The 52,824-nt window shown below is 67.7% G+C and carries 62 protein-coding genes (1 of these 62 only partly in view); 29 read left to right on the forward strand and 33 right to left on the reverse strand.

Annotation, left to right across the window (positions count from 1 at the left end):
• The 7 genes from AC07ZS_RS19275 to AC07ZS_RS19305 all read right to left on the reverse strand — a co-directional run.
• The coding region (locus tag AC07ZS_RS19275) for an ABC transporter ATP-binding protein (protein ID WP_494800140.1) at positions 1-970 on the reverse strand (970 nt) is incomplete at its 3' end.
• The gene (locus tag AC07ZS_RS19280; RefSeq protein ID WP_494800141.1) at positions 967-1,965 is read right to left on the reverse strand and encodes a FecCD family ABC transporter permease; all 999 of its coding nucleotides are present in this window, start codon (positions 1,963-1,965) and stop codon (positions 967-969) included. The genes AC07ZS_RS19280 and AC07ZS_RS19275, both read right to left, overlap by 4 nt.
• Positions 1,966-1,967: 2 nt before the next feature.
• Positions 1,968-3,017, reverse strand: coding sequence for an iron ABC transporter substrate-binding protein (locus AC07ZS_RS19285; RefSeq protein WP_494800142.1), 1,050 nt, complete (start codon positions 3,015-3,017; stop codon positions 1,968-1,970).
• On the reverse strand, positions 2,998-3,726 hold the full coding sequence (locus AC07ZS_RS19290; RefSeq protein ID WP_494800143.1) for a molybdate ABC transporter substrate-binding protein: 729 nt from the start codon (positions 3,724-3,726) through the stop codon (positions 2,998-3,000). The genes AC07ZS_RS19285 and AC07ZS_RS19290 overlap by 20 nt, the downstream gene beginning before the upstream one ends.
• Entirely contained in the window at positions 3,723-4,520 is a 798-nt protein-coding gene (locus AC07ZS_RS19295) for an ABC transporter substrate-binding protein (protein ID WP_494800201.1), read from the reverse strand. Before AC07ZS_RS19295 ends, AC07ZS_RS19290 begins: the two co-directional genes overlap by 4 nt.
• A gap of 14 nt (positions 4,521-4,534) precedes the next feature.
• Complete coding sequence (locus tag AC07ZS_RS19300; RefSeq protein WP_494800144.1) at positions 4,535-5,320, reverse strand: ATP-binding cassette domain-containing protein; 786 nt, start codon at positions 5,318-5,320, stop codon at positions 4,535-4,537.
• Positions 5,317-6,057: an ABC transporter permease gene (locus tag AC07ZS_RS19305; RefSeq protein WP_494800145.1), complete on the reverse strand. Its 741-nt coding sequence runs from the start codon at positions 6,055-6,057 to the stop codon at positions 5,317-5,319. Before AC07ZS_RS19305 ends, AC07ZS_RS19300 begins: the two co-directional genes overlap by 4 nt.
• 122 nt (positions 6,058-6,179) lie before the next feature.
• Here AC07ZS_RS19305 and AC07ZS_RS19310 point away from each other — a divergent pair, with 122 nt between their 5' ends.
• A complete protein-coding gene (locus AC07ZS_RS19310) occupies positions 6,180-7,307 on the forward strand; it encodes a substrate-binding domain-containing protein (RefSeq protein WP_494800146.1) in 1,128 nt (375 codons plus the stop codon).
• On the opposite strand, the gene AC07ZS_RS19315 is transcribed toward AC07ZS_RS19310, so the two are convergent.
• Together AC07ZS_RS19315 and coaBC are read right to left on the reverse strand one after the other, a co-directional pair.
• A complete protein-coding gene (locus AC07ZS_RS19315; RefSeq protein WP_494800147.1) occupies positions 7,308-7,883 on the reverse strand; it encodes a nitroreductase family protein in 576 nt (191 codons plus the stop codon).
• A gap of 10 nt (positions 7,884-7,893) precedes the next feature.
• Positions 7,894-9,108 (reverse strand): bifunctional phosphopantothenoylcysteine decarboxylase/phosphopantothenate--cysteine ligase CoaBC, encoded by a 1,215-nt coding sequence (gene coaBC / locus AC07ZS_RS19320; RefSeq protein ID WP_494800148.1) that lies wholly within the window; start codon positions 9,106-9,108, stop codon positions 7,894-7,896.
• 114 nt (positions 9,109-9,222) lie between these two features.
• Between coaBC and pyrG the strand changes: the two genes are divergently transcribed.
• Genes pyrG through AC07ZS_RS19345 form a run of 5 tightly spaced genes read left to right on the forward strand, consistent with a single transcriptional unit; the run spans position 9,223 to position 14,064 of the window.
• Positions 9,223-10,896: a CTP synthase gene (gene pyrG, locus AC07ZS_RS19325; protein WP_494800149.1), complete on the forward strand. Its 1,674-nt coding sequence runs from the start codon at positions 9,223-9,225 to the stop codon at positions 10,894-10,896.
• Between the two features lie 23 nt (positions 10,897-10,919).
• Positions 10,920-11,777: a 3-deoxy-8-phosphooctulonate synthase gene (gene kdsA / locus AC07ZS_RS19330; protein ID WP_494800150.1), complete on the forward strand. Its 858-nt coding sequence runs from the start codon at positions 10,920-10,922 to the stop codon at positions 11,775-11,777.
• 44 nt (positions 11,778-11,821) lie between these two features.
• On the forward strand, positions 11,822-13,108 hold the full coding sequence (gene eno, locus AC07ZS_RS19335; RefSeq protein ID WP_494800151.1) for a phosphopyruvate hydratase: 1,287 nt from the start codon (positions 11,822-11,824) through the stop codon (positions 13,106-13,108).
• 11 nt (positions 13,109-13,119) lie between these two features.
• Positions 13,120-13,404 (forward strand): septum formation initiator family protein, encoded by a 285-nt coding sequence (locus tag AC07ZS_RS19340; protein ID WP_494800152.1) that lies wholly within the window; start codon positions 13,120-13,122, stop codon positions 13,402-13,404.
• A 3-nt stretch (positions 13,405-13,407) separates the two neighbouring features.
• Positions 13,408-14,064 carry an AAA family ATPase gene (locus tag AC07ZS_RS19345; protein WP_494800153.1) on the forward strand — a complete coding sequence of 219 codons (657 nt, stop codon included), beginning with the start codon at positions 13,408-13,410 and terminating at the stop codon, positions 14,062-14,064.
• A 3-nt stretch (positions 14,065-14,067) separates the two neighbouring features.
• Here the strand turns inward: AC07ZS_RS19345 and hslO are convergent, their stop codons facing one another.
• On the reverse strand, positions 14,068-15,045 hold the full coding sequence (hslO, locus tag AC07ZS_RS19350) for an Hsp33 family molecular chaperone HslO (protein WP_494800154.1): 978 nt from the start codon (positions 15,043-15,045) through the stop codon (positions 14,068-14,070).
• Positions 15,046-15,095: 50 nt separating this feature from the next.
• The gene (locus AC07ZS_RS19355; RefSeq protein ID WP_494800155.1) at positions 15,096-15,620 is read right to left on the reverse strand and encodes a gamma carbonic anhydrase family protein; all 525 of its coding nucleotides are present in this window, start codon (positions 15,618-15,620) and stop codon (positions 15,096-15,098) included.
• Between the two features lie 39 nt (positions 15,621-15,659).
• On the opposite strand from AC07ZS_RS19355, the gene AC07ZS_RS19360 reads away from it, so the two are divergent.
• Entirely contained in the window at positions 15,660-16,505 is an 846-nt protein-coding gene (locus AC07ZS_RS19360) for a ferritin-like domain-containing protein (protein WP_494800156.1), read from the forward strand.
• Positions 16,506-16,512: 7 nt separating this feature from the next.
• On the opposite strand, the gene AC07ZS_RS19365 is transcribed toward AC07ZS_RS19360, so the two are convergent.
• Positions 16,513-17,493 (reverse strand): NAD-dependent epimerase/dehydratase family protein, encoded by a 981-nt coding sequence (locus tag AC07ZS_RS19365; protein WP_494800157.1) that lies wholly within the window; start codon positions 17,491-17,493, stop codon positions 16,513-16,515.
• Positions 17,494-17,567: 74 nt separating this feature from the next.
• On the opposite strand from AC07ZS_RS19365, the gene dbpA reads away from it, so the two are divergent.
• From dbpA to AC07ZS_RS19390, 5 genes are all read left to right on the forward strand, one after another.
• Positions 17,568-18,962, forward strand: a complete 1,395-nt coding sequence (gene dbpA, locus AC07ZS_RS19370) for an ATP-dependent RNA helicase DbpA (RefSeq protein WP_494800158.1) — start codon at positions 17,568-17,570, stop codon at positions 18,960-18,962.
• A gap of 178 nt (positions 18,963-19,140) precedes the next feature.
• The gene (locus AC07ZS_RS19375; protein ID WP_494800159.1) at positions 19,141-19,491 is read left to right on the forward strand and encodes a hypothetical protein; all 351 of its coding nucleotides are present in this window, start codon (positions 19,141-19,143) and stop codon (positions 19,489-19,491) included.
• 93 nt (positions 19,492-19,584) lie between these two features.
• Positions 19,585-20,046 (forward strand): hypothetical protein, encoded by a 462-nt coding sequence (locus tag AC07ZS_RS19380; protein ID WP_494800160.1) that lies wholly within the window; start codon positions 19,585-19,587, stop codon positions 20,044-20,046.
• A gap of 43 nt (positions 20,047-20,089) precedes the next feature.
• Entirely contained in the window at positions 20,090-20,389 is a 300-nt protein-coding gene (locus AC07ZS_RS19385) for a hypothetical protein (protein WP_494800161.1), read from the forward strand.
• A 397-nt stretch (positions 20,390-20,786) separates the two neighbouring features.
• Positions 20,787-21,173: a hypothetical protein gene (locus AC07ZS_RS19390; protein ID WP_494800162.1), complete on the forward strand. Its 387-nt coding sequence runs from the start codon at positions 20,787-20,789 to the stop codon at positions 21,171-21,173.
• A 63-nt stretch (positions 21,174-21,236) separates the two neighbouring features.
• Here AC07ZS_RS19390 and AC07ZS_RS19395 read toward each other — a convergent pair whose 3' ends face one another.
• From AC07ZS_RS19395 to AC07ZS_RS19410, 4 genes are all read right to left on the reverse strand, one after another.
• Positions 21,237-21,527, reverse strand: a complete 291-nt coding sequence (locus AC07ZS_RS19395; protein ID WP_494800163.1) for a hypothetical protein — start codon at positions 21,525-21,527, stop codon at positions 21,237-21,239.
• A gap of 656 nt (positions 21,528-22,183) precedes the next feature.
• Positions 22,184-22,561 carry a hypothetical protein gene (locus tag AC07ZS_RS19400; protein ID WP_494800164.1) on the reverse strand — a complete coding sequence of 126 codons (378 nt, stop codon included), beginning with the start codon at positions 22,559-22,561 and terminating at the stop codon, positions 22,184-22,186.
• Positions 22,562-22,614: 53 nt separating this feature from the next.
• On the reverse strand, positions 22,615-23,100 hold the full coding sequence (locus AC07ZS_RS19405) for a hypothetical protein (RefSeq protein WP_494800165.1): 486 nt from the start codon (positions 23,098-23,100) through the stop codon (positions 22,615-22,617).
• Between the two features lie 111 nt (positions 23,101-23,211).
• Positions 23,212-23,466 carry a helix-turn-helix domain-containing protein gene (locus tag AC07ZS_RS19410; protein ID WP_494800166.1) on the reverse strand — a complete coding sequence of 85 codons (255 nt, stop codon included), beginning with the start codon at positions 23,464-23,466 and terminating at the stop codon, positions 23,212-23,214.
• Positions 23,467-23,630: 164 nt separating this feature from the next.
• On the opposite strand from AC07ZS_RS19410, the gene AC07ZS_RS19415 reads away from it, so the two are divergent.
• From AC07ZS_RS19415 to AC07ZS_RS19430, 4 genes are all read left to right on the forward strand, one after another.
• A complete protein-coding gene (locus AC07ZS_RS19415; RefSeq protein ID WP_494800167.1) occupies positions 23,631-23,939 on the forward strand; it encodes a hypothetical protein in 309 nt (102 codons plus the stop codon).
• Between the two features lie 123 nt (positions 23,940-24,062).
• Positions 24,063-24,860, forward strand: a complete 798-nt coding sequence (locus AC07ZS_RS19420; protein ID WP_494800168.1) for a class II aldolase/adducin family protein — start codon at positions 24,063-24,065, stop codon at positions 24,858-24,860.
• A 44-nt stretch (positions 24,861-24,904) separates the two neighbouring features.
• Positions 24,905-25,891, forward strand: a complete 987-nt coding sequence (locus AC07ZS_RS19425; protein ID WP_494800169.1) for a Bug family tripartite tricarboxylate transporter substrate binding protein — start codon at positions 24,905-24,907, stop codon at positions 25,889-25,891.
• On the forward strand, positions 25,888-26,853 hold the full coding sequence (locus AC07ZS_RS19430; protein WP_494800170.1) for a D-2-hydroxyacid dehydrogenase: 966 nt from the start codon (positions 25,888-25,890) through the stop codon (positions 26,851-26,853). Before AC07ZS_RS19425 ends, AC07ZS_RS19430 begins: the two co-directional genes overlap by 4 nt.
• Here the strand turns inward: AC07ZS_RS19430 and AC07ZS_RS19435 are convergent.
• Positions 26,843-27,271, reverse strand: coding sequence for a VOC family protein (locus AC07ZS_RS19435; RefSeq protein WP_494800171.1), 429 nt, complete (start codon positions 27,269-27,271; stop codon positions 26,843-26,845). The genes AC07ZS_RS19430 and AC07ZS_RS19435 overlap by 11 nt on opposite strands.
• Positions 27,272-27,334: 63 nt before the next feature.
• Between AC07ZS_RS19435 and AC07ZS_RS19440 the strand changes: the two genes are divergently transcribed.
• The 4 genes from AC07ZS_RS19440 to AC07ZS_RS19455 are packed head-to-tail and all read left to right on the forward strand — an operon-like array spanning position 27,335 to position 29,919.
• Entirely contained in the window at positions 27,335-28,258 is a 924-nt protein-coding gene (locus AC07ZS_RS19440) for an SdiA-regulated domain-containing protein (RefSeq protein WP_494800172.1), read from the forward strand.
• 39 nt (positions 28,259-28,297) lie between these two features.
• Positions 28,298-29,011, forward strand: a complete 714-nt coding sequence (locus tag AC07ZS_RS19445) for a YebC/PmpR family DNA-binding transcriptional regulator (RefSeq protein WP_494800173.1) — start codon at positions 28,298-28,300, stop codon at positions 29,009-29,011.
• A 15-nt stretch (positions 29,012-29,026) separates the two neighbouring features.
• On the forward strand, positions 29,027-29,287 hold the full coding sequence (locus AC07ZS_RS19450; RefSeq protein WP_494800174.1) for a DUF3297 family protein: 261 nt from the start codon (positions 29,027-29,029) through the stop codon (positions 29,285-29,287).
• Between the two features lie 50 nt (positions 29,288-29,337).
• Complete coding sequence (locus AC07ZS_RS19455) at positions 29,338-29,919, forward strand: DUF1439 domain-containing protein (RefSeq protein WP_494800175.1); 582 nt, start codon at positions 29,338-29,340, stop codon at positions 29,917-29,919.
• 3 nt (positions 29,920-29,922) lie between these two features.
• On the opposite strand, the gene xerD is transcribed toward AC07ZS_RS19455, so the two are convergent.
• Together xerD and AC07ZS_RS19465 are read right to left on the reverse strand one after the other, a co-directional pair.
• Positions 29,923-30,840 (reverse strand): site-specific tyrosine recombinase XerD, encoded by a 918-nt coding sequence (gene xerD / locus AC07ZS_RS19460; protein WP_494800176.1) that lies wholly within the window; start codon positions 30,838-30,840, stop codon positions 29,923-29,925.
• Positions 30,840-31,817, reverse strand: a complete 978-nt coding sequence (locus AC07ZS_RS19465) for a tripartite tricarboxylate transporter substrate binding protein BugE (RefSeq protein WP_494800177.1) — start codon at positions 31,815-31,817, stop codon at positions 30,840-30,842. The genes xerD and AC07ZS_RS19465 overlap by 1 nt, the downstream gene beginning before the upstream one ends.
• Before the next feature lie 169 nt (positions 31,818-31,986).
• Here AC07ZS_RS19465 and AC07ZS_RS19470 point away from each other — a divergent pair, with 169 nt between their 5' ends.
• Positions 31,987-32,895: an AEC family transporter gene (locus tag AC07ZS_RS19470; protein WP_494800178.1), complete on the forward strand. Its 909-nt coding sequence runs from the start codon at positions 31,987-31,989 to the stop codon at positions 32,893-32,895.
• Between the two features lie 207 nt (positions 32,896-33,102).
• Here the strand turns inward: AC07ZS_RS19470 and AC07ZS_RS19475 are convergent, their stop codons facing one another.
• The gene (locus AC07ZS_RS19475; RefSeq protein WP_494800179.1) at positions 33,103-33,774 is read right to left on the reverse strand and encodes a FadR/GntR family transcriptional regulator; all 672 of its coding nucleotides are present in this window, start codon (positions 33,772-33,774) and stop codon (positions 33,103-33,105) included.
• Between the two features lie 155 nt (positions 33,775-33,929).
• Between AC07ZS_RS19475 and AC07ZS_RS19480 the strand changes: the two genes are divergently transcribed.
• Both AC07ZS_RS19480 and AC07ZS_RS19485 read left to right on the forward strand, forming a co-directional pair.
• On the forward strand, positions 33,930-34,802 hold the full coding sequence (locus AC07ZS_RS19480) for a fumarylacetoacetate hydrolase family protein (protein WP_494800180.1): 873 nt from the start codon (positions 33,930-33,932) through the stop codon (positions 34,800-34,802).
• 28 nt (positions 34,803-34,830) lie between these two features.
• A complete protein-coding gene (locus tag AC07ZS_RS19485) occupies positions 34,831-35,808 on the forward strand; it encodes a tripartite tricarboxylate transporter substrate binding protein (RefSeq protein ID WP_494800181.1) in 978 nt (325 codons plus the stop codon).
• Positions 35,809-35,832: 24 nt separating this feature from the next.
• Here AC07ZS_RS19485 and AC07ZS_RS19490 read toward each other — a convergent pair whose 3' ends face one another.
• The 3 genes from AC07ZS_RS19490 to AC07ZS_RS19500 are packed head-to-tail and all read right to left on the reverse strand — an operon-like array spanning position 35,833 to position 38,301.
• On the reverse strand, positions 35,833-36,492 hold the full coding sequence (locus AC07ZS_RS19490; RefSeq protein ID WP_494800182.1) for a hypothetical protein: 660 nt from the start codon (positions 36,490-36,492) through the stop codon (positions 35,833-35,835).
• Positions 36,489-37,490: an MlaD family protein gene (locus AC07ZS_RS19495; protein WP_494800183.1), complete on the reverse strand. Its 1,002-nt coding sequence runs from the start codon at positions 37,488-37,490 to the stop codon at positions 36,489-36,491. Before AC07ZS_RS19495 ends, AC07ZS_RS19490 begins: the two co-directional genes overlap by 4 nt.
• Positions 37,491-37,494: 4 nt before the next feature.
• The gene (locus AC07ZS_RS19500; protein ID WP_494800184.1) at positions 37,495-38,301 is read right to left on the reverse strand and encodes an MlaE family ABC transporter permease; all 807 of its coding nucleotides are present in this window, start codon (positions 38,299-38,301) and stop codon (positions 37,495-37,497) included.
• A gap of 114 nt (positions 38,302-38,415) precedes the next feature.
• Here AC07ZS_RS19500 and AC07ZS_RS19505 point away from each other — a divergent pair, with 114 nt between their 5' ends.
• Positions 38,416-39,978 (forward strand): acyl-CoA synthetase, encoded by a 1,563-nt coding sequence (locus tag AC07ZS_RS19505; protein ID WP_494800185.1) that lies wholly within the window; start codon positions 38,416-38,418, stop codon positions 39,976-39,978.
• Here AC07ZS_RS19505 and AC07ZS_RS19510 read toward each other — a convergent pair.
• Positions 39,966-41,270 carry a flavin-containing monooxygenase gene (locus AC07ZS_RS19510; RefSeq protein WP_494800186.1) on the reverse strand — a complete coding sequence of 435 codons (1,305 nt, stop codon included), beginning with the start codon at positions 41,268-41,270 and terminating at the stop codon, positions 39,966-39,968. The two genes, AC07ZS_RS19505 and AC07ZS_RS19510, sit on opposite strands and share 13 nt — an antisense overlap.
• 85 nt (positions 41,271-41,355) lie before the next feature.
• Entirely contained in the window at positions 41,356-42,165 is an 810-nt protein-coding gene (locus AC07ZS_RS19515) for a siderophore-interacting protein (protein WP_494800187.1), read from the reverse strand.
• A 74-nt stretch (positions 42,166-42,239) separates the two neighbouring features.
• Here AC07ZS_RS19515 and AC07ZS_RS19520 point away from each other — a divergent pair, with 74 nt between their 5' ends.
• Positions 42,240-42,677 (forward strand): MarR family winged helix-turn-helix transcriptional regulator, encoded by a 438-nt coding sequence (locus tag AC07ZS_RS19520; protein WP_494800188.1) that lies wholly within the window; start codon positions 42,240-42,242, stop codon positions 42,675-42,677.
• Between the two features lie 4 nt (positions 42,678-42,681).
• Here the strand turns inward: AC07ZS_RS19520 and queG are convergent, their stop codons facing one another.
• The gene (queG, locus tag AC07ZS_RS19525) at positions 42,682-43,773 is read right to left on the reverse strand and encodes a tRNA epoxyqueuosine(34) reductase QueG (RefSeq protein WP_494800189.1); all 1,092 of its coding nucleotides are present in this window, start codon (positions 43,771-43,773) and stop codon (positions 42,682-42,684) included.
• Positions 43,774-43,815: 42 nt separating this feature from the next.
• Between queG and tsaE the strand changes: the two genes are divergently transcribed.
• Together tsaE and AC07ZS_RS19535 are read left to right on the forward strand one after the other, a co-directional pair.
• Positions 43,816-44,352 (forward strand): tRNA (adenosine(37)-N6)-threonylcarbamoyltransferase complex ATPase subunit type 1 TsaE, encoded by a 537-nt coding sequence (gene tsaE, locus AC07ZS_RS19530; protein WP_494800190.1) that lies wholly within the window; start codon positions 43,816-43,818, stop codon positions 44,350-44,352.
• Complete coding sequence (locus AC07ZS_RS19535; RefSeq protein ID WP_494800191.1) at positions 44,349-45,806, forward strand: N-acetylmuramoyl-L-alanine amidase; 1,458 nt, start codon at positions 44,349-44,351, stop codon at positions 45,804-45,806. Before tsaE ends, AC07ZS_RS19535 begins: the two co-directional genes overlap by 4 nt.
• A gap of 15 nt (positions 45,807-45,821) precedes the next feature.
• Here AC07ZS_RS19535 and AC07ZS_RS19540 read toward each other — a convergent pair whose 3' ends face one another.
• The 6 genes from AC07ZS_RS19540 to AC07ZS_RS19565 are packed head-to-tail and all read right to left on the reverse strand — an operon-like array spanning position 45,822 to position 50,285.
• On the reverse strand, positions 45,822-46,151 hold the full coding sequence (locus AC07ZS_RS19540; protein WP_494800192.1) for a non-heme iron oxygenase ferredoxin subunit: 330 nt from the start codon (positions 46,149-46,151) through the stop codon (positions 45,822-45,824).
• 15 nt (positions 46,152-46,166) lie between these two features.
• Complete coding sequence (locus AC07ZS_RS19545) at positions 46,167-47,135, reverse strand: Bug family tripartite tricarboxylate transporter substrate binding protein (protein WP_494800193.1); 969 nt, start codon at positions 47,133-47,135, stop codon at positions 46,167-46,169.
• Complete coding sequence (locus tag AC07ZS_RS19550; protein WP_494800194.1) at positions 47,132-47,509, reverse strand: chorismate mutase; 378 nt, start codon at positions 47,507-47,509, stop codon at positions 47,132-47,134. The genes AC07ZS_RS19545 and AC07ZS_RS19550 overlap by 4 nt, the downstream gene beginning before the upstream one ends.
• Positions 47,510-47,520: 11 nt before the next feature.
• Complete coding sequence (locus AC07ZS_RS19555) at positions 47,521-48,009, reverse strand: aromatic-ring-hydroxylating dioxygenase subunit beta (RefSeq protein WP_494800195.1); 489 nt, start codon at positions 48,007-48,009, stop codon at positions 47,521-47,523.
• Positions 48,010-48,011: 2 nt separating this feature from the next.
• The gene (locus AC07ZS_RS19560) at positions 48,012-49,280 is read right to left on the reverse strand and encodes an aromatic ring-hydroxylating dioxygenase subunit alpha (RefSeq protein WP_494800196.1); all 1,269 of its coding nucleotides are present in this window, start codon (positions 49,278-49,280) and stop codon (positions 48,012-48,014) included.
• An 18-nt stretch (positions 49,281-49,298) separates the two neighbouring features.
• Positions 49,299-50,285 carry a 2Fe-2S iron-sulfur cluster-binding protein gene (locus tag AC07ZS_RS19565; protein WP_494800197.1) on the reverse strand — a complete coding sequence of 329 codons (987 nt, stop codon included), beginning with the start codon at positions 50,283-50,285 and terminating at the stop codon, positions 49,299-49,301.
• A gap of 148 nt (positions 50,286-50,433) precedes the next feature.
• On the opposite strand from AC07ZS_RS19565, the gene AC07ZS_RS19570 reads away from it, so the two are divergent.
• The gene (locus AC07ZS_RS19570; protein WP_494800198.1) at positions 50,434-51,354 is read left to right on the forward strand and encodes a LysR family transcriptional regulator; all 921 of its coding nucleotides are present in this window, start codon (positions 50,434-50,436) and stop codon (positions 51,352-51,354) included.
• 7 nt (positions 51,355-51,361) lie between these two features.
• Here AC07ZS_RS19570 and AC07ZS_RS19575 read toward each other — a convergent pair whose 3' ends face one another.
• Positions 51,362-52,015 (reverse strand): DedA family protein, encoded by a 654-nt coding sequence (locus AC07ZS_RS19575; protein WP_494800199.1) that lies wholly within the window; start codon positions 52,013-52,015, stop codon positions 51,362-51,364.
• Positions 52,016-52,050: 35 nt separating this feature from the next.
• Here AC07ZS_RS19575 and mutL point away from each other — a divergent pair.
• Positions 52,051-52,824, forward strand: part of the annotated coding region (gene mutL, locus AC07ZS_RS19580; protein ID WP_494800200.1) for a DNA mismatch repair endonuclease MutL (this coding region is incomplete at its 3' end). The annotated region continues 492 nt past the right edge of the window; 774 of its 1,266 annotated nt are in view.

The raw sequence follows: 52,824 nt of genomic DNA on the forward strand, positions 1-52,824 counted from the left end.
CGGGGGCGTCGGCGGGCGCCGAGGGCGGCGTGATCACGGGGGCGGCGGCCGCCGAGGACATGCCGAGCTTCTCGAGAATGTTGCTGAAAAATCCCATGGTGTTCTCTCCTGGTTCCGTTGAAAAAGGCGCGCCTGGGTGGTGGTGCACGCGCGCCTCACGAGCATAGGCCATAAATGGGGCATCGGCGTGACCGAACTCCGGCAGGAAAACCGCCAGGCCACCGGCCGAATCGTTCACCTGGTGCACCCCCGCGCGGTAGAGTGCGCGCAGGCCTTCGGCCTCGATCACCCGCCCCACCGCACCTTCACCCAGCACCCGGCCCTCGCGCATCAGCAAGGCGCGGTCGGCGCAGCGCAGGGCCTGGTTGGGGTCGTGCGTGGTGAACAGCACCGCCAGGCCTTCGTGCGCCAGGCGGCGGATGGCGCGCATCACCAGGCCCTGGTTGCCGAAGTCCAGGCTGGCGGTGGGTTCGTCGAGCAGCACGGCCTGCGGCTGCTGCGCCAGCGCGCGGGCGATCAGCACCAGCTGACGCTCGCCGCCGCTGACCTCGTTCACCGAGCGCTGCGCCAGGTGCGCGATGCCCAGGCGTTCGAGCGCCAGTTGCGCGACGGCGCGGTCTTTCGCGCCGGGCCGCGCGATCAGGCCCAGGTGCGCGGTGCGGCCCATCAGCACCATCTCCAGCGCGGTGAAACCGAAGGTGCTGGCCTGGCCCTGCGGCACATAGGCCACCACACGCGCGCGCTCAGCCAGCGGCCAGTCCGCGAGCGCGCGGCCCTGCAGGCGCACCGAACCCGCCAGCGCGGGCAGCAGGCCGAGCACGGTCTTGAGCAACGTCGTCTTGCCGCAGCCATTGGGGCCGAGCAGCGCGAGCACCTCACCGCCCTGCAGGTCGAGCGACAGGCCCTCGCCCACCACGCGGCCGGGGTAGCCCACGCTCAGGCCGTCGGCGCGCAGCAGGGCCGCCGTCATGTCCAGCCTCTGGAAGCGCGCCGCAGCAGGACGATGAAGAACGGCGAGCCGATCAGCGCGGTGAGGATGCCCAGCGGGATCTCCACCGGCGCCAGGGTGCGCGCCAGCGTGTCGATGAGCAGCAGCAGACCGCCACCAAGCACGGCCGAGGTGGGCAGCAGCCGCACGAACGAGGGCCCGACCAGAAAGCGCGCCAGGTGCGGCACGACCAGCCCGACCCAGCCCACGATGCCGGCGGCCGCCACGCTCGCGGCCGTGACCAGCGTGGCGGCGGCAACGATGAGCAGGCGCAGGCCGGTGGTGCGTGCGCCCAGCGAACGCGCCTCGTCCTCGGGCAGGGACATCACGTCCATGCGCCAGCGCAGCAGCAAGAGCACCACCGTGCCCACGGCCACCGGCACGATCAGCGAAGGCAGGTCGTCGGCGTGCGCGGCGGCGAGGCTGCCCAGCAGCCAGAAGGTCATGGCGGGCAGCTGGTTGTAGGGGTCGGCCAGCACCTTGACCAGACCGATGCCCGCGCCCAGCAGCGAGCCGATGACGATGCCCGCGAGCAGCAGCACCAGCACCGGGTCACCATGTCGCACGGTGGAGCCCACGCCGTACACCAGCGCCACCGCAAGCAGGCCGCCGGCGAACGCGGCCATCTGGATGCCGAACACGCCGAAGGAGAAGAAGATGCCCAGCACCGCACCGAGCGCCGCGCCCGCCGAGGCGCCCAGGATGTCGGGCGAGACCAGCGGGTTGCGGAACAGCCCCTGGAAGGCCGCGCCCGCCACCGCCAGCGCCGCCCCCACCGCGAGGGCGGCGAGCGCGCGCGGCCCGCGCACTTGCAGCACGATGGTCTGCACCTGCTCGTTGGGCGCGGGCGCGCCTTGCAGCAAGGCGGCCACCCATTGCACGAGATCGCCGAGCGGGATATCGATGCGGCCTTGCGTGAGCGCGAGCAGCAGGCCCGCGAGCAGCACCGCCCCCGCCCAGAGGCCGCCGCCCTTCATGCTCAGTCTCGCCCGGCCAGCACGCGCTGCACCTGCGCGGGCGTGAGCTCGACCTGGTAGAACAGCTGGTAGAACTCGCGCGTGAGCGTGGCCAGGTCTTCGGGGAACAGCGCGGGAAACACCTTGCTGCCCAGCCACCACAGGCCCGGCAGCCGGTTCACGCTCGGTGGGAAATCGATCCAGCCGAAGGGCAGCTTGGGCGAGAGGTGCACGCGCCCGTTCTTCACCGCGCTCACGCCGCGCCACAGCGGATTGCTGTGCACGGTCTGCGCAAACGTCTGGTCGATGGTGACGATCACCTCCGGGTCCCAGCCCAGCACCTGTTCGATCGACACCGTGGCCAGGCCACCTTGCAAGCCCGCCGCCACGTGGCGGATGCCCATGGCCTCGAACATTTCAACGTTGATCGAGCCCCCCAGGCCCGTCTCCAGCCCTTGCGGGCCCCGCGCGAAATAGACCCGGGGTTGGGCCGGCGCGCGTGCCACGCGTTCGCGCACCGCGCGCAGCGTGTCGGCGGTGTAGCGGGCCAGGCGCGCCGCGCGCTCGGTGCGCCCGGTCAGTTCGCCCAGCAGGGTGTAGCCCTGGGCCGTGGCGTCCAGCCGGCCATCGATCAGCGCGTAGGGAATGCCGGTCTGCGCCTGCACGCGGTCGGCCAGTTCGACGAAGGTCTGGCGCGTGGAGCCCGCGTCCACGATCAGGTCGGGCTTGCTGGCCAGCAATTGCTCCAGGTTGGTGGTGTTGCCACGCCCGGTGAGCCGCCCCACCTCGGGCCGGTTGCCGATGCCGGGCAGCAGGAACTCCAGCTCGGGGCCGCGGTTGGCGCGGGGCCAGCCCATGAGCGCGTCGGGCGCGAGTGTGTAGATCCAGATGGCCGCTGGCGGCCCGGCCGGAAAGATGCGCTGCACCTGCGCCGGCACGCTGACGCGCCGGTTCGCCCCGTCGACCACGCTGCGCGTGGCCTGCGCCCAGACTGGCAGGCAGGCACCCAGGCCGGCGGCGATCAGCAGATCACGCCGGCGCGGGGCGGGGCCATCAGGGATTCTCGAAGCCATGGCTGGCCAGTATCTGCTGAACCGGCTCGGACAGCAGCGCGCTCAACCACGCGTGGGCCTGCGGCGGGGCGTCGTCGCGGCAGCTGACCCCATAGTCGGCCCCCACGTGCAGGGCCTCGGGCAAGGCCACGACCTGGAGCGAAGGGCATTCGGCCTGCGCGGCGATGGCGTTGGTGCGGTAGGTCAGGAACACGTCGGCGCGCCCCTCCTGCATCACCCAGGCGTAGGTGCTGCGGCCATCGGGGGCCTTGGGCGAATCGGGCGCGCCCGTGAGCTGCAAGGCCTTGGCTTCCAGTCGCGCGCGGGCACCGTCGCGCACGGCATCGGCCTGCGCGAACAGCGTCCAGGCGTAGTCACCCGAGGGGTCGCAAAGCGGGGTGGAAGTGCCCACACGCACGGCGGGGTCGAGCAAGGTGTCCAGCAGTTCGGCCGGGCTGGTGTGGACCGACGGTGCCACCAGCGCGCACAGGCTGTTGCGGGTGAACACGACCGGGGCGGTCCAGCCACCCTGCTCGGCCAGGCGCTGCGGCTGCCGCAGGTCGGCCGAGGCGAACACCTGGGCCGGCTCGCCGCGCTCGATGCGCTCGCGCAAGAGACCGGCGGCGCCGAAGGTCAGTGCCACCGCACCGCCCTGCGCGCGCGCCACCTCGCTGAGCGCCTCGCGCAGACTGCCCGCCGCATACACCTGCACGGGCGGGTCGCCGTTCACTTCGCGGCGTTCGGGAAGAACAATTGCTCGCCGCCGATCTTGTAGCTGGCGATGGCCGCCTGACCGGCCGGGCCAGTGACCCAGTCGACAAACTTCTGGCCTTCGGCCGTCTTCACCTGCGGGTGCTTGGCCGCGCTCACCAGCATCACGCCGTACTGGTTGAACAGGCGCTTGTCGCCCTCCACCAGCACCGCGAGGTCGGCGCGGTTCTTGAAGTTGAGCCAGGTGCCGCGGTCGGACAGCACGTAGCCACCGCTGCTGGCGCCGATGTTGAGCGCCGGGCCCATGCCACAGCCACACTCCTTGTAGCCCGTACCCTTGTTGGCATCGGTGTCGGTCATCTTCCAGAAGCGCAGCTCGGCCGCGTGCGTGCCGCTCTTGTCGCCGCGCGAGATGAATTCGGCGTTGGCGGTGGCAACCTTCTTCAGGGCGGCCACGATGTCGTCGCCCTTCGTCTTGGCGGGGTCGGCCTTGGGGCCGATCAGCACGAAGTCGTTGTACATGACCTCCTGGCGCTTGGCGGAGAAACCGTCGGCGACGAACTTCTCTTCGGCCACCTTGTCGTGCACGAACAGCACATCGGCATCGCCCCGGCGCGCCATGTCGATCGCCTGCCCGGTGCCAAGTGCGACCACCTTCACGTCGATGCCGCTGGCCTTCTTGAATTCGGGCAGCAGGAACGAGAACAGCCCCGACTGCTCGGTGGAGGTGGTGGACGCCACCACGATGCTCTGGGCGAGCGCACCGGCGCTGGCCAGCAGGCCGGCGGTGCCCAGAACGGCGGTGAGGGTCAGGCGGCGGAAGGTATTCACAGGCTTTCTCCTTGGACAAACAAATGGGCCTGCGGGCACAGGGACCGCAGGAGATCGTGGTTGAAGAAATCGGCCACCGGCAGGTCCGCCAGCAGGCGGCCCTGTTCGAGGTAGACGACGCGGCTGGCCAGGCGCTTGACCTGGCCGAGGTTGTGGCTGCTGAAGACCAGCGTGGTGGGCCGGCCGGTGGGCTGGCCCACCACGTCGCGCTGGCCGGCGGCGGTGAACTCGGCGATCAGCGCCTCCACCTCGCGTTTGGCGTGCGGGTCCAGGCTGGCGGTGGGTTCGTCGAGCAGCCAGACGGCCGGGCGCAGCGCCCAGGCCCGCGCCAGCGCCAGGCGCTGCTGCTGGCCGCCCGAAAGTGCGCGCGCGTTGCGCTCGGCCAGGTGGCCCATCTCCACGCGCTCCAGCGCCTGCAGCGCCAGCGCGCGCGTCTGGCGCGCAGGCACGCCGTGCAGCCACAGGCCGAGCTGGATGTTGCGCCGCGCGCTCATGCGCAGCATGTGCGGGCGCTGGAACAGCATGGCCGCGCGCTGGCGCGCGGGCGTGTGCAGCTCGCCGGCACTGGGGCGCTGCAGGCCGTGCAGGGTGCGCAGCAGCGTGCTCTTGCCGCTGCCGTTGGCCCCGACCAGCGCCACGCGCTCGCCTTCCTCGATGCGCAGGAACACGTCCGTCAAGGCCTGCAGGCGCGCAGCCGGGCCCAGGTGCACCTGCACGCCTCGCAGCTCGAAACAGGGGGTGGGCACAACGGCCCGCTGCGCGGTCACGGGCAGCCCGCTCATGCCGACACCATGGCCGGTGCGGTGCGGGCCGCGCCGCCGTCGGCGCGCTCGCGCCAACGGCTCAGCAGCGAGACCAGGGCATTGAGCAACAGCACCACCAGCAGCAGCACCACGCCCAGGCCCAGCGCCAGCGGCAGGTCGCCCTTGCTGGTTTCGAGCGCGATGGCCGTGGTCATGACGCGCGTGAAGCCTTCGATGTTGCCGCCCACGATCATCACCGCGCCCACTTCCGACACAGCGCGACCGAAGGCGGTCAGCAGCACGGTGAGCAGCGCGTAGCGCTCGTCCCAGGCCAGCAGCAGGCTGCGCAGCGCAGCTCCGGCGCCCAGCGAGGACAGCTGCTCGCCATGGCTGCGGTCGGCGTCTTCCACCACCTGGCGCGTGAGCGCGGTCACCAGCGGCAGCACCAGCACCGTCTGCGCCAGCACCATGGCCTGGAAGCTGAACAGCCAGCCCAGGAAGCCCAGCGGCCCCGAGCGCGAGAGCAGCAGGTAGATCACCAGGCCCACCACCACCGAGGGGATCGCCAGGAAGGTGTTGAGCACGGTGAGCACCGCGCCCCGGCCGGGGAAGCGCGCGGCGGCGAGCCAGGCGCCCATCACCAGGCCCAGGCCGCAGGCCAGCAGGCAGGCGGTGGCGCTGACCGCCAGGGATCGCATCACCACCGTCCACAAACCCGGGTCGCCCGAAAGAACCAGCCGCAGCGCGGTGACCAGGCTGTCTGAAAACGTGTTCATATGTTCGGGCGAGCTTACGTGGGTGCTCCGGAATTGAGAGTACGTAATGACGCGATATGAAGAAGTGGACATAAGATCCGGCGCCCCGGGTGGCCACCCTGTTTCGGGCACACTCGGCGTCCATGCGCAAGATCGAGCTCTCGTACACGTTGACGCCGCCGACGCCGGAGCGCTCGCCCCACCCGGCGCTGCTGCGCAACCCCATGATGGACGTGCTGCACGCCCTGCGCACCAGTGGCTCGATCTCGGGCGCGGCGCGCGAGCTCGGCCTGTCGTACCGCCACGTGTGGGGCCAGCTGAAGGACTGGGAAGCCGGGCTGGGCCAGCAACTGATCTTCTGGGAACGCGGGCAGGCCGCGCGCCTCACGCCCTTCGGCGAGCGCCTGCTGATGGCCGAGCGGCTGGCCCAGGCGCGCCTGGGACCGCAGATGGAGAACCTGCGCGCCGAACTGGAGCGCGCGTTCGCCATGGCCTTCGAGGAAGGCCAGCACGCCAGCACGGGCGACGTGCTCACGCTCTACGCCAGCCACGACCACGCGCTGACCGAACTGCAGCAGCACGCCAGCACGGCCACCGAGGGCCGCCACGCCGCGCCGCCCCTGCACATGGACATCCGCTTCTGCGGCAGCGTGGACGCGATCCGCGCGCTCAACGAAGGTCGCTGCGAGCTGGCGGGCTTTCACACCCAGCCCTTCGCCGCCGCCGGCAGCCTGAGCGCACGCGCCTACCGGCCGCTGCTCAAGCCCGGCCTGCACAAGATCATCGGTTTCGCGCGCCGCTCGCAGGGCCTGATGGTGGCGCCGGGCAATCCGCTGCGCCTGGGCGACATCGGCGACGTCTCGCGTCTGCAGGCGCGCTTCGTGAACCGCGCCATCGGCACCGGCACGCGCCTGCTGCTCGACGAACTGCTGGCGCAGGCGACGCTGCTGCCCATGGACATCGTGGGTTACCACAACGTGGAGAGCTCGCACGCGGCCGTGGCGCAGGCGGTGGCCAGCGGCAGCGCGGACGTGGGCCTGGGCACCGAGTACGCAGCGCGCGCGCAAGGCCTGGGCTTTGTGCCGCTGACGGAAGAGCGTTATCTGCTGGTGTGCCTCAAGAGCGCGCTGGAGCAGCCCGCCCTGCAGCGCCTGCTGCAACGCCTGCGCAGCCGGGCGTGGCAGGAGCGCCTGAACGCCCTGCCCGGCTATGCCGCCGATCACTGCGGTGAAGTCGCCGCCATGAAGCGCCTTCTCCCGTGGTGGGACTGATCAGCGCGACGGCCAGTCGCGCATCACCTTGGCCGCATCGGGCTTGCTGAACTTGGGCGAGCCGGCCTTGCGCGCCGTGCCCAGCACCATCCAGCCCACCAGTTGCTCACCGGGTTCGCAGAACGCAGCCACCACCGGCGCGGCACGCACCTTGGCGCCCGAGAGCATCTTGCCGGCATAGCCCAGCGCGTGGGCGGCGTTCAGGAAGTTGGTGAGCGCACCGCCCACCGTCATCCACTGTTCGTGCAGCGTGGCCACCGGGTGGCCGGGGTCGATGCGGGCGATCACCGCCACCAGCAGCGGCGGGTCCAGCGCCCGGCGGCGGTCCAGCGCCGCATCGGCCGCGCTCTTGCCGGCCAGGACCGCGGCCTGCTCGAACAGGTCGGCGAGGCGCTCACGCGCCGCGCCCCGGATGGCCACGAAGCGGAATGGCACCAGGCCGGCGTGGTCGGGCGCCCGAAGCGCGGCCTCGGTCATGCGGTGCAGTTCGTCCAGGGACGGCCCGGGTTCTTCGAGATGCTTGGCACCCACCGAAAAACGGTCCATCAGACCCGCGAGCAGTGCCTCCGAAAGCATGGATGACGCCCTACTGCGGCAGACGGCGCGCGATCTCCGCCACCAGCTGGCGCGCCAGCACCAGCTTGGAGGCGCGCGGCAATTCCTTCATGCCGCGCTCGTCGACCAGCAGCAGCGCGTTGTCGTCCTGGCCAAAGGTGGCCGGGCCGATGTTGCCCACCAGCAGCGGCACGCCCTTGCGTTTGCGCTTGGCCTGGGCGTGCTCTTCCAGATCGTGGCTTTCGGCGGCGAAGCCGACGCAGTAGAGCGCGCCGCTCTTCGCGCGCGGCGAGGCGGCAATGCCGGCCAGGATGTCCGGGTTCTCCACGAACGACAGCGTGGGCACCTCGCCCGAACCGTCCTTCTTGATCTTGTGTTCCGCCGATTGGGCGGGGCGCCAGTCAGCCACCGCCGCGGCGGACACGAACACCGTGGCGCCGGGGACCAGCAGGTCCAGGCTTTTCTGCATGTTGAGCGCCGACTTCACGTTCACCCGCCCCACGCCGCGCGGCGTGGGCAGCGCCACCGGGCCGGCCACCAGGGTCACCTGGGCGCCCGCCTCGTGGGCCGCCCGGGCGATGGCGAAGCCCATCTTGCCGCTGGAGAGGTTGGTCAGGCCGCGCACGGGGTCGATGGCCTCGAAGGTCGGGCCGGCGCTCACCAGCACATGCTGACCGGCCAGCGGCTTGGGCAGGAAGAAGCGCGCCAGGTCGTAAAGCAGTTCCTCGGGCTCCAGCATGCGGCCGTCGCCCGTTTCCCCGCAGGCCTGCTCACCCGCGCCCACGTCGAGCACGGTGGCGCCGTCGGCGCGCAGTTGCTTGACATTGCGCTGGGTCGCCGGGTGCGCCCACATCTCGCGGTTCATGGCGGGCGCCAGGATCAGCGGCACGCGCTCGATCGGCCGCGCCAGGCACATCAGACTGAGCAGGTCGTCGGCCTGGCCATGGACCAGCTTGGCCATGAAATCGGCGCTGGCCGGTGCCACCATGATCGCGTCGGCCTCGCGGCTGAGGTTGATGTGGGCCATGTTGTTGCCCGGGCGCGCGTCCCACTGGGAGGTGAACACCGGCCGGCCCGAGAGCGCCTGCATCGTCACCGCCGTGGCGAACTGCTCGGCCGCCTCGGTCATGACGACCTGCACCGTCGCGCCTTCCTTGACCAGGGCCCGGCAGAGTTCGGCCGCCTTGTAACAGGCGATGCCCCCGGAGAGGCCCAGCACGATGTGTTTTCCGGCGAGATCGTTCATGCGCGCAATGTAGCAGCTTGGGTTTGTCCCTATCGACCCTGCGCCGGCCCGGGAAAGGAGCGGCCTTTATAATCGCCATTTCCACCTCCTGCGAGCAACCGGCTCGCCCGAGACATGACCAAATTTGTGTTCGTCACCGGCGGTGTGGTGTCCTCCCTGGGCAAGGGCATTGCCTCCGCATCACTGGCCGCTCTCCTCGAGTCCCGCGGCCTCAAAGTCACCCTCATCAAGCTCGACCCGTACATCAACGTGGATCCGGGCACCATGTCCCCCTTCCAGCACGGCGAGGTTTTCGTCACCGACGACGGCGCCGAGACCGACCTGGACCTGGGCCACTATGAGCGTTTCATCGAAACGCGCATGAAGAAGACCAACAACTTCACCACCGGCAAGATCTACCAGTCGGTGCTGGAGAAGGAACGCCGGGGCGACTACCTTGGCAAGACGGTGCAGGTGATCCCGCACGTCACCAACGAGATCCAGGAGTTCATCCAGCGCGGTGCCGGCATCGGCACGCCCGATGCGGTGGACGTGGCCATCGTCGAGATCGGCGGCACCGTGGGCGACATCGAGTCCCTGCCCTTCCTGGAAGCCGTGCGCCAGATGAGCCTGCGCCTGGGCCCGAACAGCTCGGCCTTCGTCCACCTGTCCTACCTGCCCTGGATCGCCGCCGCCGGCGAGCTCAAGACCAAGCCCACGCAGCACACCGCCAAGGAACTGCGCGCCATCGGCATCCAGGCCGACGTGCTGCTCTGCCGCGCCGACCGCCGCATTCCCGAGGAAGAACGCGCCAAGATCAGCCTGTTCAGCAACGTGCCCGAGTGGGGTGTGATCTCCATGTGGGACGTGGACACCATCTACAAGGTGCCGCGCATGCTGCACGAGCAGGGCCTGGACGGCCTGATCTGCGACAAGCTGCGCATCAACACGCCGCCGGCCCAGCTCAAGCGCTGGGACGACCTGGTGTTCGAGGTCGAGCACCCGAAGAACACGGTGAAGATCGCCATGGTCGGCAAGTACGTGGACCTGTCGGACAGCTACAAGTCGCTCAACGAGGCGCTGCGCCACGCCGGCATGAAGAACCACGCCAAGGCGCAGATCGAGTACATCGATTCGGAAACCATCACCCCCGCCAACGTCACCAAGACGCTGGGGGCGTTCGACGCCATCCTGGTGCCCGGCGGCTTCGGCAAGCGCGGTGTCGAGGGCAAGATCTGCGCGGCGCGCTACGCCCGCGAGAACAAGGTGCCCTACCTCGGCATCTGCCTGGGCATGCAGGTCGCGACGATCGAGTACGCGCGCCACGTGGCCGGCCTGAAGGACGCCAACAGCACGGAATTCGAGCCCGACAGCCCGCACCCGGTGATCGCCCTGATCACCGAGTGGAAGGACGCCGACGGCAGCATCCAGCAGCGCAGCGCCACGTCCGACCTGGGCGGCACCATGCGCCTGGGCGCGCAGAGCTCCGACGTCGCCAAGGACACGCTGGCGCACAGCATCTACGGCGACGTGGTCACTGAGCGCCACCGCCACCGCTACGAAGCCAACGTGAACTACCTCGACCAGCTGCGCTCGGCCGGGCTGGTGATCTCGGCCCTCACGCAGCGCGAGCAGCTCACCGAGATCGTCGAGCTGCCGCAGAAGGTGCACCCCTGGTACGTCGGCGTGCAGTTCCACCCCGAGTTCAAGTCCACCCCGTGGGATGGCCACCCGCTGTTCAACGCCTACGTGAAGGCCGCCCTGGCCCACCAGAGCCAGGCGACCGGCAAAACCCCGGTCACCGCCTGAGCGGCCCCACGGAGAGGCATGCCATGAAACTCTGCGACTTCGACATCGGCCTGGACCGGCCCTTCTTCCTGATCGCGGGCCCCTGCGTGATCGAGTCCGAGCAGTTGCAGATGGACGTGGCCGGCCAGCTCAAGGAAATCACGGGCAGCCTGGGCGTGCCCTTCATCTTCAAGAGCAGCTTCGACAAGGCCAACCGCAGCAGCGGCACCAGCTACCGTGGCCCGGGCCGCGACAAGGGCCTGGAGATCCTGGCCAAGGTCAAGCGCGAGCTCGGCGTGCCGGTGCTCACCGACGTGCACAGCGAGGACGACATCACCGACGCGGCAAAGGTCTGCGACGTGCTGCAGACCCCGGCCTTCCTGTGCCGCCAGACCGATTTCATCCGCGCCGTCGCCCAGAGCGGCAAGCCTGTGAACATCAAGAAGGGCCAGTTCCTCGCGCCGCACGACATGAAGAACGTGATCGACAAGGCGCGCGCGGCCGCGAAGGAAGCCGGCCTGGACGAAGACCGCTTCATGGCCTGCGAGCGTGGCGCGAGCTTCGGCTACAACAACCTCGTCTCCGACATGCGCGGCCTGGCCATCATGCGCGAGACCGGTGCGCCGGTGGTGTTCGACGCCACGCACAGCGTGCAGCTGCCCGGCGGGCAGGGCACCAGCAGCGGCGGCCAGCGCGAGATGGTGCCGGTGCTGGCGCGCGCGGCGGTCGCAGTGGGCGTGGCCGGCCTGTTCATGGAAACCCATCCCGACCCGGCCAAGGCCCTGAGCGACGGGCCCAATGCGGTGCCGCTCAAGCACATGAAGGCGCTGCTGGAAACCCTGCTCGCGCTCGACACCGTGACCAAGAAGAACGGCTTCCTCGAAGACCGTTTCAACGCCTGATCTTCCATTTCTGTTTTTGTATCTGACCCAAAGGTAGTGAATCCATGAGTGCAATCGTTGACATCGTTGGCCGTGAAGTGCTGGACAGCCGCGGCAACCCCACCGTCGAATGCGACGTGCTGCTGGAAAGCGGCGTGATGGGCCGCGCGGCCGTGCCCTCGGGCGCCTCCACCGGTTCGCGCGAAGCCATCGAGCTGCGCGACGGTGACAAGAGCCGCTACCTCGGCAAGGGCGTGCTCAAGGCGGTGGAGAACATCAACACCGAGATCAGCGAAGCCGTGCTGGGCCTGGACGCCTCCGAACAGGCTTTCCTGGACAAGACCCTGATCGACCTCGACGGCACCGACAACAAGGGCCGCCTGGGCGCCAACGCCATGCTGGCCGTCTCGATGGCCGTGGCCCGTGCCGCCGCCGAAGAAGCCGGCCTGCCGCTGTACCGCTACTTCGGCGGCATGAGCGCGGTGCAGATGCCCGTGCCGATGATGAACATCATCAACGGCGGCGCGCACGCCAACAACTCGCTCGACCTGCAGGAACTGATGATCATCCCCGTGGGTGCACCGAGCTTCCGCGAGGCCCTGCGCTGGGGCGCCGAGGTGTTCCATGCCCTCAAGGCCATCCTGCACGACAAGCACATCAGCACCGCCGTGGGCGACGAAGGCGGCTTTGCCCCGTCGGTCGAGAACCACGAAGCCGCGCTGCAGCTGATCCTGCAGGCGATCGATAAGGCCGGCTACACCGCCGGCGACCAGATCGCTCTGGGCCTGGACTGCGCGGCCAGCGAGTTCTACAAGGACGGCAAGTACGTGCTCGAAGGCGAAGGCGGCATCGCCCTCACCGCCGAGCAATGGACCGACATGCTGGCCGCCTGGTGCGACAAGTACCCCATCATCAGCATCGAAGACGGCATGGCCGAAGGCGACTGGGACGGCTGGAAAGTGCTGACCGACCGCCTGGCGAGCAAGGTGCAACTGGTGGGCGACGATCTGTTCGTCACCAACACCAAGATCCTGAAGGAAGGGATCGACAAGGGCATCGCCAACTCGATCCTGATCAAGATCAACCAGATCGGCACGCTGACCGAGACCTTCGCCGCGATCGAGATGGCCAAGCGCGCCGGCTACACCGCCGTGATCAGCCACCGCTCGGGCGAAACCGAAGACAGCACCATCGCCGACATCGCCGTGGGCACCAACGCCGGCCAGATCAAGACCGGCTCGCTCTCGCGCTCGGACCGCATGGCCAAGTACAACCAGCTGCTGCGCATCGAGGAAGACCTGGGTGACGTGGCCGTGTACCCCGGCCGCGACGCCTTCTACAACCTGAAGTAAGCTTCGGCTTCATGGCCCGTCGCTTCATCCCCGCCCTGCTGATCGCGCTGCTCATCATCGTGCACGCGCAGCTCTGGTTCGGGCGGGGCAGCGTGACCCAGGTGGCGAGCATGAAGCAGCACCTGGCCGCGCAGGAGCAGACCAACCGCGAGGCGCAGTCGCGCAACGACCAGCTGCTCAGCGAAGTGCGCGACCTGCAGGAGGGCCTGGACATGGTTGAGGAACTCGCCCGCCAGGAGCTGGGCATGGTCAAGCCCAACGAAATCTTCGTGCAAATAGCTCAGAACAAACGCTGATCGATGGCGATCTGCGTCGCGCTGCTCGGCGGCGAATCCAGCGGCAAGTCCACGCTGGCCACCGCGCTCCAGCAGTACCTCACTGAAAACCACGGCCTGCACGCCGTCTGCGTGCCCGAGCACCTGCGCGCCTGGTGCGAGACCCGGGACCGCGCCCCGCACGCCCATGAGCAGGCCACCATCGCCGACGAGCAGACGCGGCTCATCGACCGCGCCAGGCGGACACCCGGTGTGGACGTGGTGATCGCCGACACCACGGCCCTGATGGTCGCGGCCTACAGCGCGCTCTACTTCCAGGACACCGCCCTGCTCGCGCCTTCGCTCGCCGCGCAGCAGACCTGCGAGCTCACCCTGCTCATGGGCCTGGACCTGCCCTGGACGCCCGACGGCCTGTTCCGCGACGGCCCAGCCGTGCGCGACGCCACCGACAACCTGCTGCGCCGCGAGCTGCAGGGTGCGGGCATCGCCTTCCAGACGGTGTACGGGCAAGGCGATGCGCGCCTGCGGCAGGCCCTGCGCGCCGTCGGCACGGCACTGGGCCGCCCGCTGATCGCGGAAGATCCCACGCTCGCCAACGGCCTGCGGCCCTGGTCGTGCGACAACTGCAGCGACCCCGACTGCGAGCACCGGCTGTTCACCGGGCTGCTGTCGCGCCCCTGAGGCTCAGTGCTTCTGGTCGCTGGCCGGCGCCTGCTGCGCCGGCTGCAAGAAGACTTGAGCAGCGTCCACCGGGTCGAAGCGGTACTGGGCACCGCAGAACTCGCAGCCCACCTCCACCTGGCCCTGCTCGGCCAGGATGGACTCGACCTCGTCGCGCCCCAGGCTGCGCAGCATGCTGCCCACGCGCTCGCGCGAGCAGGTGCAGGCAAAGCGCGGCCCCTGCTCGCCAGTGAGCGGCTCGAAGCGGCGCAGGTCCTCTTCCCAGAACAGGCGGTGCAGGATGGTGTCGGCATCCAGCCCCAGCAGCTCCTCGCGCTTGAGGCTGGCCGCCAGGATCGCGATGCGGTTGTAGTCCTCGTTCACACCGATCTGGTCTTCGTCGCGCGCGCCCGACTGGCCCGCGAGGTTGTCCACCCCCTGCAGCGGCAGACGCTGGATCAGCAGACCGGCGGCCATCTTGTCGTCGGCCGCGAGCACCAGGCGCGTGTCGAGCTGCTCGCTCTGCAGCATGTAGTGCTCGATCACCTCGCTGAGCTTTTCCAGCTTCTCGCGCTTGTCGCCGAACAGCGGCACCACGCCCTGGTAGGGCTGCTGGCCCGGCAGGCGGTCCTTGGGGTCGAGCGTGATGGCACAGCGGCCCTGATTGGTGGCGTTGACCATGTGCGAGAGCGGCGCATCGGCCGCCACCTCGCCCACCACGGTGGCGGTGGCGCGCAGGCTCAGGTCGGGCTGCACCTCGGCCACGGCGAGCTTCACCGGCCCGTCGCCCATGATCTGCATGATGAGCGCGCCGTTGAACTTGATGTTCGCCTGCATCAGCGTGGCCGCCGCCGTCATTTCGCCCAGCAACTCCGTGACCGCCGCCGGGTAGCCCCCGGCATCGCGGTGGCGTTGCAGGATCTCCTGCCATGCGTCGGTGAGGCGCACGAGCATGCCGCGCACCGGCAGGCCTTCAAAGACGAATTTGTGGAGTTCGGACACGCAAAGCTTTCAGGGTCAGGTCAAAAAAATCGAAGGAGGTCAGATCGGGGTCAGGCGATCTTTTTCAAGCCCTGGCGGTAACGCGCGGCGTTCTCGATGTAATGCCCGGCGCTGCGGCGCAGGCCTTCGATCTGCTCCGGGGTGAGCGTCTTCACCACCTTCGCCGGGCTGCCGATGATCATGCTGCCGTCCGGGAACTCCTTGCCTTCCGTGACCAGCGAGCCGGCGCCCACCAGGCAATTCTTGCCGATCTTGGCGCCGTTGAGCACCGTGGCACCGATGCCGATGAGCGACTCGTCGCCGATGGTGCAGCCGTGCAGCACCACCTGGTGGCCCACGGTCACGTTCTTGCCCACCGTCATGGGGAAGCCCACGTCGGCGTGCATCACGCTGCCGTCCTGGATGTTGCTGCCCTCACCCACCGTGATGGTCTCGGTGTCGCCCCGGAGCACCGCCCCGAACCAGACGCTGCTGTGCTCGGCCAGCACCACGTTGCCGACCACCTGTGCGTTGTCGGCCACCCAGGCCGAGTCGGCCATGCGGGGTGCGACGCCATCGAGTTCGTAAATCGCCATGGGGGGAAGTCTCCGTTCTTGAAACCTAGAATTGTAGGGATGCAAGCCCCCGTGTCCCTGTCACCGCCGTCCCCGGTCAACCTGCGCGCGCAAGCCCTGAGCGCGCTGTGCATCGCCGACCCCGGCCTCAAGGTGGCGACCACCCACGCGCTGTTCGATGCCTGGCAGGCCGGCCAGACCGTGCTGGACACCGCCGAACCCCTCACGCCCGACCCCGGCGCCACCCTGCCCGGGCGGCCCGAACAGCCGGTGCTGCTGCCACCCGTGGAAGTCCCCCAGCGCTCGCCCTTCACTGCGCCGGGCCTGGCCATGCTGCTGCACGCCGTGACACACATCGAGTTCAACGCGATCAACCTCGCGCTCGACGCGGTGTGGCGCTTCCCCGGCATGCCCGCCGACTTCTACACCGACTGGCTGCGCGTGGCGCACGAAGAGGCGATCCATTTCAGCCTGCTGCAGGCCCACCTGCAGAGCCTGGGGCACGGCTACGGCGACTTCGCGGCCCACGGCAGCCTGTGGGAGATGTGCGTGCGGACCCAGGGCGATGTGACGGCCCGCATGGCGCTGGTGCCCCGCACCCTCGAAGCCCGGGGCCTGGACGCCACCCCGCCCATGCAGGCGCGCCTGCGCAAGGTGGGCACGCCCGCCGCGCTGCGGGCGGTCGAGATCCTGGACGTGATCCTGCGCGACGAGATCGGCCACGTGGCGGTGGGCAACCGCTGGTACGGCTGGTTGTGCGCACAGCAGGGCATCGAGCCCCTGAGCCACTACCGCCGCCTGGCGCGCGAGCACTCGGCGCCGCGACTGAAACCACCCTTCAACGACGCTGCGAGGCTGGCGGCCGGCTTCAGCCAGCCGGAGCTGGACGCGCTGCTCGGCCCCTGAAAGCCGCTCAGGAGAGGCGGAAGTCGTCCCGCAGGGCCGTGCGCCGGTGCGTCACCGGCAAAGGCGCGCGGCCCAGCAGCCGCGGCAGCGCGTTGGGCACCGGCATGTTGTCGCGCTGCAGCAGGATCCAGTGGCCATAGCTGAACGGGCTGAAGCGGAACACGTCGCACAGGTGCGCGCCCGCGCGGCTCACCCAGTCCGGCAGCAAGACCTGCAGCGCCGGCTTCACCGGCTGCTCGGCGTGCTCCACGCCGCGCAACACCTGCAGGTAGTGCCGGTAGGCGAACAGGCGCTCGCCGCCCAGGTTGGCCTCGCGCTGGTGAGCCAGCGTGGGCAGGCGCGCCAGCACCGCAAAGGCCTCGCCCAGGTCGGTCGCCTGCAGGGCGGCGATGCGGCCGGTGGCGCCGCGCGGCACGAAATGCACCGGCCAGCTCGCCAGCATGCGCAGCCAGCTGGCGCCGAAACCGCCCAGGCCGTCGATCAGCGAGGGGCGCACGATGCAATGGTCTGCGCCACTGGCCTGGATGGCCTGCTCCCCTCGCAGCTTGCTCGACAGGAAGCGGCTCTTCGCCCCTTCGTGCAGACCCAGCGCGGAGGTGTGGATCAGGCGCACGCCCGAGGCCGCGCACGCGGCGGCCAGCGCCCTGGGCATGAGGTGGTGCACATCCTCGTAGCGCTCGCCCACCCGCTGGCGCAGGATGCCCACGCAGTTGACGACGACGTCCACGCCCTGCAGGTGCTCGTGCCAGGCGCCGGGCTCGCGCAGCGTGTGCAACTGCAGGTGCTTCCAGGTGAGCCGCGCCGGCTCGCCGGCGCCCTCGGCAGGGGCCGCGCGGCGCACCCCCACCACCGCCATGCCCTGGGCGAGCAAGGCCCGCACCACATGGCGGCCGATGAAGCCATTGGCGCCCAGCACCAGGACACGCGGGGGTGCGCCCGGCGCTACCGCAGGATCGGCGCTGGTGGTGCGCCCTTGCTCCAGAAACATGCGATTCACTCCCTGCCAGCGCCGGTGGGCCGGTGGTGCGGCGGATTCTACGGGGCGATCCCGGATAATTCGGGATGACTTCCGCACCCTCGACCGCCTTCAGCGCCCTGCCGCTCTCCCCCGCCACGCTCGCCAACCTGGAGCAGCTGGGCTACACGGCCATGACGCCCATCCAGGCCGCCGCCCTGCCGCCCGCCCTGCTCGGCAAAGACCTCATCGCCCAGGCCAAGACCGGCAGCGGCAAGACCGCCGCCTTCGCCCTCACCCTGCTGGCCAACCTCAACCCGCGCCGCTTCGCGGTGCAGACCCTGGTGCTGTGCCCCACGCGCGAGCTGGCCGACCAGGTGACCACCGAGATCCGCCGCCTCGCGCGCGCCGAAGACAACATCAAGGTCGTCACGCTCTGCGGCGGCGTGCCGCTGCGCGGGCAACTCGCCACGCTGGAGCACGGCGCCCACATCGTGGTCGGCACGCCCGGCCGCATCATGGACCACCTGGAGCGCGGCAGCCTGCAACTGGACGCGCTCAACACCCTGGTGCTGGACGAAGCCGACCGAATGCTCGACATGGGCTTCTTCGACGACATCGTGACCGTCGCCAAGCAATGCCCCAAGGCGCGCCAGACCCTGCTGTTTTCCGCCACCTACCCCGAAGGCATCGCCAAGCTCAGCGCGCAGTTCATGCGCGAGCCGCTCACCGTGAAGGTGGAGGCCCAGCACGCGGGCGCGCAGATCGAGCAGCGCTGGTACGAGGTGACGGAGAACGAACGGCTCGATGCGGTGGGCAAGCTGCTCTTCCACTTCCGCCCGGCCAGCACGCTCGCCTTCTGCAACACCAAGGCCCAGTGCCGCGACCTCGTGGCCGTGCTGCAGGCCCAGGGCATCAGCGCGCTGGCGCTGTTCGGCGAGCTGGAGCAGCGCGAGCGCGACCAGGTGCTGGTGCGCTTCGCCAACCGCAGCTGCTCCGTGCTGGTCGCCACCGACGTGGCCGCGCGCGGGCTGGACATCGCCAGCCTCGCGGCCGTGATCAACGTGGACGTGACGCCCGACCCCGAAGTGCACATCCACCGCATCGGCCGCACCGGCCGCGCCGGTGAAAGCGGCCTGGCGCTCAACCTCGCCAGCCTCGACGAGATGGGCAGCGTCGGCAAGATCGAACACCTGCAAGGCCGCGAATCTTCATGGCACCCGCTGAGCGAACTGCAGCCCGCCAGCAAGGACCCGCTGGTCGCGCCCATGGTGACGCTGCACATCCAGGGCGGCCGCAAGGAAAAGATCCGCCCCGGCGACGTGCTGGGCGCGCTCACCGCCGACCTCGGCTACACCCGCGAACAGGTGGGCAAGATCAACGTGAACGAGTGGTCCACCTACGTCGCGGTGGACCGCGACATCGCCCAGCAAGCCGCGAGCCGGCTCAACGCCGGGCGCATCAAGGGCAAGAGTGTGAAGGTGCGCGTGCTGGAGGACTGACACAGCGTCAGGCCGAGCGCAGAGAAGAGCCGTGCCGTGATCGGCATGGGCGCGAAATCGTCATGCTGCGTGCGGGCCGGCCATTGGGCGTCCCCATTCAACCTTTGCCGCGCTCAGCTAGGATGACGGCATTCGGCCAGAAGCGGACATCCGCCGATCCACCCCGCAAGGTTTCATCATGCAAGCATTGAGAGTCGTCGGCCTTCTGATTGCAGCCTTTGTTGGCAGCTTCGCGTATTGGCGACTCGGCTACAACCTGGGTCTTCCCGTGCTGCTGCTGGTTTTGAGCTTGGCAGTAGTTGGCAAGGGAAATCGCGTGTTGTGGCTTGCCATCTTCCCAGCTTTGAGCTGCGTGATTGCAGCCCTTGCCTACGCACTTATTAGGTCGCTCCCAGATAGCCCTGAGCTTCCGAAGCTGCTTGCCTTCTTTGTGCTGGCGACAGTTGTACCGGCTGTAGTTCTCTGGTCAGCCGTGAAGTTCAAGGCCATGCGAAAAAGTCGCGCTGTCGCAGCGCCTGAAACCGCGTAAGTAGACGTCCGCTTCGGGCCCGTTTCGAGCTTCGTCTAGGATGACACCCATCGGCCAGGAGTGGACATTCCGCAACTAGAGCGGGAGACCGAGATGCACCCACATTCCATCGACCTAGTTGCCGAGGCGGCTCACAAACTCCAAGGCCTTCCGTGCTGGGGTGTTATCGCCGGTCCAGGCACTGGATCGCATGTTTCCCTGCTGCTGGGCATGAGGATTCCGCGATCACGGCCCATTGCGAACAAACATCTCTCGGAAGATGTCAGGTGGAACGACCCAGAGTTTTCTTTGTTCGTGCAGCTCGCACCTTGGGAGGTGTTGCGAGGTGACACGATGTTGTGCAACTCAGACTCATCCAACCTCCCTGGCGACCAAATGCTCAACGGTCTCAAAGCCTTGATAGGGGAAAAGATTCTGAAAACCGATCTCTCTGAAGACTTCGCGCTGGTCATCAGATGCACGAGCGCCATCCAGCTGAAGATCTATCACCATCCAGAATCTGCCGGTGAAAACTACTCGATCTTCTCCCCTGGCTGCGACGCGGCGAATGCCTGAGTCACATGTCAGAACTGGCCAACGTGACCGACTGCAAGCCTCTATGACCAAGATTTATCTGTACGGTGGCGAGGCGACGTACGCCGGGCATTGCGATTTTGAGTGGCAGGCGCCAAGGCTCGGCGCCAGACACAAGCTCATCCTCTTCCTTGCGCAAGACGAAGACGAATCACGCGAGGACATGGCAACCTCAGAACTCGCCCGATTCGGATTTACCGATTTCGACATCAGCGCAGGGCGACCGATACAAGTTGAGTCGCTCAACAACCCAGGCATGCATGCGTTTAGACGCCACTACGAGGGTGCGCTTGACGAAGGGTGTTCGCTTGTTTGGTATCCATAGTCACGTGAACCGCTAAGCAACATTCGGCCTGAAGTGGATGTTCGATGGACGCAGTTCTTTACCTCGGCTTGGCGCTCATTGCGATCAGCGTTTTCATGCGGTGGTGGCGCGTCAGTGTTCCGCTGTGCACCGCGACTTTGCTGTCGTGGGCAGTTGACGCCTACACGCCTTTGCACACGGTTTGGTTCACCTATCCGTGCATGGTTGCCGGGCTCGTTGGAGGTCTTTTTTGGCACCGATTTGCGAAACGCCGTTCGGCTGCGATTCCACACAGCGCTTAGGCCCTCCGCATTCGTAGCACATGTCCGCTATGGGCCCCCGCGCCCAGCTACCATGTCGAGCATCGGCCAGAAGCGAACATTGGTGCGGGCTTCAAACCTATGTTGGTACGACGGACATGAGCGAGGACAAAATGGCTTCTGTATTTGCCACTATGCAGGTGGTCGCATTCCTGTTCACGACTGGCGGCACGGTCGCCGTCAGTGCGGAGGATGTACCTTCAGGCGTGGGGTTCGTCGTCGCCAATTCCGAAGACGGGGTGTCTCAGTTGGCAACGAAGTTGGGCGCGCTTTTGGATAGAACCCGCTCGCAACTCTTGTGCGTGGGGGTAGCTCCTGGCGCAAAGCTCGAGGGGGCTATCGCCGAGGAGCTGACGAATATGCCAGTGCGCCGCTTCTTGCTGGCTCAGCCAAAGCTCGAGCTCATTGCCAAGACCAAGAATCTTGACCCTAACGCAGTCGAGATTGTCATTCTTGCGTGCAGGGACATGTTTCCCAAAGCCTAGTGCTTCGCCACGCATGTCCGCTTAGGGCCCATAGCGGACCTCTTTCTAGCCAAGCCGGACGCTTCAAACGCCGCCGGTGAAGTGGAAGAAGTAGAACGGAAAAACGGCTAGCGAACTCAGCGCAACGTCTACAGCGCCGACGCGCCATGACGGCCGACGAAGCGCAACAAGCCAAGCACCTAACACTGCCAGCAGCACTGCACCGGGAAAGAGCAAGTAGTACCGAATCTGTGCGGCGTTCGGATAGCCAGGAATATCGTTGGTGCTGACCCCATGAATGCCTGCCGCCCCAATTGCTAGCACCAATAGCCAAATGATAGATGCGACAACAGTGCATAAATGTGCATTCTTCATCTCGCCCCTTTCATATCCGCTTTTGGCCGCTAGCGCCACTGAATCCGATACACCAGCATTTCTGGTGGGCTGGCCATGCCTCCCTGAAGACAGTGCAGATTGCCACGCAGTTTTCCGAGAACAGTGACCGTCTTCCCTTGTCCCTCCATCGCTGCTTGCGCGAGCCATGCACCGTTGGCGCGGCTTACGAGCCATATGCTCAAAGGCCCAGAGTCCTTGCTAGGTAGGTCCTCAACGCGTTCTGGCTCTTGTATTTGACTTAGAGTGACCTTGCTTGACCTTAAAGTCAGAACCCCCTCTACCGCGATGTTCTGCCCTGAAAGCGTCGCTAGGTCATTGAGCGTTAAATTCACGGAGCGCACAGTTACTGCTGGGTCAGTCCAATCGGGTCTCAGGCCCAGCGCAAACTCTTTTCGCACTATGTCCAAGGATGGCTGATGTCCTTGGTCGGCTTCGATTTCGCCTACACATCCCCAACAGTCGCCCCCACAGTTCGACGACAGGGCGTCGCTCGCTTGCTCTAGTAAGCGTCCGCAGATTGTGCAGTTCATATTCACGACGCTGAGTTCTCTCCAACGACTGCTTCTGGCCGATAGGTGACATGGTAGCCAAGTCTGCGCGATGCCGGAAGCCGCGCTGGGGCGACGTTAGAAACGTCAGCGGTCCTTCGCGGGCAGTAGATGCAGGCTCGCTCTTCCAACGCTCCAGAAGACAAGCATCAACTGCGCCACACAAAGGCAATAGGAAAGCACGAGCAGAAAAATCAGCGACCCGATAGGCCGAGAATTTGCATCTACGATTGGCGGTGGAGTCGAAAAGTTGAACCGAACTTCCGAGACGGGGAAATGCAGGTAGTGCCAAGCAAGGCCGGAGTAAATCCTTAGTGAGTCTGGCGCAGGAATGGCAGAGAACTCCATGCCCAAGTTGAACGCGATCCAGAACAGGTCAGCACACAGGAGGGCAAGCAGGACTCTATGAAACGTCGAAACTCGATCCATAGGCTTTGACGTTTTTTGCTCACCAATGGCATTCATGCTCAATGTCCGCTTCTGGCCGATAGTGGAACCATAACCGGACAGTTGAGAAGTCAGTTGCAGGCTTCGGCACTGACTCGCTTCGTCATCTTGTGCCGGAAGGCCAGGATGCAAAGCTGCACGCCGGCATATAGGCCAAGCCCCTGCGACAGTAAAACAAGACGATCCAAGTCAAGTGCCCCTATCGTGACGAAGCCGTGAATCAAGTCGCCAATTCCAGAGGCAATGAAGTACCAACTGGCCAGATGGAAAAACTGGAGTGGCTCTCCGAGAAGAAAAGGGTTGATGGACCAAGCGGGTCGTCGCCAATATGGCGCAGACCGCTTGTTAAAGGTTTGGACGCCAATCACGAATAGCAGGCCTAGCGCACCGAAGACGAAACCTGTTCCAAGCATGGGCCACGACGAATCACCCGCCGGAACTGTGTTACTTCCAAAAACCGAGGCTGCGACAAACCCGGCCGAGACGATCGCTACACGAACAAGACGCCATAGATTCGTGATGCGGCCTGACACCCCAGTCCATTCTTCTTGCTTCACGTCTACCCTCCGTATCGATGACCGGCTTGAATGTCCGCTTCTGGCCGATGGGTGCCATCGTAGCCGGCGCCTAGCGCTCCGGTACTCGTGATCGGTCTGCGGCTGGCAGGTTTAAGTGCCCTCACCGGACACGGTGAAGAGCTTGGCGGGCGACTCATCAAGGGCCCGCGCCAGCCGATAAATGTTGAACAAACTCAGGTTTTTAAGGCCGCGTTCAATCTGGCTCACGTAGGTAACGTGCATCTCGGCCCGGTCGGCAAGCTCTTCTTGCGTCAAATGGTGCTTGTTGCGCAACACGCGTACGGCCGCGCCGAATTCCGTTTGCACTTCAGTCTGGTTTTTGAGCTTGGTGGCTGTCTTTCGCATACCAGAAAGTCTTGACCGCCTAGATTCATGAGTCCATAGACGTTGAATCCATATATGGATAAACTTCAGGTAGATTTATTGATCTATTACTCAAGCACGAAATGGTCACCAGGAAGAAGCGATCGACGCAGGTTTCAGAAGGAGCGAACCTCTGCCCACGCCCCATGCGCGATCTGCTTCGTCAGTTGCCCTGCCTTCACACGGACGGGCAAGGCAACGTCGACTACGCCAACTCGGACCAGGCCATCGTCGCCGCGACGGGGCAGAACGCGGCATGCATGGCCAGTGCGCTGCACATGGGCATGAGTGCCATCGGCCATCTGCTGGCCACGTCCGCACCGCAGATCGATGACGGCTCGGTGGGGTCGGATGCCATCGAGGCCCTGGGCTGGCTGATGGCCGAGCTGGGTGATCTGGGCGCGGAGCTGGCGGTGATGGCCATTCGGTGCCGCGCGCGCGACCGGGCGCCCTGAACGCGCTCTGAGTCCCCCGATCGGCATCACGAATCGTGATGCCCCCATGCCGTTTCGACCCTGACCGGGAGGCCGGCCGCTGCCTAGACTGCGGCGGGCCTGTTCCCCACTGTGGTCACCAACATGAAGAACGATCTCCCCGACGGACGCCTGGTCATCCCCTCGATGCAGCCCCATTGCTCGCCCGCCGAATGGCAGGCCCGCGTGGACCTGGCGGCGTGTTACCGGCTGGTGGCCATCTACGGCATGTCCGACATGATGGCCAACCACATTTCGTCGCGCGTGCCGGGTGAGGACGACGCCTTCCTGATCAACGCCTACGGGATGATGTACGAGGAGATCACGGCCTCCAGCCTGATCAAGGTGAGCCACGACGGCACGGTGCTGAGCCAGCCCGATTTCGGTGACCTGAACTACGGCATCAACAAGGCCGGCTACGTGATCCACAGCGCGGTGCACGAGGCCCGGCCCGAGGTGGCCTGCGTGATCCACACCCACAGCTGGGCCTCGATGGCGGTGTCGTCCCTGCAATGCGGCCTGCTGCCGCTCACGCAGACGGCGATGCGCTTCCTCCACATCGGTTACCACGACTACCAGGGCGTGGTGCTCGACCTCGCCGAGCAGGCCTCGCTGGTGAGCGACCTGGGCCAGGGCGAGGCGCTGATCCTGCGCAACCACGGCGCCCTCACCGTGGGCCGCACCGTGGGCGAGGCCTTCAACTGGATGCACCGGCTCGAATTGGCCTGCCGCTCGCAGCTGGCGGCCATGGCCTGCAACACCCCCTTCGCGCCCGTGGCCCAGCCCGTGCTGGAAGAGACCTGGAACAACTACCAGCCCGGCACGCGGCGCCCCTACGGCGTCATGGAGTGGCCGGCGCTGCTGCGCAGCCTGGACCGCATCGACCTCGGCTACCGCACCTGAGTTTTGACGTTTTCCCAACGAAGACCAACCACCAGGAGACAACGATGAATCGCACCTTCTTCGCGGCCAGCACGTGGCGCGCGCTGACCTTGGCCGCCCTTTCGCTGGGCAGCCTGGGCACCGCCTTGGCCCAGGACACCCGCTGGCCGGAGCGGCCGGTGCGCATGGTGGTGGCCTTCACGGCGGGCGGCACCACCGACATCATCGCGCGCGCCGTCTCGCAGAAACTCACCGAGAAGTTCGGCCAGAACTTCTTCATCGACAACAAGCCCGGTGCCGGCGGCAACATCGGCACCGAGTCCGTGGTGCGCGCCGCGCCCGACGGCTACACCTTCATCATCAACTCGGTGGGGCCGATCGCGGTCAACACCTGGCTGTACAAGTCGCTGCCCTACGACCCGCTCAAGGACCTGGTGCCCGTGGTGCAGATCGCCGACGTGCCCAACATGCTGGTGGTCCACCCCTCGGTGCCCGCGAACACGTTCGAGGAGTTCGCCGCGCTGCTCAAGGCCAGCCCCAACAAGATGAGCTACGGGTCCACCGGCGTGGGCACCTCGTCGCACCTCTCCAGCCACATGCTGGTTCAGCGCCTGGGCAGCGAGGCCGTGCACGTGCCCTACCGGGGCGCGGACGCGCTCAACGATCTGCTGGCGGGGCGGCTGCAGTTCATGTTCGCCACGATTCCCTCGGCGATCCTGCAGGTGAAGGCGGGCAAGCTGCGCGCGCTGGCCGTCTCCAGCGCCAAGCCTTCGCGCTCTCTGCCGGGCGTGCCCACGGTGCAGGAGAAGGGCCATCCCGGTTTCGAGGCCGGTTCGTGGTTCGGCGTGTTCGCGCCCAAGGGCACCCCCGCCCCGGTGATCGCGGCGATGAACAAGGCGGTCAACGAGGTCTTGCCCGGCCTGGAGGCGCAGCTGGTGAAGGAAGGCGCGGACCCAGTGGGCGGCTCGCCCGAGCAGTTCGGCCGCTTCACGCAGCAGGAAAGCGTGAAGTGGAAGGCGATCGTGGAAGCCTCCGGGGCCACGGCCCAATGAGCGAGGGCGGCCGCCCCTGGCGGTTGCTCCTGTCCAACGCCTGCCGCGAGCGCCTGGGCGAGCGCATCCGCGCGGCGGCCGATGGCGTGCCGATCCAGTTCGTGGGCGTCGACGAGGGCGATGCCGACGGGGCCTTCGTCTCGCGCGACGTGACCGGCCTGTCCACCAAGGACGAGGTGCTGCCCGACACCCAGCGCTTCTACGACGCGATGGAGCGCTCGCCCGGCCTGCAATGGGTGCACGTGCACTCGGCAGGCGCGGACCGCGCGATCTACCAGCGGCTGATGGCGCGCGGGGTGGCGCTGACCACCTCGCCGGGCACCAACGCCAGCATCGTCGCCCAGTCGGCGATGGCGGCCATTCTCTCGTTGTCCCGACACTTTCCGCTGCTGCGCGAGGCCCAGGCCCTGCGGCAGTGGCAGCCCCTGCTGCAGACCGGCCTGCCGCAGGACCTGGAAGGCCAGACCGCCGTGCTGGTGGGCTGGGGCCCGGTGGGCCAGGCGCTGGCGCGCTACCTGGCGGTGTTCGGTGTGCGCCTGGAGGTGGTGCGCCACCGGGCCACGGCAGAGGACTGCGACTGGCCCTCGCGCACCTACGAGCGCATCGACGAGGTGCTGCCCCGCGCCGACTGGCTGGTGCTGGCCTGCCCGCTGAGCGCGCAGACCCAGGGCCTGGTGGACGCCCGGCGCCTAGGGCTGCTGCGGCGCGGCGCGCGGGTGGTCAACGTCGCCCGGGGCGCGGTGGTCGACGAGGCCGCGCTGATCGACGCGCTGCGCGGCGGGCAGCTCGGCGGGGCTTACCTCGACGTGTTCCGGCTGGAGCCGCTGCCGCCCGCGAGCCCGCTGTGGAACCTGCCGAACACCCTGATCACCCCGCACAGCGCGGGCTTCGCCGCCGGCAACGAGGCGCGGGTGGAGGCCGTGTTCCTGCAGCGCCTGGCCGAGCGCGTGTCTAGAACGTGACCTTCACCGACGGCGCGCTGCGCTTCGCTTCGCCGTGGTACACGGCCTCGATGTTGTTGCCGTCCGGGTCGATCACGAAAGCGGCGTAGTAACCCGGGTGGTATGGGCGCTCACCCGGCCCGCCGTTGTCCTTGCCGCCAGCGGCCAGCGCCGCCCGGTGGAAGGCTTCGACCATGGCCCGGTCCTGCGCCTGGAAGGCCAGGTGGTGCCGGCCGGTGAGTTCGCCGTGCGCCGCCACGCTGTCGGCCGTGGAGACGAACAGCTCGTCGGCCCAGAAGAAGCCCGGGCCGGTGCCGCCCAAGGGCACCTTGAGCACCTTGAACACGGCTTCGTAAAAGGCCTGGCTGGCGGGAAGGTCCTTCACGACGAGCTGGATGTGGTCAATCAGGCGGCCTCGGTGCAGTTCCTGGGTTTCCATGCTTGAACTCCTGTGCGGGATGGGACCTTCATCCTACCGGGGCCGCCCACTAAACTCGGTGCGATGGCTCGCATCAAAAAACCCTGGCGCTGGGCGGCTCTGGCCGCCATCGGCGCCCTCTTCATCTGGTATTTCAAGGTGCTCGCCCTGGGTTACTACTGGCTCAGCACATCCATCAACGCGGCGCAATGGGAAGGTTCGTCCCTCTGGCTGCCGGGCTACCGGGTGACGGTGGAAGGCCTGCCGATCCAGGGTCTGAGCCGCAACACCTCGGGGCTCACCTTCAACTCGGAGACCGGCACCCTGTTCACGGTGATCAACCGCCCGCCGCAGATCGCCGAACTCACGACCGACGGCCGCCTGCTGCGCATCATCGAGCTGGAGGGGGCGAAAGACCCCGAGGGCATCACCTACGTGCGAGGCGACACCTACGTGATCTCCGACGAGGACAGCCACAGCATGTACTGGGTGCGGATCCAGCCGGAGACCACGCGCGTCTCGATCACCGGCCAGTCCAGCCTGGGCATCCGCATCGACAGCGTGCACAACAGCAGTTTCGAGGGCGTGTCCTGGGACAGCGAGCAGGACCGCCTGTTCGTGGTGAAGGAAAAACTGCCGCTGCGCGTGCTGGTCATCCGCGGGCTGGACGTGTTCAACGAATCCACCGGCTTCAACATCGACATCAGCGAATGGAAATCCTCCAGTGCGGCCTCGCTGTTCATGAGCGACCTGTCCTCACTCACCCTGCACGAACCCACCGGCCACCTGCTGCTGCTCAGCGACGAGTCGGCCCTGGTGGTGGAGTACGCGCCCGACGGTCAACCCATCAGCATGCTGCCGCTCTGGCGGGGGTTTAATGGGCTCCAGCGCAAGGTGCCTCAGCCCGAGGGCCTGGCGGTCGGCCCCGACAATGCGATCTACGTGCTGTCCGAGCCCAACCTGTTCTACCGTTTCGAGCGAACCCCAACCCCATCGGCCAGCCGCTAAGCTCGCCCATCACCGCCACCATCACCAAAGGAACACGCCATGGGCGCACAGTGGAAAGCCAAACACAAGGACCTCGCGGCGAACGCCAAGGGGCGGCTCTTCGGCAAGCTCGTCAAGGACATCGTGATCGCCGCCCGCCACGGCGCCGACCCGACCTCCAACGCCCGGCTGCGGCTGGTGATGGAACAGGCGCGCAAGGTGTCCATGCCCAAGGACACGCTGGACCGCGCGATCAAGAAAGGCGCCGGGCTCACCGGCGAAGCGGTGCACTACGAGCACGTGGTCTACGAGGGCTTTGCCCCGCACCGCGTGCCGGTGATGGTGGAATGCCTCACCGACAACGTGAACCGCGCGGCCTCCGAGATGCGCGTGCTGTTCCGCAAGGGCCAGCTGGGCAGCTCGGGCTCGGTGGCCTGGGATTTCGACCATGTGGGCATGATCGAAGCCGAAGCCGCCCGCAAGGACGCCGACCCCGAACTCGCCGCCATCGAGGCTGGCGCGCAGGACTTTCACCCCGGCCACGACGAGGGCGTGACCGTGTTCCTCACTGACCCGACCGACCTCGACCTGGTCAACCGGGCCCTGCCGGCGCAGGGCTTCACGGTGCTGTCGTCCAAGCTGGGCTACAAGCCCAAGAACCCGATCGACCCGGCCAGCCTGAGCGCCGAGCACCTGGAAGAGGTGGAGGCCTTCCTGGCCGCGCTGGACGCGAACGAGGACGTGCAGAACGTCTTTGCCGGCCTGGGCGGTTGACCGACAATCTCCCCCATGAACGACACGACCGCTTCCACCCCCAACCGTCCTCCCCTGCCCGACCACCTGTCCATCGACCCACGCAGCCCGCACCACGTGGCCGCCGTGTTCGAGCATGACATCGGCATCCGCTTCAACGGCAAGGAACGCTTCGACGTGACCGAATACTGCATCAGCGGCGGCTGGGTGAAGGTCCCTTCGGGCAAAACCCTGGACCGCAAAGGCAACCCGCTGCTGATCCAGCTCAAGGGCACGGTGGAAGCCTTCTACAAATAGAGACGACTTGCCCTGAACCTGCGGCGCCCCTCGGGCTCGAACCGGTACCCATGCGACGCAGAACCCTTCTTCTCTCCCTTCCCCTGGCGCTCGGCGGCCCGGCGCTGGCCCTGGCGGCCGACGCCGTCAACGGCGAAGCGCCCGACAAGCCGGCGGGTTACCCGGTCTCGCTCGAGCAGATGCAGCAGGCGGTGGCACAGCGCTTTCCCCGCCGCTACCCGGTGCAGGGCCTGCTCAACCTGGACCTGCAGACCCCGCGCCTGCAATTGCTGCCCGAGCAGAACCGGCTGCGCGCCGAAATGGCCGTGGAGGCCGCCGGCCCGGCGCTCAACCGGGTGCACCAGGGCCGGTTCGATGTGGAGTTCGGCCTGCGCTACGAAGCCAGCGACCGCACCCTGCGCGCCCACCAGTTGCGCCTGGCCCGGCTCGCCTTCCCTACCCTGCAACCCAAGGTGGTGGAGATGCTCAACGCCTACGCGCCCGTGCTGGCAGACCAGTCGCTGCGCGAGGTGGTGGTGCACGAACTGACCGCCAAAGACCTGGCCGCGGTGGACGCCATGGGCATGCAGCCCGGCACCATCACCGTCACCAACAAGGGGCTGGTCATCGCCCTGGTGCTCAAACCGCTCTGAGGCTCAGCCGCGCGGGTGGTGCTGCGCCACGATGCTCTTGAGGCGCTCGCGGGCCACGTGGGTGTAGATCGTGGTGGTGGAGATGTCGGCGTGGCCGAGCAGCATCTGCACCGCGCGCAGGTCGGCGCCGTGGTTGAGCAGGTGGGTGGCAAAGGCGTGGCGCAGCGTGTGCGGCGAGAGCGGCGAGGTGATGCCGGCCTGCGCCGCGTACTTCTTCACCAGTTGCCAGAACATCGCCCGCGTCATCGCCTCGCCCGCGCGCGCCCCGCGTGAGGTGACGAACAGGTCTTCGCTCTGCTGGCCGTTGAGGATCTCCACCCGCGCCTGGCCCAGGTAGCGCTGCAGCCATTGGCCCGCCAGCTGGCCGAAGGGCACGAGGCGCTCCTTGTTGCCCTTGCCGGTGATGCGCAGCACGTGCTCGTTCATGCCCACGTGCCAGGTCTTGAGCGTGACCAGCTCGCTCACGCGCAGGCCGCTGGCGTAGATGAGTTCGAGCATGCAGCGGTCGCGCAGGCCCAGGGGCGTGCCCACGTCGGGCGCGTTCAGCAGCGCCTCCACCTGGGCCTCGGACATGGTCTTGGGCACGCGCAGCGGCTGGCGCGCGGGCACCAGGCGCAGCGTGGGATCGACCTGGATGACGCGTTCGCGCAGCGCCCAGCGGAAGTAGCGCTTGAACACCGTGAGCCGCCGGTTGGCGGTGGTGGCGCGGGTTTCGGCGTGGCGGTCGCTGAAGTACTGGTTGAGGTCGGCCTCGCTGGTCTCGGGCAGGGTCTTGCCGTGCCCGGCCAGCCACTGGCCGAGCAGCACGAGGTCACGCCGGTAGGCGTCGAGCGTATTGCGCGAGAGGCCTTCCTCCAGCCAGAGACTGTCGATGAAGGCCCCGGCGATGCCTTCGCTGGCCGATGCCAGGGCCTGGTCCATCACTCCAGCTTGAGCTTCTGCTTGGCGACCACTTCCTTGTAGACCTCGAACTCGGCCTTGATCTGCGCGGTGAACTCGGCCGGCGTGTTGCCGACGATGAGCGAGCCGGTGTCCTCGATGCGCTTCTTCACGGCCGGGTCGGTCAGGGCCTGCTTGGTCGCGTTGTAGACCTTGTCCACCACCTCCTGCGGCAGGCCCTTGGGACCGATCAGGCCGTAGTAGGCCATGCGGTTCACCGGCTCCAGGCCCACTTCCTTGAAGGTCGGCACATCGGGCAGCACGGCCAGGCGCTGCGGTGCGGCCACCACGATGGCGACCAGGCGGCCCGACTTGATGAAGGGCAGCGCCGAAGGCAGGTTGTCGAAGATGATGGGCACGGTGCCGCCCACGGTGTCGTTGAGCGCCGGGCCCGCGCCGCGGTACGGGATGTGGGTGATGAAGGTGTTGGTCAGGCTCTTGAACAGCTCGGTCTGCAGGTGGCCGATGCCGCCGGTGCCCGAGCTGGAGTAGCTGTACTTGCCGGGGTTCTTCTTGATCTCGGCGACGAAGGACTTGTAGTCCTTGGCCGGGAAGCTGGGGTGCACCGCGATCACGTTGGGCGTGGCGGCGATGTTGATGATGGGCGTGAAGTCCGTGAGCGTGTTGTACGGAATCTTGTCGTTGATGGCGGGGTTGGCGGCCGTGGTGGACACGGTGGCCATGCCCAGGATGTAGCCGTCGGCCGGCGTGCGGGCCAGTTCGGTCGCGCCGACCACGCCGCCGCCACCGGCCTTGTTTTCCACCACCATGCTCTGGCCCAGGGCCTTGCCCAGGGAGTCGGACATGACACGCGCGATGATGTCGGTGGTCCCGCCCGGTGCGAAGGGCACCTGCAGTTTGATGATCTTGTTGGGGTAGGCCTGTGCCCAGGCGCTGCCCGCCACCGCCACCGAGGCGGTGGCCAGACCGATCGCAACCAGCTGACGACGAGAAACCATGACGAGTACTCCTTGAAACATCGAAAAAATCAAAGGGTGGCGCCCATGCTAACCGCCCGGGCCACCCCAACCAGCCCCGCACTTTAGACGCGGACGCCCGGGGTGAACATGGGGAGACTACATACGTATTAACCCGAAAAGGGTGCCGGCCTGCGGCTATGCTCTGACAGTGAATTTCGCCCAGCTTCTGTTCCCCGATTTCTCGCTCATTCTGTGCGGGTACCTGGTCTGCCGCTTCACCGCCCTCAACCGCAAGGTCTGGGAGCAGGTCGAGAGCCTGGTGTATTACTTCCTGTTTCCGGTCCTGCTGTTCCACTCGATCGTGAAGAGCCCGCTGGACCTGAGCGCGGCCTCCAGCCTGATGGGCGCGGGCATCGCGCTGGGGGTGGCGGGCATCGCGCTGAGCTATTCGCTGCCGCACTGGCCCTGGCTCGGGCCGAAGCTGGACGTGCGCCTGCACGCCGCGAGCGCGCAGGTGGGTTTCCGCTTCAACTCCTTCATTGCCCTGGCTCTGGCCGACAAGGTGGCCGGCCCGCAGGGTCTGTTGATGATCGCGGTGCTGATCGGCGTGTGCGTGCCTTTGTTCAACGTGGGCGCGGTGTGGCCGATGGCGCGCCATGCCAACAAGGGCTTCGGGCGCGAGCTGTTGCGCAACCCGCTGATCATCGGCACGCTCGGCGGCCTGATCGCCAACCTGCTGGGGTTCTCGATCCCGTTCTGGCTGGAGCCGACGGTGAACCGCATCGGCCAGGCTTCGCTGGCGCTGGGTCTGCTGGCGGCGGGTGCGGGCATGCAGTTCGGCATGCTGGCCTCGGCCAAGCTGCTGGGTGGCATGGTGCTGGCCTGCAAGCACCTGGGCATGCCTTTGCTGGCTTTCGGTCTGGCCAAGCTGTTCCGCCTGGATCCGACGCAGACGACCGTGCTGCTGATGTTCTCTGCGGTGCCGACCGCGTCGAGCTGCTATGTGCTGGCGGCGCGCATGGGCTACAACGGGCCTTATGTGGCCGGGTTGGTCACCTTGTCCACCTTGCTGGGGATCGTCAGTCTTCCCTTTGCCTTGGGGGTATTGGGGGGATGACTTAGTTTTCTCTCTTCCGGATTTGCGGGGCCCCAGGGGCGAGCAATCGAACGTTGACGCGCCACCGCTTCTTCGGATCGAACATCCGGGCGTTCTGCGCAGCGGGGTAAAGGAGGAGGCGGCACCAGCCGCCGGGGGACACCCGCGGAGCAGAGCGCCCGGGTGGTCGATCCCGCGAGGCAGAAGAGCGAGAAAGAGAGAAAGGCCTCAGTACCCCAAAAGGTTCTGCCGCACGTGCAGCAGATGGGCCAGGGTCAACTCACGGGCCCGCACCGCATCCCGGTCCCGCAAGGCATCCACGATGGCGCGGTGTTCGGACTGATAGGCCAGCCGGCGTTCCGAAGTCACGCTCTTCTTCTTGAGCTGCCCCCAGTCCCCTTGCGCCCGCACCGTCTTCATCAGCGTGAACACATTCGCCACGAAGCTGTTGTGCGCCGCGTCCGCGATCGCCTGGTGCAGCTCCGCGTCCCAATGCTCGAAAGCCTCCAGCGTCTCGGCGGCCTCCGCGTTCGCGCAGCACGCCTCCATGCGCTGCAGATCTGCCTGGTTCGCGTTGCGGATCGCCATGTCGATGATCGCCGGCTCCATGGCCAGCCGCGCCTCCATCAGCTCGGCCGGGCTCGTGTACTGCGACGAGTCCTGCTGCACACGCTGACCCAGCCGCGCCCCCACCTGCTCGGCCACGAACGTGCCGCTGCCCACCGTCTGTTCGATCAGGCCTTGCTGCTTGAGGTCCAGCAAAGCCTTGCGCACCGTCGTGCGGCTCACACCAAAACTTTCGGAGAGCTCGCGCTCCGTCGGCAGCCGGTCGCCCGCCCGCCAGTGGCCCGAACGCAGCTGCGCCAGGATCGATTCGCGCAAAGGCGTTGACATGCTCATGGGTGACGAATGTACCAAAACAGACCAATTCACCGTCCACAAACCGCTTAAGTGATTTCCCCAGGTCTCAACTTCCTCTTATCGCCTACTATCATGGTTCTGGTACCAATTGGTATTTTTTGGTATTTCATCTGGATTTTCAACAAGGAGTTTGCGTGCGCCTCGCCACTTTCGTTCACCAGGGCCAACGCCAGGTCGGCCTCGTTTCGGCCGACGGCCAGACCGTCACCCCCCTCGCCCTGAACCCGGCCGATGCCCAGCGCGGCGTGCTGCCGCTGATCGAGGCCGCAGCCGCCGGCCAGCCCCTGCCCGCCACCACCGGCGCGGCCCTGAAGCTGGCCGACGTGAAGCTGGAAGCCCCCCTGCCCCTGCCCCGCCGCAACCTCTGGTGCGTGGGCCGCAACTACCACGAGCACGCCAAGGAACTGCAGGGCTCGGTGTTCAAGAACAACAACGCCAACCCCGCCGTCTGGCCCATCGTGTTCACCAAGGTGCCCGAGTGCGTAATCGCCGACGGCGCCGACGTGCTGCTGCCCGGCGACGAGATCTCGCCCCAGATCGACTACGAGGCCGAACTGGCCGTGGTCATCGGCACCGGCGGCAAGAACATCGCCAAGGCCGACGCCATGAAGCACATCTACGGCTACACCATCGTCAACGACGTGACCGCGCGCGACGTGCAGATGCGCCACCAGCAATGGGACATGGGCAAGAGCTTCGACACCTTCTGCCCCATGGGCCCGTGGATCGTCACGGCCGACGAGCTCGACGGCCAGCACACCCGCGTGCGCTGCTGGGTCAACGGCGAACCGCGCCAGGACGGCCGCACCGAAGACCTGATCTTCGACATCCCCACCCTGATCGAAACCATCTCGCGCGGCATCACGCTCTACCCCGGTGATGTGATCGCCACCGGCACGCCGGCCGGCGTGGGTCTGGGCATGACGCCGCCCACCTTCCTGAAAAGCGGCGACGTGGTGCGCATCGAGATCGATGGCATCGGCACGCTGCAGAACCGCTTCGTCTGATTCCAACAACAAACGACAGGAGACAAAGATGAACCGAATCACACGCCGTCTGGGCAGCCTCGCGCTGGCCCTCGCCGCCACCCTGGGCCTGGCCCAGGCCCAGGACGCCTACCCCAGCAAGCCCGTCACCATGGTCGTGCCCTTCCCACCCGGCGGCGTGGCCGACGTGGTGGGCCGCCCGGTGGCCGAGGCCATGGCGCGCCACCTCAACCAGCCGGTGGTGGTGGTCAACCGCGCCGGTGCGGGCGGCGGCATCGGCATGGCGCAGGTGGCCAAGGCCGCGCCCGACGGCTACAACCTGCTGATGGCGCTGTCTTCCATCGTGGTGCTGCCCGAGGCCGACAAGATCCTCGGTCGCGCGCCGATGTTCGAGCTCTCCCAACTTCTGCCCATCGCCCGCATGACGGCCGACCCCACGGTGCTGGTGGTGCGCGCCGACAGCCCCTGGAAGACCTACGCCGAGTTCATGGCCCACGCCAAGGCCAACCCCGGCCGCATCAGCTTCGGTTCATCGGGCAACTACGGCACCATGCACGTGCCCATGGAGCAGCTCAAAGCCGCCACCGGCAGTTACCTGCTGCACGTGCCCTACACCGGCGCGGGCCCGGCCATTCTTGGCATGCTCAGCGGCCAGGTCGACGCCGTGGCCACCGGCCCGGCCAGCGCGGTGGGCCAGATCAAGGCCGGCAAGCTGCGCGCGCTCGCGCACTGGGGCGAAGGCCGCCTGGCCCTGCTGCCCGATGTGCCGAGCTTCCGAGAGCTCGGTGTGCCCATCAACTACTCGCAGTGGGCGGGCATCTTCGTGCCGGCCGGCACGCCGCCCGCGGTGGTGAACAAGCTGCGCGAAGCGGCGCGCATGGCCGCGCAAGACCCAAGGACGGTCCAGGTGATGACCACCGCCGGCACCTCGTTCCAGTTCCAGGACGCCGCGGACTTCGACAAGTTCGTGCAGAGCGACGCCAAGGCCATGGCGGCCGTGGTGCAGAAGATCGGCAAGGTCGACTAAGCCACTTCGGCCCCGCGCAGGCGCTCAGCGCGCGGCGGTGCCCAACACGAGGTCGATGCGCCGTTGCAGGCGCGCCGCCTCGTCGGTGGCGCCCGCGGCCTGGGCGCGTTGCCGTTGCAGGCCAAGCCAGGCCCCCAGGGGTCGGCGCCAGCCCTGCGCCGAGGCGGTGTCCACCGCCTGCGCCAGCACGGCTGGGGTGGCGCGGCCGCTGCGCAGCAGCACGCCGGCGGCCACCAGCCGCGACAAGGGGTCTTTCACCGCAGCCAGAGCGGCCTCGGGCGCACCGCTGTTCAGCAGCGCGCGCTGCGCCTCGGGCAGCAGCGCCGCATCGGCCGGCTGCGCGGTGCCGGCGAGGTAGCGCGCGTAGGCCTGTTCGGCCGGTGCCGCGTCCTGCGCGAGCGCCTCGAAGCCGGTGCAAGGCTCGAACACCACCGCCGCCACCCGGGTGGCGCAACGCAACAACTCGGCGCGCGCCAGCAGGTCAGGCCGGCCGGTGCTGGTGAGTTCGCGCCGCACGCGCGCGAATTCGGCCGCCTCGACAGCCGCGTCACCGCGCAGCCAGGCCTCGGCCGCGCGCTCGGTGCCGTCCTTGGCGTTCAATTGCCATTCGGGTATGGGCGGCTGGTTGCCGCAAGCGGCCAGGGCCACCACGGCGCACGCCAGCAGAACGATGGACAGCTTCATGGCAGCTTGATTTCTGTGTCCTTCGAGAAAGGCCACTTGCGGTTGATGTCGTTGATCATCGTGTCCACCTTGCGCAGGCTGGCCTCGACCTCGCCGCGCAGGTAGCCCAGGTCGCTGGTGGCCTCGCGGGTGTTGCCGGCGATGCCCTGCACTTCCACCAGCACCGCGTCCACTTTCTTCAGGCTGGTGCGCGTTTCGGCCAGCAGGCCGTTGAGCTGCTGCACCGTCGCGCGCGCGTCGCCCACCAGGCCGGCCTCGCCGGGCGCGGCACCCTGGCCGAAGACCTGGCGATCGGCGTTGGCGGCCAGGCTGTCCAGGCGTCTGGCCAGCGAGTCCGCGCGCAACAACAGGGCGTTGGTGCGGTCGATGGTGGCGACGAGCTTCTTGGCGTCCTCGTCGTTGCCCATCAGCACACCCAGGCCGCCGTGCGGGCCCTTGAGGCGCTCGGTGGCCACCTGCACACCGCCCAGGGTGCCGGCCACCGCGCCGTCGCTGGCGGTGAGCGCGGCCAGGTTGTCGAGCACCTCGCGCATGCTGGCGGCCAGCTTGGGGATCTCGGCGGCGGTATCGCCGCGCAGCACGGTGCGCTCGGCACCGTCGGGCAAGGCGGGGTCTTCGAGCACGCCGCTGTAGGCGCGGATGCGCGTGCCGCCCACCAGGCCGCGCTCCATGGTGAAGATGCTGGAGGTGCGCAGCCATTTCGCGTCCTTGCGCGGCACGTCGATCAGGATGCGCGCGTTGCCGTCGTCGGCCAGCTCGATGCGCGCCACGCGCCCGATGGCGAAGCCCGCGAAGGTCATGTCCATGCCCACGACCACGCCCTCGGAATCGTCGGAGATCAGCACCAGCCGCTGCGTGGGTTCGAGCACGCCGCGCGCGAACAGGATGTAGGCCGCCGAGCCCACCAGCAGCACGGCCATGAGCATGAGCAGCAGCCCGGCCTTGAACTCCAGGTTCTTCACCGGCGGGGCTTCGGGTGGCGGGGGCGTGGGATTCATGGGTTCAATAGTAGTTGCCGACCAGCGACACCACCTCGATCAGCAGCACGACCGAGAACAGGCGGGCGAATTCACTCATGTCGCTGCGCCGGCTGTAGCGGCCCTCGCGGTCGGCCTGGGCCGCGCCCGCCAGCGGCACCACGGCCACCGCGAGGCTGAAGAAAATGGTCTTGAGGCCGAAGATCAGCGTGACCGCCGGCGAGAACACGCCGCCCACCGCGCGCGTGTAACCGGGCAGCCCCCAGGGCGAGAAGCCGTACACGGTGAGGTAGGTCAGCACCAGCGCCACCACCGAGCTCAGGCCGGCGAGCAGCAGCACCGAGAACATGCTGCCCAGCGCGCGCGGCAGCAGCTGGTTGGCCAGCAGCGACTGCCGCTCGGGCAGGCTGCCCTCGCGCTGCTGCAGCGCCAGCTGCTTGCGCACCTCCTGCGCCCCCGGCATGGCGTAGCGCACCGCCACGAACATGGCCACATAGAGCGGAATGAGTTCGAGCACCAGCGTGCGCACCAGCACCTCCAGCGCGTACTGCGACAGGCCGTAGCTGTAAGCGGTGGCCACGACGATGCGGATCAGCACCAGGCTCACCAGCGCCGACAGCACCAGGAACCAGGTGAGCAGCGGCGCGGTGGCGCGGTACAGGCTGCCGAGCACCGCCTGGCGGTGCGTGGGCGCGCGGTAGCTGGCCGGCGACAGCGCCAGCACCAGGATCTGTGCGCCGACAAACAGGGTGTGCCACCAGGCGTTCCAGCTCGCGCGCAGGCCCCGGCCCCAGCGGCCCAGGGTGTCGTGTGCGGCGTTCACGGGGTTCATGGGCCCATGATAGCCGTGGGTCTTCGCCCCGCTGCGCGGGCAAATGTGACAGCATGCTGCCGGTGCGGCGGTCAGAATCCGGGACAAACCACCCGCCGCCAGGAGACAACACCCATGCCCGATGCCGTCCACCCCGTGGTCCGCCGCCAGACCATCGCCGACGCCCTGCGCCGCACCGCGCAGCGCCTGCCCGCCAAGTCCGCCGTCGTCTGCGGCGACACGCAATGGACCTACGCCGAGTTCGACGCCCTGGTCAGCCGCCTGGCCGCCGGCCTGGCGCGCATCGGCGTGGCCCAAGGCGACAAGGTGGCCGTGCTGGCACGCAACTCGCACGGCTTTGCCGCGCTGCGCTTCGCGCTGGCCCGCCGGGGCGCGGTGATGGTGCCGATCAACTTCATGCTCAAGGCCGACGAGGTGGCCTACATCCTGCGCCACGCGGGCGCGCGCACCCTGGCCACCGACAGCGGCCTGGCCGAGCTGGCGCGCGCGGCAGCGGCGCTGGACACGCAAGTCCAGCAGTACCTCTGGCTGCCCTCGGAAGACCCGAGCGAGCCGGTGGCCGGCATGCACCGCTTCGACGAGCTCGCGGCCTGCACCGACCCGCTGCCCGAGGTCACGCTGGGCAGCTACGACCTGGCTCAGATCGTCTACACCAGCGGCACGGAATCCACCCCGAAAGGCGCCATGCTCACGCACGACGCGGTGCTGTGGCAGTACGTGAGCTGCGTGATCAACGCCGAGATCGCCGAAGACGATCATGCCCTGCACGCGCTGCCGCTCTACCACTGCGCGCAGCTCGACGTGTTTTTTGGCCCGGCGGTCTACATCGGCAGCAGCAACGTGATCACTGCCAAGCCGGTGCCCGACAACCTGATCGCACTGATCGAGAAGTACCGCATCACCAGCTTCTTCGCGCCGCCCACGGTGTGGATCGCGCTGCTGCGCTCACCGCTCTTCGATGCGACCAAGCTCCGCAGTCTGGCCAAGGGCTACTACGGCGCGTCCATCATGCCGGTGGAGGTGCTCAAGGAACTGGCTTCACGCCTGCCTTCGGTGCGGCTGTGGAACCTGTACGGCCAGACCGAGATCGCGCCGCTGGCGACCATGCTCGGCCCGGACGACCAGCTGCGCAAACCCGGCTCCTGCGGCAAGGCGGTCATCAACGTGGAAACGCGCGTGGTCAGCGACGACATGCGCGATGTGGCCGTGGGCGAGGTTGGCGAGATCGTGCACCGCTCGCCCCACCTCATGCTGGGCTACTTCAACGATCCCGATCGCACGCGGGCCGCGTTCGACGGCGACTGGTTCCACAGCGGCGACCTCGCGGTGATCGACGAGGAAGGCTACATCACCGTGGTGGACCGCAAGAAGGACATGATCAAGACCGGCGGCGAGAACGTGGCCAGCCGAGAGGTGGAGGAAATGGTCTACCGCCTGCCGGCCGTGAGCGAGGTGGCGGTGATCGGCCTGCCCGACCCCAAGTGGGTGGAGGCGGTGACGGCGGTAATCGTGGTCAAGGCCGGGCAGGCGCTCACCGAGGACGAGGTGATCGCGCACTGCAACCGGCACATGGCCGCCTTCAAGAGCCCGAAGCGCGTGGTGTTCAGCGACAGCCTGCCCAAGAACCCCAGCGGCAAGCTGCTCAAGCGCGAGCTGCGCCAGCGCTACACGGGCTGAGGCACCGCGTAGGGCTGCTCGTCCGGCGTGTTGAGCGCCACGTCGCGGTAGAACGCGCGCCAAGTGTCGGGCGGGTAGCTCGCGGGGTCGCGGGCCGCCAGGTAGTCCACCAGCGCGAAATGATTGACCCGGTGGTCGACCACCGCCCGGTCGAAGCGGGCTGTCCCCCGGATGTGCGACATGATCGACCGGCTGAGCAGGCAGTACGACCAGGTGGCCGAACCGATGCCGTCGAGGCCGATGCAGGGGAAATACAGGTTCGGCGCATCGAGGCTGTGAAACAGGTCACCGCAGCGCGCGCACAGCGCATCGAGGGTGCGGATGGACGAGATCTCGGGCAGGTCAAAGTACGACAGGTCCATGCGGTAGCCGGTGCCCCAGAGCAGCAGGTCGGTCTCGATGCGGGTGCCGTCCGAGAGCGTGACGGTGCGGCCGGCGATGGAGGCCACATCGCCGCGATGGCGTTCGATGCTCGCGAAGTGGGCCAGCATGCCGGGGCGCCCGGGGATGAGCTGATCGCGCTGCACATCGAAGTCGTGCGACGGCAGGATCTCGCCGATGCCGAACTTCTCGTAGCGCGAGCGCATGTCGGCACCGATGGTCGCACTTTGCTCCGCGACCGACAGCCCGCTGGCCTGCAGCCTCGCAAACCCGCGCACGCTGCCCGCAATGTGTTTCGGTTTGCGCGTCGGCAGAAACCAGCGCAGCCCCCGGTACACCCAGATGGTGCGGCGTGCACCGTGGAGCGTGCACAGTTCCAGCAGATCCAGCGCCGAGGCGCCCCCGCCGACCACGAGCACATCGCGGCCGGCCAGCAAGCCGGGGTCGCGAAGCGCGCTCGAGTGGAACTCCTGCACCGCGCTGGACCCGCGGGAGACGGTCGGGACGACCGGGGTGTTGTGCGCGCCTGTCGCGGCGATGAGATGCCGCGCACGCACGGTGCCTTGCGGTGTGACCAGTTCCCACCCGGTTTGGACGGGCTTGGCGCACTGGACGGGCGCATTCAGCCGGATGCCGTCGGCCAGCTGGAACCGGGCGACCCATGCGTCGATGTTGGCCAGGATGTGCGGCTGCGTCGCACCGTCGAGCGGCAGGTCACCCAAGGTCCAGTCCGCGGGACAGATCTGGATGTCCTGCCAGGCGGGGAGGTCCCGCCACAGTCCGCCGACGCGATCCGCCCGCTCGAATACCAGGGCATCGAGGCCGGCCCGGCGCGCATAGGCCAGCGCCACGACGCCCGCCAGGCCGCCGCCGACGATGGCCAGGTCCAACGGGTTGCTGCGGGTGTCCATGCGAGTCCCCCGAGATCCCATGCCGCGTTGCGGCGAGAGCCTGCATTGAGCGCCCAATCCGGGGGGCGCGCAAGGGGCCTCTGGCTCAGCCGCCCAGCGTTTCGTGGTGGCCGACGGCGCCGCGCTTCCAGTAGGCAGAGGCGCGCACGCGGCCCTTGTCCAGGCCGTGGCCGTCCACCAGGGCCTGCCGCACGGCCGCGATGCTCGCGGCCTCGCCGCCGGCCCAGGCAAAGCCCTCGCCCGCCGGCAGCTTCAGCGCGGCCACGGCACTCGCGAGCGCGTCGGTGGCCCCGGTCTGAATCCAGTGCGCCTGCAGGCGCGCGCGGGTGCTGAAAGTGCGGCGGTCGGCCGCATCGCCGGTCTCGATCACGGTGATGGCCTGGGCGGTGTCGGGCAGCTCTTCGAGCCGCCGCGCGATCGCCGGCACGGCGGACTCGTCGCCCACCAGCAAGTGCCAGTCGAAGCCGGTCGGCACCACGAAGGAACCGCGCGGGCCGCCCAGGCCGACCTCGTCGCCGGGCCTGGCCGCTTCCGCCCAGCGCGAGGCCACGCCGTCGCCGTGCAGCACGAACTCGATGTCCAGCGTGCCGGCGGCGCGGTCGAACTGGCGCGGCGTGTAGTCGCGCATCACCGGCTTTTCAGCGCCAGGCGGCAGGGCCAGACCGTCGGGACCGGGCTGGGGCAGCACCAGCGGCTGGCCGGGCTGCGCCGGCAGCATGAGCTTGGCGTGGTCGTCGAACGAGGCGCTGACGAAATCGCGCAGCGCCTCGCTGAAAAAGCGGATGCGCAGGAAGTGCGGGCTCACCGCGTCGATGCGCTGCACCGTCAGGCGGCGCACCTTGATCTCGTGGCGCACGCGCTCCACGGCCAGCGGGTTGGGAATGCTTGTGTTCATGATGGGATTTGGTTGATAATGACAACCATCATGCCTTGATTGGATGACACTGTCAACAACATGGACAACCCACGATGACGAGAAATGCGAACACCGAGGTGCTGGACCGCCTGCACGGCCTCATGCACGGCCTGCGCCGCCACCTGCAGGAGGCGGTGCGCCAGGACGGCGAGGGCCTGGGGCCGATGGAGGCGCGCTGCCTGGCCTACTTCATGCGCCACGACGGCGCCACGCAGAGCGACCTGGTTCAGCACTCGGGCCGCGACAAGGCGCAGATCGCGCGCATCGTGAAAGCCCTGCACGAGCGTGGCCTGCTGCAGAGCCGCCCGGACCCCGACGACGGCCGCAGCCAGCGCGTGGGCGTCACGGCCGAAGGCCAGGCGCTGCAACGCAAGATGCAGCAGCACCGGGTGCGCTTCGAGAAGACCATGATGAGCGGCCTGGGTGAGGCCGACCGCGCCACCCTGCTCGCCCTGCTCGACCGGCTGCAGGACAACGTGGGCGAAGCCTGAGCCTTCAGGGGATCGCGGCCAGGCCCTGCGCCATCGCCCAGGCCACGTGCTCGCGCACCAGCTCGCTGGGGTGATCGGCACGGGCCTGCAAGGCCCGAAGCATCGCTTCATCGGGCCCTGAGCGCAGCGCGTTGCCGAGCGCGACCGCGATGTTGCGCAGCCAGCGCTCGTGCCCGATGCGGCGGATCGGGCTGCCTTCGGTGCGGCGCAGGAACTCGTCCTCGCTCCAGGCGAACAACTCCAGCAGCGTGGCGCCGCTGAGGCCCTCGCGCGCGTCGAAATCGGGCAGCGGGCTGCGCCGGGCGAACTTGTTCCAGGGGCAGACCAGCTGGCAGTCGTCGCAGCCGTAGATGCGGTTGCCGATCAAGGGGCGCAAGGCCTCGGGAATGGGGCCCGCGTGTTCGATCGTCAGGTAACTGATGCAACGGCGTGCGTCCAGCCGGTGCGGCGCGGTGATGGCCTGCGTGGGGCAGATGTCGATGCAGGCGCGGCAGGCGCCGCAGTGCGCACTGATCGGCTCGGTGGGCGGCAGGGGCAGGTCGGTGTAGATCTCGCCCAGGAAGAACATCGAGCCGGCTTCGCGGTTCAGCAGCAGCGTGTGCTTGCCGCGCCAGCCCTGGCCGCTGCGCTGCGCGAGCTCGGCCTCCAGCACCGGCGCCGAGTCGGTGAACACGCGGTGGCCCAGCGGGCCGGCCGCGGCCTGGATGCGTTCGCTCAGGGTCTGCAGCCGGCTGCGCAGCACCTTGTGGTAGTCACGCCCCCGGGCATAGACCGACACGACGGCCTCGCCCGGGCGCTCCAGGCGCTGCAGCTCCAGAGCCTGCCAGTCCTCGGGGGTGCCGCGCGGCAGGTAGTCCATGCGCGCGGTGATCACGCTCAGCGTGCCCGGCACCAGCTCGGCCGGGCGGGCACGCTTCAAGCCATGGGCGGCCATGTAGGCCATGTCACCGTGCCATCCAGCCGACAACCAGGCCAACAAACCCGGTTCCGCGGCCGACAAATCCACACCGGCCACGCCAATTTGGGAAAATGCAAGCTCCTGGCCCCAGGCCTGTATCTGCGAGACGAGTTGAGCGGCATCAAAAGCGAACTTCATGGAAAGCCGATTGTAGGAACCGCACCGGTTTCTGCGGGCCCCGTGCCCCCTGCCGAACGCTGGCAGGGCCAGTGGGCCAGCGAAGAAGACACACAGGCCTTCGCGCGCCGCCTCGCCGCCGCCCCGGCCATCGCCCATGCCACGCTGACGCTGCAGGGCGACCTGGGGGCGGGCAAGACCACGCTGGTGCGCCACCTGCTGCGCGCGCTGGGCGTGCGCGGGCGCATCAAGAGCCCCACCTACGCGGTGGTCGAGCCGCACAGCGCGATCGACTGCGCGGTGATGCCCAAGGGCGAACCGCTGCAGATCTGGCACTTCGACTTCTACCGCTTCAACGACCCGCGCGAATGGGAAGACGCGGGTTTCCGCGAACTTTTCGCCGGCCCGGGCCTCAAGCTCGTGGAGTGGCCCGAGCGCGCCGGCGAGTTTCTGCCGGCGGTCGATCTCGAGATCGACATCCAACCCGACGACATGACGACACCCCAAGCCCCCACCGACCCGGACCAGGACACCCAGCGCACCGTGCACGCCACGGCGCTCACCGCCACCGGCCGCCGGTTGCTGGAGGCCCTGGCATGAGCGGCGCGCTCAGCCGCCGCACCCTGCTGAGCACCGGCACGCTGGTGCTGCTGCTGGGCACGCAGCAGATCGCGCGCGGGGCCAGCGTGGTGGCGGTGCGCATCTGGCCGGCCGAGGACTACACGCGCGTGACCATCGAGTCCGACGCCCTGCTGCAGGCCAAGCAGTTCTTCGTGACCGACCCACCCCGGCTGGCGGTGGACATCGAGGGCATCGACCTGCTGCCCGGCCTGCGCGAGCTGGTGGGCAAGCTCAAGTCGGACGACCCCAACATCGCCGGCATCCGCGCCGCACAGAACGCGCCCAACGTGGTGCGCCTGGTGATCGACCTCAAGAAGCCGATCAAGCCGCAGGTGTTCAACCTGGAACCGGTGGCGGCCTACCAGCACCGGCTGGTGTTCGACCTCTACCCCCTCAACCCGCCCGACCCACTGGAACAGCTGATCGCCCAGCGCATGAAGGACATGGACGCGGCCAGCGAACGCGCCGCGCGCCTGCTGGGCCTGGAGGCGGACAAGGTCACCAAGCCGGCCACACCGGCCGACGACCCGCTGGGCGAGCTGATCGCGGGCCGCGAACGGCCCAAGACCCCCGTCAGCCCGAACCAGAGCCCGAGCCCGACCACGCCCGTGCCCAAGCCGCCGCTGGGTGACAGCGACGACACCGCCGTGGCCGGCGCGGGCCCCAAGGGCAGCCCGGCCAAACAGCCGCCCGGCGGCAAGGGCAAGACCGAGCGCCTCATCATCATCGCGCTCGACCCCGGCCATGGCGGCGAAGACCCGGGCGCGATCGGCCCCAACGGCACGCAGGAAAAGCGCGTGGTGCTGCAGATCGCGCACAAGCTGCGCGAGCGCATCAACGAGACCCGCGTCAACGGCAACCCCATGCGCGCCTTCATGACGCGCGACAAGGACTTCTTCGTGCCGCTGCAGGTGCGCGTGCAGAAGGCCCAGCGCGTGCAGGCCGACCTGTTCATCAGCATCCATGCCGACGCCTTCCTCACGCCCCGCCCTCAGGGCGCGAGCGTGTACGCGCTGAGCACGCGCGGCGCCACCAGCACCGCCGCGAAGTGGATGGCCGACAAGGAGAACGCCGCCGACCTGGTGGGCGGGCTGAACGTGAAGGCGGCCGACGCCCACGTGCGCCGCGCTCTGTTCGACATGAGCACCACGGCTCAGATCAACGACAGCCTCAAGCTGGGCTCGGCCATGCTGGGCCACGTGAAGAAGATCGGCAAGCTGCACAAGCCCCAGGTGGAACAGGCCAACTTCGCCGTGCTGCGCGCGCCCGACATCCCCAGCGTGCTGGTGGAGACGGCCTTCATCAGCAACCCCGATGAAGAAAAACGCCTGAACGACCCGAAGTACCAGGACGACCTGGCCGACGCGCTGGTGCGCGGCATCGTCGCCTACTTCTCGAAGAACCCGCCGCTGGCGCGCAACCGCCAGATCTGAGGCGCTGCCCCCGACTCAGCCGGGCAGTTGCAGGAACACCCGACCGTCCTCGATGCGCACCGGGTAGCAGCGCAGGGCCTCGGTGACCGGCGCGCAGGTCGGGCTGCCGTCGCGCACGTCGAACTTGCCCTGGTGCAGCGGGCACTCGATTTCGTGCCCTTCCAGAAAGCCGTCGCACAGGCGCGCGTGGCCGTGGGTGCAGGTGTTGTCGGTGGCGAACACGCTGCCCTCCACCTTGTAGAGCGCGATGTCGCGCCCGTCCAGCTGCACGCTGGTCACGTCGTCGTCGGGCACATCGTCGAACGCCGTCGCGTCGGTCCAGGGCAAGGTGTTGTCCGTGGTCATGGCGGCTGCTCCGTTTCAGTTCTCGGGCTTGAGGCCGGCGCGCTCGATCACCGGCTTCCAGCGGGCGAGCTCCTCTTTCATGAACTTCGCCAGCTCCTGCGGCGTGCCGCCCACGGGATTGAAGTACGCGCCCTGCAGGCGCTGGCGGGTCTCCGGGTCCTTGAGCACGGCGGAGATCTCCCGGCTCATGCGCTGGACGACCTCGGGCGGCGTGCCCTGCGGCGCCATGTAGGCGAACCAGGGCTCGGCCTGGATGTCGGCGATGCCCGATTCGCGCAGGGTCGGCAGCTCGGGCAGCAGGTCGAAACGCTCGGCCGACGTGACGGCCAGCGCCTTGAGGCGCCCGGCCTTGGCCTGCGGCATGATCGCCACCGGCGGCAGGCAGGCGAAATGCACGTCGCCCGCGATGATCGCCGTGACCGCCTGGCCCGAGGACGCATAGGGAATGTGGACCGCGAACGACTTGGTCCGGGCCTTGATCAGTTCCACACCCAGGTGTGCGATCGAGCCGCTGCCGGTGGACGCGAAGTTGTACTGGCCCGGGTTGCGCTTGAGCGCGTCGAGCCAGCCCTTCACGGAGTCCACGCCCATGCTGTTGGAGACGGCGCAGACGTTGGGCGTGGTGGCGGCCAGCGTCACTGGCGCGAGGTCTCGGAAGGGGTCGTACGGCAGGCGCTTGTAGAGCACGGTGTTGTAGACCAGGGGCGCGTTCACCGACAGCAGGAAGGTGTAGCCGTCCGGCGCGGCCTTGGCCACCAGGTCGGTGCCGCTGTTGCCGCCTGCACCGGGTTTGTTCTCCACGATCACCGGCTGGCCCAGGCGCGCGGCGAGCTTGTCGTTGATGACGCGCGCCAGGATGTCGGGCGACGAGCCGGCGCCGAAGGGCACGACGATGCGCACGACGCGCGCCGGCCAGTCCTGTGCGTGGGCGGCGGTACCGGACAGCGCGATCAGCGCACAAGCCATCAGGCGGAAGGTTTTCATGGGTTCTCCTCGATGTTTTTCATTTCAAGATGGTCGCGCTGTTCGCGCGCGATGAAGCCCGCGACCATCGCGCGGTAACAGGCGTCCACCACTTCGGGGTAGGCGCCGGTCTGTTCGGCCAGCTGCCGCACCTTGTCGAAGACTTGCTGCTGGCGTTGCGGCGCGGACACCTGGAAGGCATCGCGCTTGAAGCGCGCCGCGTCTTTCACGTAGCGGCCGCGCTCGGCCAGCAGGGCCACGATCTGCGCGTCGAGGGCGTCGATGCGCTCGCGCACCTGGGCGAGGTTCTCGCACAGGGGCACGTAGCTCGGGTCGATGAATTCGCGCAACGGGGGCGCGTGCGTATCGGGTTCGGTCTGGGGGGCAGTGGACATGGGGGCGAAAGTCAGATGGGATAGATGATGGAATTCGGGATCATTTCGCTGTCGTACACGCACAGGCGCGAGGCGAACTTGAGCCCCTCGGGGGTGCGCACGATCACGTCGATGTAGCGGCCGACGTTGAACACCGTCGATTCGCGCGAGAGCTTGGTGCGAAAGACCGCGTAGTTGGCCTCGACCTCGAAACGGTCGGCCTCGGCCTTGTGCACCAGCGGCGCACCCACCACGTGGCGCTGATAGTACGGGTCGTGGAACAGCGTTTCCTTGATGCCGTAGGCGCGGTCCTTGAGCATGCCCTTGCTCTCGAAGGACAGCGTGGCCAGCGGAAAGCCACGCTCGTGGTTCTCGCGCGGAATCAGCTTGTAGACGCAGTCGTCGATGAAGAACTCGGGCCAGAGGTCCCAGTCACCGGAATCGACCGCCTGGGCGTAGTCGGCATAGAGCCGCGAAATGGCCATGTGGTCCTCGAAGCGGAGCGCGGTGGTGTTGCTCATGCTCAGGCCTCCATCACTTCGCGCCAGTAGGCGTACATGCCGCGGATCAGGGTCTCGGTGACCATGTGGTCGGTGTCGCCCACCTCGCGCCCGCCCAGCTCGGCCAGCGTGCGGTGGTAGGGCTTCTGCTCGAAACCCTGCTGCGAGAACTCGATCACCTCGCCGTCGTCCGCCGAGACGAAGCCGGCCGGGCCGAACAGGTTGGCCTGGCGCAGGCGGCGCTGCGTCATCTCCTCGCTGTCGTCCTCGAAGCCGAAGTGGGTCCAGACGAAATCGAAGGCGCCGTGGCCGTCGGGCTGGATGTGGCGGGTCGAGACGCTGTTGACCTGCTGCTGCAGGATGACGCTGGGAAACAGCGTCATCATCACCGCCGTCGGGCCCTCCCACCAGGGCTCGGGCACGATGTCCAGGAAGCGCGGGTCGTGCAGTTGCATGCTCTCCTTGAAGCTGGAGACCTGCGTCACCTGCTCGGCCTTGCCCGACTGGCCGCGCGTGGAGATCATGGCGGCGTGGCGGTGGCGATCGTCCATCTTCAGCTCGCTCTTGTTGTCGGCGCGCCAGAGACCGAAGGTGACGAACCAGGTGTGCAGCAGGCCCGGGTGGTACGGGTCCTTGATGTTCTCCTGCATCAGCTTCCAGTTGCCCGGGATGCGCTGGCGGTTGTAGCCGAGGATGGTGAGCTTGCGGCCGTTGAAGAGGCGGTCGAAGTAGCCCAGGATGGCCGGGCCCATGAAGTCTTCCAGCGACTCGACGCCGTGGTCGAAGCTGGCGAACACCACGCCGCCGCGCGTGGCCACCTTGAGCTTGTTCAGCCCGTGGTCGGCGGTCTTGAAGTCCGCCGGCATGCCGCCGTTGACCTTGCCGTCCTGCTTCACGCCGCGCCGGAACGGCACGCCCTGGAGATCGCCCTTGAGGGTGTAGCTCCACTGGTGGTACGGGCAGACGAACTCCTTCTTGTTGCCGTGGCGCTCGCGGCAGAACTGCATGCCCCGGTGGGCGCAGACGTTCTCCACCACGCTGATGCCGCCGTCGGCGTCGCGCACCATGATCACCGAGCGCTCGCCCACCACCGTGCGCTTGTAGTCGCCGGCGTTGGGCACCTCGGCCTCCAGGCCCACGTAGTTCCAGTGCTTGGTATAGAAGAAGCGCTCCAGCTCCTTCTTGTGCAGCTCGGCGCCGGTGTAGGCCATGAAGGGAATCCGGCTGGTGCCGTCGGATTCCCAGCGCAGCTGCTCGGGAAAGGTGCCTTCTGGGGCAGTGGTCGTGCTCATGGGGTCTCCTTCTTCTCTTCAAGTGCCGCTGGCGTAGAACGCATCGGCGTAAATCTGTTCGGGCAACACGCCCATCTGGCGGATCAGCATCGAGGTCGCCTCCACCATCGGCGGGGCACCGCAGAGGTAGGCGCGGAAACCGGCCAGGTCGCGCCAGTCCTGCCGGATGGCGTCGGTGACCAGGCCGGTGCGGCAACCCGGCGCGGCCCCGGACGCCAGCACGGTGTGCACCTGCAGCTTCGGGTACCGCTGGCGCAGCTCGTCCAGCCAGTCGAGCCCGTAGACGTCGCGCTCGGAGCGCACGCCGAAATACAGGTGGATCGGGTTGTGCATGCCTGCCGCCACCACGCCGCGCACGATGGACAGGATGGGCGCCAGCCCGGTGCCGCCGGCCACGCACAGCATGGGGCCGGTGTGCTTGCGGCGCAGGTAGGCCGCGCCCAGCGGGCCGCTCACGCGCACCGCGTCGCCCACCTTCAGCTGGTTCTTGATGTAGCCGCTCACGCGGCCGTCGGGCACGCAGCGCACATGGAACTCCAGCTCGCCATCGGTGCACAGGCCGGCCATGGAATACGGGCGGATGTGGTCGGGCGTGAACTGCAGCTGCGCGTACTGCCCGGGGGAGAACTCGATCGGCTTGGCGGGCTTGAGCCGCAGGCGCTGGATGTCGTGCGTGGGCGCATCGATCGCCACCACGGTGGCCTTGACGATGCGCGCGGTGTGCACCACCACCTCGTCGGGCTCGGGGATCTCGATGGTGCAGGACTCGGTGAGAAAGGTCTGGCAGGCCAGCACGCTGCCCTCGTCCTCGGTCGCCTGGGGCGGGCGCTGCTCGCGGCCCGATTCCAGCACCTGGCCCGAAACCACCTTGCAGCGGCAGGTGCCGCAACGGCCGGCCATGCAGCTGTACGACACCGGGATGTCGTTGGCCCGCAGCGCGTCCAGCAGGTTCACCCCGGCCTCGACGCTCAGGGTGCGCTGCAACGGGCGTACGTGGATTTCCATGGGGCGTTGTCTCGTCTCTGTGGTTGTCGGCGCTCGTGGGGCGCGATGGCGGCGATGATCATCTCCGCAGGAAAATCAGTCAATGCAATGGCATCAATTCAAAATATCATTCAAATCAATATTGATGGCCTGAAGCAGAAAGCCCCTCATGAAGCTCGAAGACATCGACCTGAACCTGCTCGTGGTGTTCAACCAGTTGCTGACCGAGCGCAAGGTCTCCAAGGTGGCCGACAACCTCGGCCTGGGCCAGCCCGCCGTGAGCAACGCGCTGGCGCGGCTGCGCAAGCTGTTCGACGACGAGCTGTTCCTGCGCACTGCGCAGGGCATGCAGCCCACGCCCTTCGCCGAGCAGCTGGCCGAGTCCATCGGCTACGCCCTGGGCATGATCCACAGCGCGGTGAACGCGCGCAGCACCTTCGACCCCGCCACCAGCCAGCGCAGCTTCTCCGTCGGCATGACCGACATCGGCGAGATCTACTTCCTGCCGCAGCTGATGCAGCGCATCCAGCAGCTGGCGCCCGGCGTGACCATCAGCACGGTGCGCAACAGCGGCCTGCACCTGCGCGACGCCATGGAGGCGGGCCAGATCGACCTGGCCATCGGCCTGCTGCCGCAGCTCAAGGCCGGGTTCTTCCAGCGCCGCCTGTTCGAGCAGCGCTATGTCTGCCTGTTCCGGCAGGGCCACCCGCTGGACCTCAAGCGCATGAAGGCGAGCGACTTCTTCGCCGCCGAGCACCTCGCCGTGGTGTCCGCCGGCACCGGCCACGGCCAGGTCGACGAAATCCTGGACAAGCACTCACCGCGGCGGCGGGTGAAGCTCAAGGTGCCTCATTTCGTGGCCATCGGCCACATCCTGCAATCGACCGACCTGATCGCCACCGTGCCCGAGCGCCTGGCCGAGCGCATGGTCCAGCCGTTCGGCCTGAAGCAGCTGCCGCACCCGGTCGAGCTGCCTGACATTGCCATCAACCTGTTCTGGCACGCGAAGTACCACAAGGACCCGGCCAACCAGTGGCTGCGCAACCTGGTCTTCGACCTGCACGCCGACGGCGGTGGTGTGCCCTCGTGACCGAGGCTCAGGCCGGGTTGCGCTTGGCCTCGCGGCTGGCCTTCCAGGCGCCGAAGACCGCGATCAGGCCCGGCACGATGATCAGGGCCCAGATGATCATGCTGAGGTTCTCCTGCACCCAGGGCAGGTTGCCGAACAGGTAACCCGCCGTCGTCAGGCCCACCACCCAGATCAGCGCGCCGATCACGTTGTAGGCGGTGAACTTCACGCGCGTCATCTCGGCCACGCCGGCCACGAAGGGCGCGAAGGTGCGGATGAAGGGCATGAAGCGCGCCAGGATGATGGTGATGCCGCCGTACTTCTCGTAGAACGCGTGCGCCTGGTTGAAGGCGTTGCGGTTGAACAGGCGAGAGTTCTCCCACTGGAACACCTTGGGGCCGAAGTAGCGCCCGATGGTGTAGTTGGTCTGGTCGCCCAGCACCGCCGCGATGACCAGCAGCACCATGGCCAGCGGCAGGCTCATCAGGCCGACACCGCACAGCGCCCCCACCACGAACAGCAGCGAGTCCCCCGGCAGGAAGGGCATCACCACCACACCGGTCTCGGTGAAGATGATCAGGAACAGCAGGGCATAGACCCAGGCGCCGTAGTTCTGCACGAAGGTCTGAAGGTGCTGGTCCACATTCAGGATGAAGTCGATGAGGAAGGTAACGATTTCCATGGAGGGGCATTATCCCTGCGGCCTACAATTTGCCTGTGACAAGCCTGCCCACCCTCCAGACACCCCCCCGCCGCCCCATCCGCGAACTGCCCGACGAGCTGATCAGCCAGATCGCCGCGGGCGAAGTGGTCGAGCGGCCCGCCTCGGTGGTGCGCGAGCTGGTGGACAACGCGCTGGATGCCGGCGCGACCCAGATCACGCTGCGCCTGCAGGCCGGCGGCGTGCGGCTCATCAGCGTGGAGGACAACGGCTGCGGCATCCTGCGCCACGAGCTGCCCCACGCGCTCAAGCGCCATGCCACCAGCAAGATCGCCAGCCTCTCCGACCTGGAGTCGGTGGGCACCATGGGCTTTCGCGGCGAGGCGCTGGCCGCCATCTGCTCGATCGCCGAGGTCTCGCTGCTCACGCGCGTGGACACGGCCGACGAACCCCACGGCTGGCTGCTCGACGGCCGCAGCGGCGAGCTGCAGCCCACCGCCCGCGCGCCCGGCACCACGGTGGAGGTGCGCGAATTGTTCTTCGCCACGCCCGCGCGCCGCAAGTTCCTCAAGACCGACGCCACCGAGCTCGCCCACTGCATCGAAGCGGTGCGCCGCCACGCGCTGGCCCGGCCCGACGTGGGCTTCGCCATCTGGCACGAGGGCAAGCTGGTGGCGCAGTGGCGCGCGGTCAGTGGCGACGGCATCGACGCGCTGCGCCAGCGCCTGGCCGACGTGCTGGGCGAAGAGTTCGTGGAACAGGCCGTGGCGGTGGACTGGCCCATCGAGGCCCCCATCCTGGTGGCCAACGGCCAGCAGCGCCTGCGCGTG

It is taken from the genome of Hydrogenophaga sp. GW456-12-10-14-TSB4, from assembly GCF_059424305.1.

What these genes read in the sequence shown, in the direction of transcription:
- AC07ZS_RS19280 (WP_494800141.1), bottom strand. Translation starts at nt 1,965, where the DNA reads ATGAAGGGCGGCGGCCTCTGGGCGGGGGCGGTGCTGCTCGCGGGCCTG.
- AC07ZS_RS19285 (WP_494800142.1), bottom strand. Translation starts at nt 3,017, where the DNA reads ATGGCTTCGAGAATCCCTGATGGCCCCGCCCCGCGCCGGCGTGATCTG.
- AC07ZS_RS19300 (WP_494800144.1), bottom strand. Translation starts at nt 5,320, where the DNA reads ATGAGCGGGCTGCCCGTGACCGCGCAGCGGGCCGTTGTGCCCACCCCC.
- AC07ZS_RS19305 (WP_494800145.1), bottom strand. Translation starts at nt 6,057, where the DNA reads ATGAACACGTTTTCAGACAGCCTGGTCACCGCGCTGCGGCTGGTTCTT.
- AC07ZS_RS19310 (WP_494800146.1), top strand. Translation starts at nt 6,180, where the DNA reads ATGCGCAAGATCGAGCTCTCGTACACGTTGACGCCGCCGACGCCGGAG.
- AC07ZS_RS19315 (WP_494800147.1), bottom strand. Translation starts at nt 7,883, where the DNA reads ATGCTTTCGGAGGCACTGCTCGCGGGTCTGATGGACCGTTTTTCGGTG.
- coaBC (WP_494800148.1), bottom strand. Translation starts at nt 9,108, where the DNA reads ATGAACGATCTCGCCGGAAAACACATCGTGCTGGGCCTCTCCGGGGGC.
- pyrG (WP_494800149.1), top strand. Translation starts at nt 9,223, where the DNA reads ATGACCAAATTTGTGTTCGTCACCGGCGGTGTGGTGTCCTCCCTGGGC.
- kdsA (WP_494800150.1), top strand. Translation starts at nt 10,920, where the DNA reads ATGAAACTCTGCGACTTCGACATCGGCCTGGACCGGCCCTTCTTCCTG.
- eno (WP_494800151.1), top strand. Translation starts at nt 11,822, where the DNA reads ATGAGTGCAATCGTTGACATCGTTGGCCGTGAAGTGCTGGACAGCCGC.
- AC07ZS_RS19340 (WP_494800152.1), top strand. Translation starts at nt 13,120, where the DNA reads ATGGCCCGTCGCTTCATCCCCGCCCTGCTGATCGCGCTGCTCATCATC.
- AC07ZS_RS19345 (WP_494800153.1), top strand. Translation starts at nt 13,408, where the DNA reads ATGGCGATCTGCGTCGCGCTGCTCGGCGGCGAATCCAGCGGCAAGTCC.
- AC07ZS_RS19355 (WP_494800155.1), bottom strand. Translation starts at nt 15,620, where the DNA reads ATGGCGATTTACGAACTCGATGGCGTCGCACCCCGCATGGCCGACTCG.
- AC07ZS_RS19360 (WP_494800156.1), top strand. Translation starts at nt 15,660, where the DNA reads ATGCAAGCCCCCGTGTCCCTGTCACCGCCGTCCCCGGTCAACCTGCGC.
- AC07ZS_RS19365 (WP_494800157.1), bottom strand. Translation starts at nt 17,493, where the DNA reads ATGTTTCTGGAGCAAGGGCGCACCACCAGCGCCGATCCTGCGGTAGCG.
- dbpA (WP_494800158.1), top strand. Translation starts at nt 17,568, where the DNA reads ATGACTTCCGCACCCTCGACCGCCTTCAGCGCCCTGCCGCTCTCCCCC.
- AC07ZS_RS19375 (WP_494800159.1), top strand. Translation starts at nt 19,141, where the DNA reads ATGCAAGCATTGAGAGTCGTCGGCCTTCTGATTGCAGCCTTTGTTGGC.
- AC07ZS_RS19380 (WP_494800160.1), top strand. Translation starts at nt 19,585, where the DNA reads ATGCACCCACATTCCATCGACCTAGTTGCCGAGGCGGCTCACAAACTC.
- AC07ZS_RS19385 (WP_494800161.1), top strand. Translation starts at nt 20,090, where the DNA reads ATGACCAAGATTTATCTGTACGGTGGCGAGGCGACGTACGCCGGGCAT.
- AC07ZS_RS19390 (WP_494800162.1), top strand. Translation starts at nt 20,787, where the DNA reads ATGAGCGAGGACAAAATGGCTTCTGTATTTGCCACTATGCAGGTGGTC.
- AC07ZS_RS19395 (WP_494800163.1), bottom strand. Translation starts at nt 21,527, where the DNA reads ATGAAGAATGCACATTTATGCACTGTTGTCGCATCTATCATTTGGCTA.
- AC07ZS_RS19400 (WP_494800164.1), bottom strand. Translation starts at nt 22,561, where the DNA reads ATGAATGCCATTGGTGAGCAAAAAACGTCAAAGCCTATGGATCGAGTT.
- AC07ZS_RS19410 (WP_494800166.1), bottom strand. Translation starts at nt 23,466, where the DNA reads ATGCGAAAGACAGCCACCAAGCTCAAAAACCAGACTGAAGTGCAAACG.
- AC07ZS_RS19415 (WP_494800167.1), top strand. Translation starts at nt 23,631, where the DNA reads ATGCGCGATCTGCTTCGTCAGTTGCCCTGCCTTCACACGGACGGGCAA.
- AC07ZS_RS19420 (WP_494800168.1), top strand. Translation starts at nt 24,063, where the DNA reads ATGAAGAACGATCTCCCCGACGGACGCCTGGTCATCCCCTCGATGCAG.
- AC07ZS_RS19425 (WP_494800169.1), top strand. Translation starts at nt 24,905, where the DNA reads ATGAATCGCACCTTCTTCGCGGCCAGCACGTGGCGCGCGCTGACCTTG.
- AC07ZS_RS19430 (WP_494800170.1), top strand. Translation starts at nt 25,888, where the DNA reads ATGAGCGAGGGCGGCCGCCCCTGGCGGTTGCTCCTGTCCAACGCCTGC.
- AC07ZS_RS19435 (WP_494800171.1), bottom strand. Translation starts at nt 27,271, where the DNA reads ATGGAAACCCAGGAACTGCACCGAGGCCGCCTGATTGACCACATCCAG.
- AC07ZS_RS19440 (WP_494800172.1), top strand. Translation starts at nt 27,335, where the DNA reads ATGGCTCGCATCAAAAAACCCTGGCGCTGGGCGGCTCTGGCCGCCATC.
- AC07ZS_RS19445 (WP_494800173.1), top strand. Translation starts at nt 28,298, where the DNA reads ATGGGCGCACAGTGGAAAGCCAAACACAAGGACCTCGCGGCGAACGCC.
- AC07ZS_RS19450 (WP_494800174.1), top strand. Translation starts at nt 29,027, where the DNA reads ATGAACGACACGACCGCTTCCACCCCCAACCGTCCTCCCCTGCCCGAC.
- AC07ZS_RS19455 (WP_494800175.1), top strand. Translation starts at nt 29,338, where the DNA reads ATGCGACGCAGAACCCTTCTTCTCTCCCTTCCCCTGGCGCTCGGCGGC.
- xerD (WP_494800176.1), bottom strand. Translation starts at nt 30,840, where the DNA reads ATGGACCAGGCCCTGGCATCGGCCAGCGAAGGCATCGCCGGGGCCTTC.
- AC07ZS_RS19465 (WP_494800177.1), bottom strand. Translation starts at nt 31,817, where the DNA reads ATGGTTTCTCGTCGTCAGCTGGTTGCGATCGGTCTGGCCACCGCCTCG.
- AC07ZS_RS19475 (WP_494800179.1), bottom strand. Translation starts at nt 33,774, where the DNA reads ATGAGCATGTCAACGCCTTTGCGCGAATCGATCCTGGCGCAGCTGCGT.
- AC07ZS_RS19485 (WP_494800181.1), top strand. Translation starts at nt 34,831, where the DNA reads ATGAACCGAATCACACGCCGTCTGGGCAGCCTCGCGCTGGCCCTCGCC.
- AC07ZS_RS19490 (WP_494800182.1), bottom strand. Translation starts at nt 36,492, where the DNA reads ATGAAGCTGTCCATCGTTCTGCTGGCGTGCGCCGTGGTGGCCCTGGCC.
- AC07ZS_RS19495 (WP_494800183.1), bottom strand. Translation starts at nt 37,490, where the DNA reads ATGAATCCCACGCCCCCGCCACCCGAAGCCCCGCCGGTGAAGAACCTG.
- AC07ZS_RS19500 (WP_494800184.1), bottom strand. Translation starts at nt 38,301, where the DNA reads ATGAACCCCGTGAACGCCGCACACGACACCCTGGGCCGCTGGGGCCGG.
- AC07ZS_RS19505 (WP_494800185.1), top strand. Translation starts at nt 38,416, where the DNA reads ATGCCCGATGCCGTCCACCCCGTGGTCCGCCGCCAGACCATCGCCGAC.
- AC07ZS_RS19510 (WP_494800186.1), bottom strand. Translation starts at nt 41,270, where the DNA reads ATGGACACCCGCAGCAACCCGTTGGACCTGGCCATCGTCGGCGGCGGC.
- AC07ZS_RS19515 (WP_494800187.1), bottom strand. Translation starts at nt 42,165, where the DNA reads ATGAACACAAGCATTCCCAACCCGCTGGCCGTGGAGCGCGTGCGCCAC.
- AC07ZS_RS19520 (WP_494800188.1), top strand. Translation starts at nt 42,240, where the DNA reads ATGACGAGAAATGCGAACACCGAGGTGCTGGACCGCCTGCACGGCCTC.
- queG (WP_494800189.1), bottom strand. Translation starts at nt 43,773, where the DNA reads ATGAAGTTCGCTTTTGATGCCGCTCAACTCGTCTCGCAGATACAGGCC.
- AC07ZS_RS19535 (WP_494800191.1), top strand. Translation starts at nt 44,349, where the DNA reads ATGAGCGGCGCGCTCAGCCGCCGCACCCTGCTGAGCACCGGCACGCTG.
- AC07ZS_RS19540 (WP_494800192.1), bottom strand. Translation starts at nt 46,151, where the DNA reads ATGACCACGGACAACACCTTGCCCTGGACCGACGCGACGGCGTTCGAC.
- AC07ZS_RS19545 (WP_494800193.1), bottom strand. Translation starts at nt 47,135, where the DNA reads ATGAAAACCTTCCGCCTGATGGCTTGTGCGCTGATCGCGCTGTCCGGT.
- AC07ZS_RS19550 (WP_494800194.1), bottom strand. Translation starts at nt 47,509, where the DNA reads ATGTCCACTGCCCCCCAGACCGAACCCGATACGCACGCGCCCCCGTTG.
- AC07ZS_RS19555 (WP_494800195.1), bottom strand. Translation starts at nt 48,009, where the DNA reads ATGAGCAACACCACCGCGCTCCGCTTCGAGGACCACATGGCCATTTCG.
- AC07ZS_RS19560 (WP_494800196.1), bottom strand. Translation starts at nt 49,280, where the DNA reads ATGAGCACGACCACTGCCCCAGAAGGCACCTTTCCCGAGCAGCTGCGC.
- AC07ZS_RS19565 (WP_494800197.1), bottom strand. Translation starts at nt 50,285, where the DNA reads ATGGAAATCCACGTACGCCCGTTGCAGCGCACCCTGAGCGTCGAGGCC.
- AC07ZS_RS19570 (WP_494800198.1), top strand. Translation starts at nt 50,434, where the DNA reads ATGAAGCTCGAAGACATCGACCTGAACCTGCTCGTGGTGTTCAACCAG.
- AC07ZS_RS19575 (WP_494800199.1), bottom strand. Translation starts at nt 52,015, where the DNA reads ATGGAAATCGTTACCTTCCTCATCGACTTCATCCTGAATGTGGACCAG.